The sequence below is a fragment of the Allobosea sp. CRIB-10 genome, from assembly GCF_900112185.1.
GTDB lineage: Bacteria > Pseudomonadota > Alphaproteobacteria > Rhizobiales > Beijerinckiaceae > Allobosea.
Genome location: NZ_FOKP01000028.1, coordinates 1 through 55,014, shown reverse-complemented (window position 1 = coordinate 55,014; position 55,014 = coordinate 1). Strand labels below are relative to the sequence as shown.

54 protein-coding genes and 2 pseudogenes are annotated in these 55,014 nt (G+C 67.7%); 18 read left to right on the top strand and 38 right to left on the bottom strand.

The features are described 5' to 3' along the window. Nucleotides 1-230 precede the first annotated feature (230 nt). The 3 genes and pseudogenes from BMZ69_RS26115 to BMZ69_RS26105 all read right to left on the bottom strand — a co-directional run. Entirely contained in the window at nt 231-719 is a 489-nt protein-coding gene (locus BMZ69_RS26115) for a hypothetical protein (protein WP_139219203.1), read from the bottom strand. Further along, nucleotides 712-1,062: a rod-binding protein gene (locus BMZ69_RS26110; RefSeq protein WP_092162409.1), complete on the bottom strand. Its 351-nt coding sequence runs from the start codon at nt 1,060-1,062 to the stop codon at nt 712-714. Before BMZ69_RS26110 ends, BMZ69_RS26115 begins: the two co-directional genes overlap by 8 nt. Then, nucleotides 1,062-2,099 (bottom strand): annotated as a pseudogene (locus BMZ69_RS26105) (flagellar basal body P-ring protein FlgI); the annotation flags it as partial. The pseudogene BMZ69_RS26105 and the gene BMZ69_RS26110, both read right to left, overlap by 1 nt. Nucleotides 2,100-2,568: 469 nt before the next feature. Between BMZ69_RS26105 and BMZ69_RS26100 the strand changes: the two are divergent. Then, nucleotides 2,569-2,976, top strand: coding sequence for a flagellar assembly protein FliX (locus tag BMZ69_RS26100; protein WP_092162407.1), 408 nt, complete (start codon nt 2,569-2,571; stop codon nt 2,974-2,976). A gap of 155 nt (nt 2,977-3,131) precedes the next feature. On the opposite strand, the gene BMZ69_RS26095 is transcribed toward BMZ69_RS26100, so the two are convergent. Continuing rightward, entirely contained in the window at nt 3,132-3,677 is a 546-nt protein-coding gene (locus tag BMZ69_RS26095) for a 2,4'-dihydroxyacetophenone dioxygenase family protein (protein WP_092162405.1), read from the bottom strand. Between the two features lie 89 nt (nt 3,678-3,766). After that, entirely contained in the window at nt 3,767-4,486 is a 720-nt protein-coding gene (locus BMZ69_RS26090; RefSeq protein ID WP_244543548.1) for an SDR family NAD(P)-dependent oxidoreductase, read from the bottom strand. A gap of 220 nt (nt 4,487-4,706) precedes the next feature. Between BMZ69_RS26090 and BMZ69_RS26085 the strand changes: the two genes are divergently transcribed. Next, the gene (locus BMZ69_RS26085) at nt 4,707-5,921 is read left to right on the top strand and encodes an NADP-dependent isocitrate dehydrogenase (protein ID WP_092162403.1); all 1,215 of its coding nucleotides are present in this window, start codon (nt 4,707-4,709) and stop codon (nt 5,919-5,921) included. A gap of 84 nt (nt 5,922-6,005) precedes the next feature. Here BMZ69_RS26085 and BMZ69_RS26080 read toward each other — a convergent pair whose 3' ends face one another. Then, nucleotides 6,006-7,007 carry a zinc-dependent alcohol dehydrogenase family protein gene (locus BMZ69_RS26080; protein ID WP_092162402.1) on the bottom strand — a complete coding sequence of 334 codons (1,002 nt, stop codon included), beginning with the start codon at nt 7,005-7,007 and terminating at the stop codon, nt 6,006-6,008. Nucleotides 7,008-7,094: 87 nt separating this feature from the next. Between BMZ69_RS26080 and BMZ69_RS26075 the strand changes: the two genes are divergently transcribed. Next, entirely contained in the window at nt 7,095-7,511 is a 417-nt protein-coding gene (locus BMZ69_RS26075) for a winged helix-turn-helix transcriptional regulator (protein WP_092162391.1), read from the top strand. 43 nt (nt 7,512-7,554) lie between these two features. Next, nucleotides 7,555-8,016 carry a GFA family protein gene (locus tag BMZ69_RS26070; protein ID WP_092162389.1) on the top strand — a complete coding sequence of 154 codons (462 nt, stop codon included), beginning with the start codon at nt 7,555-7,557 and terminating at the stop codon, nt 8,014-8,016. Between the two features lie 3 nt (nt 8,017-8,019). Here BMZ69_RS26070 and BMZ69_RS26065 read toward each other — a convergent pair whose 3' ends face one another. From BMZ69_RS26065 to recA, 4 genes are all read right to left on the bottom strand, one after another. Continuing rightward, nucleotides 8,020-8,646 (bottom strand): hypothetical protein, encoded by a 627-nt coding sequence (locus tag BMZ69_RS26065; RefSeq protein ID WP_139219201.1) that lies wholly within the window; start codon nt 8,644-8,646, stop codon nt 8,020-8,022. Next, nucleotides 8,646-9,803: a cyclic nucleotide-gated ion channel gene (locus BMZ69_RS26060; RefSeq protein ID WP_092162485.1), complete on the bottom strand. Its 1,158-nt coding sequence runs from the start codon at nt 9,801-9,803 to the stop codon at nt 8,646-8,648. Before BMZ69_RS26060 ends, BMZ69_RS26065 begins: the two co-directional genes overlap by 1 nt. A 7-nt stretch (nt 9,804-9,810) precedes the next feature. Beyond that, nucleotides 9,811-12,462 carry an alanine--tRNA ligase gene (alaS, locus tag BMZ69_RS26055; RefSeq protein WP_092162385.1) on the bottom strand — a complete coding sequence of 884 codons (2,652 nt, stop codon included), beginning with the start codon at nt 12,460-12,462 and terminating at the stop codon, nt 9,811-9,813. A gap of 184 nt (nt 12,463-12,646) precedes the next feature. Continuing rightward, entirely contained in the window at nt 12,647-13,732 is a 1,086-nt protein-coding gene (gene recA / locus BMZ69_RS26050; RefSeq protein ID WP_092162383.1) for a recombinase RecA, read from the bottom strand. A 170-nt stretch (nt 13,733-13,902) separates the two neighbouring features. Between recA and BMZ69_RS26045 the strand changes: the two genes are divergently transcribed. Continuing rightward, complete coding sequence (locus BMZ69_RS26045; protein WP_092162381.1) at nt 13,903-14,418, top strand: hypothetical protein; 516 nt, start codon at nt 13,903-13,905, stop codon at nt 14,416-14,418. Here BMZ69_RS26045 and BMZ69_RS26040 read toward each other — a convergent pair. Then, nucleotides 14,353-15,015 (bottom strand): hypothetical protein, encoded by a 663-nt coding sequence (locus BMZ69_RS26040; protein WP_092162378.1) that lies wholly within the window; start codon nt 15,013-15,015, stop codon nt 14,353-14,355. The genes BMZ69_RS26045 and BMZ69_RS26040 overlap by 66 nt on opposite strands. Beyond that, the gene (locus BMZ69_RS26035) at nt 14,948-15,535 is read right to left on the bottom strand and encodes a TetR/AcrR family transcriptional regulator (protein WP_092162370.1); all 588 of its coding nucleotides are present in this window, start codon (nt 15,533-15,535) and stop codon (nt 14,948-14,950) included. Before BMZ69_RS26035 ends, BMZ69_RS26040 begins: the two co-directional genes overlap by 68 nt. An 87-nt stretch (nt 15,536-15,622) precedes the next feature. Between BMZ69_RS26035 and BMZ69_RS26030 the strand changes: the two genes are divergently transcribed. Together BMZ69_RS26030 and BMZ69_RS26025 are read left to right on the top strand one after the other, a co-directional pair. Continuing rightward, nucleotides 15,623-16,444, top strand: coding sequence for a crotonase/enoyl-CoA hydratase family protein (locus BMZ69_RS26030; RefSeq protein ID WP_092162369.1), 822 nt, complete (start codon nt 15,623-15,625; stop codon nt 16,442-16,444). Nucleotides 16,445-16,454: 10 nt separating this feature from the next. After that, nucleotides 16,455-16,874 (top strand): DUF1330 domain-containing protein, encoded by a 420-nt coding sequence (locus BMZ69_RS26025; protein WP_092162484.1) that lies wholly within the window; start codon nt 16,455-16,457, stop codon nt 16,872-16,874. A gap of 196 nt (nt 16,875-17,070) precedes the next feature. Here the strand turns inward: BMZ69_RS26025 and BMZ69_RS26020 are convergent, their stop codons facing one another. The 9 genes from BMZ69_RS26020 to flgB all read right to left on the bottom strand — a co-directional run bounded on the left by BMZ69_RS26020 (nt 17,071) and on the right by flgB (nt 27,446). After that, a complete protein-coding gene (locus BMZ69_RS26020; protein WP_092162368.1) occupies nt 17,071-20,193 on the bottom strand; it encodes an efflux RND transporter permease subunit in 3,123 nt (1,040 codons plus the stop codon). A 9-nt stretch (nt 20,194-20,202) separates the two neighbouring features. Beyond that, on the bottom strand, nt 20,203-21,348 hold the full coding sequence (locus BMZ69_RS26015) for an efflux RND transporter periplasmic adaptor subunit (RefSeq protein ID WP_092162367.1): 1,146 nt from the start codon (nt 21,346-21,348) through the stop codon (nt 20,203-20,205). Nucleotides 21,349-21,467: 119 nt separating this feature from the next. Next, nucleotides 21,468-23,972, bottom strand: coding sequence for a cell cycle histidine kinase CckA (locus tag BMZ69_RS26010; RefSeq protein ID WP_092162366.1), 2,505 nt, complete (start codon nt 23,970-23,972; stop codon nt 21,468-21,470). Between the two features lie 83 nt (nt 23,973-24,055). Further along, nucleotides 24,056-25,123, bottom strand: coding sequence for a flagellar biosynthesis protein FlhB (gene flhB / locus BMZ69_RS26005; RefSeq protein WP_092162365.1), 1,068 nt, complete (start codon nt 25,121-25,123; stop codon nt 24,056-24,058). Nucleotides 25,124-25,135: 12 nt separating this feature from the next. After that, nucleotides 25,136-25,894, bottom strand: coding sequence for a flagellar biosynthetic protein FliR (gene fliR / locus BMZ69_RS26000; RefSeq protein WP_092162483.1), 759 nt, complete (start codon nt 25,892-25,894; stop codon nt 25,136-25,138). Nucleotides 25,895-25,971: 77 nt separating this feature from the next. Next, entirely contained in the window at nt 25,972-26,238 is a 267-nt protein-coding gene (fliQ, locus tag BMZ69_RS25995; RefSeq protein WP_092162364.1) for a flagellar biosynthesis protein FliQ, read from the bottom strand. 40 nt (nt 26,239-26,278) lie between these two features. After that, a complete protein-coding gene (locus tag BMZ69_RS25990) occupies nt 26,279-26,611 on the bottom strand; it encodes a flagellar hook-basal body complex protein FliE (RefSeq protein ID WP_092162363.1) in 333 nt (110 codons plus the stop codon). Nucleotides 26,612-26,640: 29 nt separating this feature from the next. Then, nucleotides 26,641-27,051, bottom strand: coding sequence for a flagellar basal body rod protein FlgC (gene flgC / locus BMZ69_RS25985; protein WP_092162362.1), 411 nt, complete (start codon nt 27,049-27,051; stop codon nt 26,641-26,643). 11 nt (nt 27,052-27,062) lie between these two features. Continuing rightward, nucleotides 27,063-27,446 carry a flagellar basal body rod protein FlgB gene (gene flgB / locus BMZ69_RS25980; protein ID WP_092162361.1) on the bottom strand — a complete coding sequence of 128 codons (384 nt, stop codon included), beginning with the start codon at nt 27,444-27,446 and terminating at the stop codon, nt 27,063-27,065. 219 nt (nt 27,447-27,665) lie between these two features. On the opposite strand from flgB, the gene BMZ69_RS25975 reads away from it, so the two are divergent. Beyond that, nucleotides 27,666-29,069, top strand: a complete 1,404-nt coding sequence (locus BMZ69_RS25975) for a flagellar biosynthetic protein FliO (protein ID WP_175506981.1) — start codon at nt 27,666-27,668, stop codon at nt 29,067-29,069. A gap of 119 nt (nt 29,070-29,188) precedes the next feature. Further along, nucleotides 29,189-29,947, top strand: coding sequence for a flagellar type III secretion system pore protein FliP (gene fliP, locus BMZ69_RS25970; RefSeq protein ID WP_092162345.1), 759 nt, complete (start codon nt 29,189-29,191; stop codon nt 29,945-29,947). A gap of 156 nt (nt 29,948-30,103) precedes the next feature. Here fliP and BMZ69_RS25965 read toward each other — a convergent pair whose 3' ends face one another. Together BMZ69_RS25965 and BMZ69_RS25960 are read right to left on the bottom strand one after the other, a co-directional pair. Continuing rightward, the gene (locus BMZ69_RS25965) at nt 30,104-33,505 is read right to left on the bottom strand and encodes a hypothetical protein (RefSeq protein ID WP_092162343.1); all 3,402 of its coding nucleotides are present in this window, start codon (nt 33,503-33,505) and stop codon (nt 30,104-30,106) included. A 108-nt stretch (nt 33,506-33,613) separates the two neighbouring features. Beyond that, nucleotides 33,614-34,522, bottom strand: coding sequence for a LysR family transcriptional regulator (locus BMZ69_RS25960; protein ID WP_092162341.1), 909 nt, complete (start codon nt 34,520-34,522; stop codon nt 33,614-33,616). 141 nt (nt 34,523-34,663) lie between these two features. On the opposite strand from BMZ69_RS25960, the gene BMZ69_RS25955 reads away from it, so the two are divergent. The 3 genes from BMZ69_RS25955 to BMZ69_RS25950 are packed head-to-tail and all read left to right on the top strand — an operon-like array spanning nt 34,664 to nt 36,449. Then, complete coding sequence (locus tag BMZ69_RS25955; RefSeq protein WP_244543547.1) at nt 34,664-35,188, top strand: 2-amino-5-chloromuconate deaminase CnbZ; 525 nt, start codon at nt 34,664-34,666, stop codon at nt 35,186-35,188. Further along, nucleotides 35,164-35,424 (top strand): hypothetical protein, encoded by a 261-nt coding sequence (locus BMZ69_RS32200; protein ID WP_244543546.1) that lies wholly within the window; start codon nt 35,164-35,166, stop codon nt 35,422-35,424. Before BMZ69_RS25955 ends, BMZ69_RS32200 begins: the two co-directional genes overlap by 25 nt. Nucleotides 35,425-35,483: 59 nt before the next feature. Continuing rightward, the gene (locus BMZ69_RS25950; protein ID WP_175506980.1) at nt 35,484-36,449 is read left to right on the top strand and encodes a Bug family tripartite tricarboxylate transporter substrate binding protein; all 966 of its coding nucleotides are present in this window, start codon (nt 35,484-35,486) and stop codon (nt 36,447-36,449) included. Between the two features lie 83 nt (nt 36,450-36,532). On the opposite strand, the gene BMZ69_RS25945 is transcribed toward BMZ69_RS25950, so the two are convergent. From BMZ69_RS25945 to fliL, 4 genes are read right to left on the bottom strand one after another with little or no spacing between them, the layout of a single operon-like run. Then, nucleotides 36,533-37,339, bottom strand: coding sequence for a MotE family protein (locus tag BMZ69_RS25945; RefSeq protein WP_244543545.1), 807 nt, complete (start codon nt 37,337-37,339; stop codon nt 36,533-36,535). Beyond that, entirely contained in the window at nt 37,336-37,782 is a 447-nt protein-coding gene (locus BMZ69_RS25940) for a DUF6468 domain-containing protein (RefSeq protein WP_092162337.1), read from the bottom strand. Before BMZ69_RS25940 ends, BMZ69_RS25945 begins: the two co-directional genes overlap by 4 nt. Before the next feature lie 17 nt (nt 37,783-37,799). Beyond that, the gene (gene fliM, locus BMZ69_RS25935) at nt 37,800-38,924 is read right to left on the bottom strand and encodes a flagellar motor switch protein FliM (RefSeq protein ID WP_092162335.1); all 1,125 of its coding nucleotides are present in this window, start codon (nt 38,922-38,924) and stop codon (nt 37,800-37,802) included. A gap of 30 nt (nt 38,925-38,954) precedes the next feature. Next, entirely contained in the window at nt 38,955-39,467 is a 513-nt protein-coding gene (fliL, locus tag BMZ69_RS25930; RefSeq protein ID WP_092162333.1) for a flagellar basal body-associated protein FliL, read from the bottom strand. Nucleotides 39,468-39,755: 288 nt separating this feature from the next. Here fliL and flgF point away from each other — a divergent pair, with 288 nt between their 5' ends. Genes flgF through flgH form a run of 4 tightly spaced genes read left to right on the top strand, consistent with a single transcriptional unit; the run spans nt 39,756 to nt 43,131 of the window. Beyond that, the gene (gene flgF / locus BMZ69_RS25925; RefSeq protein WP_092162331.1) at nt 39,756-40,499 is read left to right on the top strand and encodes a flagellar basal-body rod protein FlgF; all 744 of its coding nucleotides are present in this window, start codon (nt 39,756-39,758) and stop codon (nt 40,497-40,499) included. A 20-nt stretch (nt 40,500-40,519) separates the two neighbouring features. After that, on the top strand, nt 40,520-41,308 hold the full coding sequence (flgG, locus tag BMZ69_RS25920) for a flagellar basal-body rod protein FlgG (protein WP_092162329.1): 789 nt from the start codon (nt 40,520-40,522) through the stop codon (nt 41,306-41,308). Between the two features lie 15 nt (nt 41,309-41,323). After that, nucleotides 41,324-42,355: a flagellar basal body P-ring formation chaperone FlgA gene (gene flgA / locus BMZ69_RS25915; RefSeq protein ID WP_175506979.1), complete on the top strand. Its 1,032-nt coding sequence runs from the start codon at nt 41,324-41,326 to the stop codon at nt 42,353-42,355. A 35-nt stretch (nt 42,356-42,390) separates the two neighbouring features. Further along, entirely contained in the window at nt 42,391-43,131 is a 741-nt protein-coding gene (gene flgH / locus BMZ69_RS25910) for a flagellar basal body L-ring protein FlgH (RefSeq protein WP_092162481.1), read from the top strand. A gap of 362 nt (nt 43,132-43,493) precedes the next feature. On the opposite strand, the gene dksA is transcribed toward flgH, so the two are convergent. The 11 genes and pseudogenes from dksA to BMZ69_RS25860 form a co-directional block, all read right to left on the bottom strand. Further along, entirely contained in the window at nt 43,494-43,916 is a 423-nt protein-coding gene (gene dksA / locus BMZ69_RS25905) for an RNA polymerase-binding protein DksA (protein ID WP_092162318.1), read from the bottom strand. Nucleotides 43,917-44,059: 143 nt separating this feature from the next. Continuing rightward, a complete protein-coding gene (locus BMZ69_RS25900) occupies nt 44,060-45,064 on the bottom strand; it encodes a hypothetical protein (RefSeq protein WP_244543544.1) in 1,005 nt (334 codons plus the stop codon). Next, nucleotides 45,039-46,412 carry an MBOAT family O-acyltransferase gene (locus tag BMZ69_RS25895; protein WP_092162316.1) on the bottom strand — a complete coding sequence of 458 codons (1,374 nt, stop codon included), beginning with the start codon at nt 46,410-46,412 and terminating at the stop codon, nt 45,039-45,041. The genes BMZ69_RS25900 and BMZ69_RS25895 overlap by 26 nt, the downstream gene beginning before the upstream one ends. Before the next feature lie 158 nt (nt 46,413-46,570). Further along, nucleotides 46,571-46,657 (bottom strand): annotated as a pseudogene (locus tag BMZ69_RS32195) (glucose dehydrogenase); the annotation flags it as partial. 130 nt (nt 46,658-46,787) lie between these two features. Then, nucleotides 46,788-48,095 (bottom strand): TRAP transporter large permease, encoded by a 1,308-nt coding sequence (locus BMZ69_RS25890; RefSeq protein WP_092162314.1) that lies wholly within the window; start codon nt 48,093-48,095, stop codon nt 46,788-46,790. After that, the gene (locus tag BMZ69_RS25885) at nt 48,092-48,637 is read right to left on the bottom strand and encodes a TRAP transporter small permease (RefSeq protein WP_092162312.1); all 546 of its coding nucleotides are present in this window, start codon (nt 48,635-48,637) and stop codon (nt 48,092-48,094) included. The genes BMZ69_RS25890 and BMZ69_RS25885 overlap by 4 nt, the downstream gene beginning before the upstream one ends. Then, nucleotides 48,634-49,674, bottom strand: coding sequence for a TRAP transporter substrate-binding protein (locus tag BMZ69_RS25880; protein WP_175506978.1), 1,041 nt, complete (start codon nt 49,672-49,674; stop codon nt 48,634-48,636). Before BMZ69_RS25880 ends, BMZ69_RS25885 begins: the two co-directional genes overlap by 4 nt. A 43-nt stretch (nt 49,675-49,717) precedes the next feature. Continuing rightward, nucleotides 49,718-51,379 (bottom strand): FAD-dependent monooxygenase, encoded by a 1,662-nt coding sequence (locus BMZ69_RS25875; RefSeq protein ID WP_092162302.1) that lies wholly within the window; start codon nt 51,377-51,379, stop codon nt 49,718-49,720. 23 nt (nt 51,380-51,402) lie between these two features. After that, nucleotides 51,403-52,287, bottom strand: a complete 885-nt coding sequence (locus BMZ69_RS25870; RefSeq protein ID WP_092162301.1) for a fumarylacetoacetate hydrolase family protein — start codon at nt 52,285-52,287, stop codon at nt 51,403-51,405. A gap of 56 nt (nt 52,288-52,343) precedes the next feature. Next, the gene (locus BMZ69_RS25865) at nt 52,344-52,769 is read right to left on the bottom strand and encodes a nuclear transport factor 2 family protein (RefSeq protein ID WP_175506977.1); all 426 of its coding nucleotides are present in this window, start codon (nt 52,767-52,769) and stop codon (nt 52,344-52,346) included. After that, nucleotides 52,766-53,344 (bottom strand): VOC family protein, encoded by a 579-nt coding sequence (locus tag BMZ69_RS25860; protein ID WP_092162299.1) that lies wholly within the window; start codon nt 53,342-53,344, stop codon nt 52,766-52,768. Before BMZ69_RS25860 ends, BMZ69_RS25865 begins: the two co-directional genes overlap by 4 nt. A gap of 157 nt (nt 53,345-53,501) precedes the next feature. Between BMZ69_RS25860 and BMZ69_RS25855 the strand changes: the two genes are divergently transcribed. Beyond that, entirely contained in the window at nt 53,502-54,407 is a 906-nt protein-coding gene (locus BMZ69_RS25855; protein WP_092162298.1) for a LysR family transcriptional regulator, read from the top strand. A 154-nt stretch (nt 54,408-54,561) separates the two neighbouring features. Further along, complete coding sequence (locus BMZ69_RS25850) at nt 54,562-54,807, top strand: hypothetical protein (protein ID WP_092162297.1); 246 nt, start codon at nt 54,562-54,564, stop codon at nt 54,805-54,807. Nucleotides 54,808-55,014 lie beyond the last annotated feature (207 nt).

The window sequence follows — 55,014 nt, the reverse complement described above, 5'->3', positions numbered from 1 at the left end:
CTCGCAAGGGCGGACTTCTTCCAAGAGCGAGAATATGCGGCAGAGAGTTGAATCCGCCGTTATGGAAATTGGTAAATTGCAGCGCATCTCGCGCTTTTTCTGCGTGTAGATAGCGTTAATGTGCGATCGGTCGAGTCATGGCTCAGATTAACCATGGCGGCTCTTGCTTCAGGCTCGCTTTGATCTCGCAATGCCGTAGCTGTCGTGAGATTGTTCTTGCCTATGCGATTTCACAGACTCTTCGAGATCACCAAGGGGCCCGCGTTCGGTCGAGCGAAGACTCCAGCGCCCACCGTCGCAGTCGGCCCGTAGCCGGGCGCCCTGTTCTGCCTGTTGGTGTCGACGGCGAGGTCGCGCATGATCGATTCCGAGATCGCGCGCGCTGTCGCCAGCACCGTCTGGTTGAGATCGATCAGCTCCTGGAAGGCGAGATGGGCGCTCTTCAGGCGCTTGATCTTCTCCGGGGCGAAGCGGGCGAGCGCGACCGCGTTCAGCTTGATCTGCTCGACGCCTTTCATATAGGTGCCGGCGAGTTCGGCCTTGCGCGCCTCGCGCTCCATCGCATCCTTGAGACGCCCGGCCTTGACCAGCCCGGTCTCCTCGCCGACGACATGGGAGAGGGCGCCGAGCGTTTCCATCACGGTCTCGATCAGCTTTTCGGCCTCGACCGAGTTCGAGATGCGCGGGCGCTCGTCGACGACGCGCATCCGGTCAAACATTGCCGGCTCCTGCCGACGCTTTCGCCTGGACCTGGATCAAGTCGCGCAGGATCTGGTCGGAGAGGCCGACGCCGCCGGCCTTTTGGATCTGCTTGGCGTATTCCTGCGTCAGCATGGAGCGCCAGACGTCGCCGCCGACGCCGTTCTCGCCGAGCGGCCCCTCGGTCCCGTTCGAGCTCATCACGCTCTGGGTGAAGTTCTCCAGGAAGACGGCTTCGAAATCATCGGCGGTCTTCTTGGCCTTGTTCTGCGAAGAACTGAGCGCGTCGGCGATGCCGCCGGCCAGATTGACGGCGGCGCCGATGGCGAGCTTGGCGGCGGGGGCGGCGAGGATGGCACTCATTACATCACCTCGATATCGGCTTGCAGCGCGCCGGCTGCCTTGATGGCTTGCAGGATGGTGAGCATGTCGCGTGGGCCGATGCCGAGCGCGTTCAGCCCGTCGACCAGCTCGCGCAGGGTCACGCTCTCCTTGACGAGGGCGAGCTTGTTGGTGCCCTCGGTGTCGACCTTGACGTTGCTGCGCGGCACAACGACGGTCCGGCCGTTGGCGAACTCGTTGGGCTGGCTGACCTGCGGCTCCTCGGAGATGGTCACGGTCAGGTTACCCTGGGCGACCGCGACGGTGGAGACGCGCACGTCCTTGCCCATGACGATGATGCCGGAGCGCTCGTCGATGACGACGCGGGCGCCCTGGTCAGGCTCGACCCGGAGCTGCTCGATATCGGTGAGCAGGCGGATCATGTTGCCCTGGAAGCGCGGCGGAATCTGCAGCACCACCGTCGAGGGGTCGGTCGGTTCGGCCGAGTCGCCGCCGATGAAGTCGTTGATCGCGGCGGCGATGCGGCGGGCGGTGGTGAGGTCGGGGTTGCGCAGCGACAGGCGCAGCGTCTTCAGCTTGTTGAGGGCGAAGTCGATCTCGCGCTCGACCAGGCCGCCATTGGCGATGCGGCCGACGGTCGGGACGCCGCGTGTGATCTTGGCCGCATCCGCCTCGGCCGAGAAGCCGGCGATCGCAACCGGGCCTTGAGAGACCGCATAGACCTCGCCATCGGCGCCGAGCAGTGGCGTGGCGAGCAATGTGCCGCCTTGCAGCGATTTGGCGTCGCCGAGCGCCGAGACGGTGACGTCGAGCCGCGTGCCTTGGACGGCGAAGGGCGGCAGGTTCGCCGTGACCATCACCGCCGCGACGTTGGCGGTCCGCATGCTGGCGCCGCGGGTGTTGACGCCGAGGCGCTCCAGCATCGCCTGCAGGGATTGCTTGGTGAAGGGGGCGTTGTTGAGCGTGTCGCCGGTGCCGTTGAGGCCGACGACGATGCCGTAGCCGAGAATCTGGTTGCTGCGCACGCCCTCGACCGAGGCGAGGTCCTTGATGCGCGACAGCGCGGTGCCCATGCCGCCGCTGCCGGCGAAGGCGGTACGGGAGACGCCGGCCTCGGCGGCGCCGCTGCGCGTCGGCGCATGGCTGCTGACGCCGTTGCCGCCGCGGGCCGGCGGGGCCGCCGGGGCGAGATCGGCCGCCATGGCGGCGCCGGCCAGCAGCAGCGCTGCGAGCGGCGTCAGCAGATGGCGGAGGCGGAAGAGGCGAGGCATGGCACACCGGGTGAATCTGATCTCCCCACCCCGGTGCGAAGAGCGTGCCAGTTTGGGAGAAAGTGAAAACGCTTTTTAATCAGGCTTTTAGAGATCGGTGGCCTGATCGGGCAGGGCGCCGCAGCCGGCGCAAAGCTGCCGCCCCCGGCAAATCCTGCCGGGCGATTTACCGCTCGTTAACCACGTTGCCGGCACAAGGATATGGGTCGGGCAGCGTCCATGCAGCGCCTTTTCAGGCCGACCTTGCGAGAGCGTGATGATCCGCATCGACCAGCGCAGCCCGATCTCATCGACCACGTCGACAAGCCGCAGCGCCTCTACTGGCGGTTCGACCTTCCGCCTGCCGGCGCGCGAGAGCGCGGCGTCGGCGCAGGGCGCGGCCGTCAGCCATGCCGGCTCGCTCGACGGGCTGCTCGCGGTCCAGGCCGAGGAGGACGGGCAGGAGCGCAAGCGCCGCCAGGCGCGCCGCGGCCACGACCTGCTCGACGGGCTCGACCGGCTCAAGGCCGCCCTGCTCGCGGGACGAGTCTCGCCGGCCGAGCTCGAGCGGCTGAAGGCGATGCTGTCGGCCCGGCGCGAGGCGACTGACGATCCGCGCCTCGACGAGGTGCTCGCCCATATCGAACTGCGCGCCGCGGTCGAGCTGGCGAAGCTCGGGCGCTGAAACCCATATCTCGATAGCCCTCATCCTGAGGAGCGGGCGAAGCCCGCGTCTCGAAGGATGCTCCAGTTGTTTCCAGAACCTCCTGGATCATCCTTCGAGACGCGATCCCATGGATCGCTCCTCAGGATGAGGACTGTTGGGTGGGTTGCTCGGCCTCAGCGGATGAACTGGTCGGCGTAGTCAGCCCCGAGCCCGTTCGTCGCATAATGCGCCCGGCATTTGTCGAGCCGGGTGAAGACGTCGTCATAGCCGAGGCATTTGCCGTCCGGGTCGACATAGATCATCGCGCCATTGACCTGGAACATGGTGATCATCTCCTCGACATCGGGATCGACCACCAGCGTATGGGTCTCGCCGGGCGCCTCGTAGACATAGGAACCCTCCGTCGCGACCCAGTCATGTTCGAGATAGCGCCACTTGCCCTTCAGCACATAGCCGTGCACGGGCTGAGGATGGCGATGGCGCGAGAGCACGCCGGCGCGGCGCACGCGCAGCAGGTTCATCCAGTAGCCGCGCGTCACGCAGAGGCATAAGGGGCGGAACCAGACATTGTCGTCGACCGGAACCCAGATGCGCTCGTCGTCGGGGATGACGTTCGGCACGATCAGCTCCGGCGGGGAATCCTTCGGCTGCGGATGCCGATAGGGAGTCCAGCGTTCTTCGGTGCTGACCTGGACCGGGACCGGGCTGACCTTGTTCATCGCGATTTCCTCCGGTTGAGCTTCTGATTCAGCTGGCTGGGCGATCGATTCAGGAAGCGCCGCCAGGTCGTTGACATCTTTAGGGTCTTTCAGACGGCGAGGTAGCCGCCGTCGACCGGCAGGATCGCGCCGGTGATGAAGCGGGCGGCATCGGAGAGCAGGAACAGGACCGCGCCGCCGACATCGCCCGGCTCGCCCCAGCGGTTCATCGGCGTGCGCGACAGGATCGGGGCGGAGCGGGTGGCGTCCTCGACCAGCGGCCTGGTCAGTTCGGTCGCGATCCAGCCGGGCGCGACCGCGTTGACGCGGATGCCGTCCGGCGCCCAGGCGGCGGCGAGCGATTTGGTGAGCTGGCCGACGCCACCCTTCGAGGCGGCATAGCCCGGCGCATAGGCCGAGCCGTGGAAGGTCAGCATCGAGGCGGTGTTGACGATCGCGCCTTTGCTCGCGGCGAGCTTGTCCTTCGCCGCCAGGCACATGCGCATCGTGCCGGTGAGGTTGACCTCGAGCGTGAGCCGGAAGGCCTCGATCTCGAACTCCTTGCCGCCGCGCTGGATCATGCCGGCGCAATTCACCAGCGAGTCGATGCGCTCGCAAGCCGCGACGACGGCGGCGACCTCGGCATCGCTGGTGACATCGAGCCTGGCATGGCGGATCGCGGCATGGGCGGGCGTCGCCGCGACCTCGTCCTGCGTGAGGCCGGTGGCGAGGACCTGGTAGCCGGCTTGGGCGAGCGCCAGCGCCACACCCGCGCCGATGCCGCGGGTGCCGCCGGTGACGAGGGCGAAGGGGGAAGAGGAGGAGGCCATCATCCCTCCAATCTAAATCGGTTCGCAGGCTTGCCAACTGCGTTGGCGGCGGGGCGCCCTGCATCGGCAGAGGTGAGACGGCGGGCCAGGTCCTCGCACGTTGCACGAAAGGCCGGCTTCCCCATGGAAGCGGAACCCGCTAGGAAGCGCGCGGGCGGCTGCGGCGAGGTCGTTGCAGCCCGGAAACGTTCCAGACTGACCAGAGCAGGGGTCGCATCACATGAGCAAGATCAAGGTCGCCAACCCGATCGTCGACATGGACGGCGACGAGATGACCCGCATCATCTGGCAGCACATCAAGGACAAGCTGATCTTCCCCTATCTCGACCTCGAGCTCGATTACTTCGACCTCTCGGTCCAGAACCGCGACGCGACCAACGATCAGGTCACGATAGACGCCGCCCACGCCACCAAGAAGCATGGCGTCGCGGTGAAGTGCGCCACCATCACGCCGGACGAGGCCCGCGTGAAGGAGTTCAGCCTCAAGGAGATGTGGAAGAGCCCGAACGGCACGATCCGCAACATCCTCGGCGGCGTGATCTTCCGCGAGCCGATCATCTGCAAGAACGTGCCGCGCCTCGTCCCCGGCTGGACCCAGCCGATCGTCGTCGGCCGTCACGCCTTCGGCGACCAGTACCGTGCGACCGACTTCAAGTTCCCCGGCAAGGGCACGCTGACGATCAAGTTCGTCGGCGAGGACGGCCAGGTGATCGAGAAGGAAGTGTTCAAGTCGCCGGGCTCGGGCGTCGCCATGGCGATGTACAATCTCGACGAGTCGATCCGCGACTTCGCCCGGGCGTCGCTGAACTACGGCCTGATCCGCAAGTACCCGGTCTATCTCTCGACCAAGAACACCATCCTCAAGGCCTATGACGGCCGCTTCAAGGACATCTTCCAGGAAGTCTACGAGGCCGAGTTCAAGGCGGAGTTCGACAAGCTCGGCATCATCTATGAGCACCGCCTGATCGACGACATGGTCGCTTCGGCGCTGAAGTGGTCGGGCGGCTATGTCTGGGCCTGCAAGAACTACGATGGCGACGTCCAGTCCGACACGGTGGCGCAGGGCTTCGGCTCGCTCGGCCTGATGACCTCGGTGCTGATGACGCCGGACGGCAAGACCGTCGAGGCCGAGGCCGCCCACGGCACGGTGACCCGCCATTATCGCGAGCACCAGAAGGGCAAGGAGACCTCGACAAACTCGATCGCCTCGATCTTCGCCTGGACCCGCGGCCTGTCGCATCGCGCCAAGCTCGACGACAACCAGGCCCTGGCCGATTTCGCCAAGCTGCTGGAGAAGGTCACCGTCGACACGGTCGAGGCGGGCGATATGACCAAGGATCTGGCGCTGCTGGTCGGCCCCGACCAGAAGTTCCTCTCGACCACCGGCTTCCTCGACAAGGTCAGCGACAACCTGCGCAAGGCGATGACCGCGTAAGCACGCCATCGGTTGCCTGAAATGGGAGCCCGGCCTTCTGGCCGGGCTTTTTCGTTGTGCAGTCGCAGGGCACCCGCCCGCAGCTCACGCTGCAATTTTGATCGCAACCTTGCCGCGATGCTGACCACTGCGCAGCCGGTCGTATGCAGCTTGGGCCGCCATGAAGGGGAATGCCTCGTCGATCAGAGGCTTGACGCCCGTGGCAACCGCGGCGCCAAGATCCGCGACGGAGCCGACATAGACTCCTCGAACGTCGATCGCCTTCATCAGGATTGCACCGGTGTCGATTTCACCGGAGAACCCGGTCAGAACGCCGACCAGAGCAACTTCGCCTCCGGGCCGGGCTGCGCGAAGCGCCTGGTTCAACGTCCCCGAGCCGCCGACCTCAACGACGAGATCGACACCCTCGCCGCCGGCCATGTCCGCGGCGACTTCACCCCAATTGGGCGTGGTGCGATAATTGATCGTCGCTTCCGCGCCGAGCCTGCGCGCCCCAGCGAGCTTCTCGTCCGAGCTGGAGGTGACAATCACGCGCGCCCCGGCGGCTCGGGCCATTTGCAATGCGAAGGTTGAGACGCCGCCGGTGCCCTCGACCAGGACGCTGTCGCCGGGACGCAGGCCGCGGCCCCCGAACAGGCAGTTCCAGGCCGTGACTCCGGCGCAGGGATAAGCGGCAGCCTCTTCAAACGTCCAGGTTTCCGGAAAGGTGATGGCAGCGGCAGCTGGAAGGACGATCTGTTCACGGAGCACGCCGTCGACGAAGCCGCCGCCGAGTGCGGTCGCCTGCTTGCGCGCCGAGAACGCCCCGTCCAGCCATCCTGGCATGAAGCCGAGCACGACGCGCTGGCCGAGCCGGTCGCGGGACACGCCGTCTCCAATCGCGGTGATGATGCCCGCGCCGTCGGAAAGCGGGACGAGATCGTGCTTCTGCTCTCCGCCGTAGCGCCCCTCCTGCACGATCAGATCCCGGTAATTGAGGGTGGCTGCCTTGAGATCGACAAGCACTTCCCCCGGGCCCGCCTTGGTGGCCGGTTGGTCGAGCAGCGTCAGCGGGGCATTCGTTCCGTTCAGTCGATAAGCGCGCAATGTCGTCTCCTTGGTCGGGGTTGGCGCGCTAGACCTAGGCAGATAAGGATGTGTTCGTAAGTACGATCAAAAGGAACATGTACTATCATGAATGATAGTGTCAGGCAGGCCCGCCGCAGGGCGACCCGGACAGGGTGTGCGGTTGAAGCGACGCTCAGCGTCCTGGGCGGGATCTGGAAGCCCGTTCTAATGTTTCATCTTCTGGAAGGGCGATTGCGCTTCAATGCGCTGTGCCGTCTGACACCCAACGCAACGCCCCGGATGGTGACGATCCAGCTTCGCGAGCTCGAGGCCGACGGCGTCGTACGCCGGATCGTCTACCCCGAGGTGCCGCCGCGCGTCGAATATGAACTGACCGATTTCGGCCGCACGCTGGAGCCGGTGCTGATCAGCCTGCGTGATTGGGGCGAAGCCTTGCAGGCCAGGGACAATGCCGAAGCAGCACTGCCACTGGCGCCTCCAGGCGGGGCGCATTCGGCGGCGTTGATATCGAGCAACATTTGATCGCTTCATCACCTGGGTGCGCGAACTGGGACGGCAAGCCGACATGACCGGAACAACGCCCTCTCTCACCGGCGGTTGCCAATGCGGCGCGGTGCGCTATCGCCTGCTGAAGCCGCCGCGCAAGGTTTCGGTCTGCTTCTGCCGGATGTGCCAGAAGGCGGTGGGCAATTATTTCGGCGCCTTCGCCTCCTCGCGCATCGCCGACGTCGTCTGGACGCGCGGCAGGCCTTCCGTCTTCTACTCCTCCGAGGTGGCCGAGCGTGGCTTCTGCCGCGATTGCGGCACGCCGCTGAGTTTCAGCTATCCCGGCATGGGCACGCTCTCGCTCGCGGTCGGCAGCCTCGACGATGCGAGCGCCTTTCCGCCTAGCCATGCCTATGGGATCGAGGGCAGGGCGCCCTGGTTCGACGAGTTCTGCCGGCTGGAAGGCACGCGGACCGAGGACGACATCCCGGCGGATGAACTGCCGGCCTATCGCTCGCGCCAGCATCCGGACCACGACTGAGCGCTATTCGACCACGACCTCGCGCCGCGCCAGCACGCGCGGGCCGGTGAGCGGGGCGTCCATCACATAGCGCAATTCGTAGGTGCCGGGCTCGGCCGGGGCCTCCAGCGTGCTCTCGACATTCTCGGCCGGGAAGAAGTTCGGCCCCTGCGCCTCCGGCGGCGCATCCGGCTTCACCAGCACGACGCGGTCGCGATCGCCATTGGGGCCGATGCCGCGCACCGGCAGGGGATTGCCGCGCGCGACGCGGGCGGGGGCGGCGAGCGTCGCAGCTGGAGCCGTCGTCGCCAGGGGCTGGCGCAGCAGAATGACCGGCTTGCCGTCGACCTCGCCGAGCAGACGCCATTCATAGGTGCCGACCTCGCCCGGCGCCGGCAGTGACAGCACCGTCGCCTGGCCGAGCGGCGAGGCGACGATCGCCGCTTCCGGCGGATCGGTCGGCCGGCTGATGGCGAGGCGGGCATTGGCCGGGGCGCGGCTGACGAAGGCGGTCGCCATCGCCCCGGCCATCAACGTCCGCGGTCCGGACAGGCTCGGGCCTTGCGGCGGGCGCTGCGGCCGCGGCTGCTGGGCCAAGACGGGACTGCCTGCGCAGAGGAGCAGGGCAAGGGCGGTGCGGCGGGTCGGCATCATACGGCTGCAAGTCGGTGGAGATGGCCGGCGAGTTCCGGGTGGCGCAGCATGAGCAGGCGAAAATCGGCAGGATCAAGGACGAGCAGCTTGGTCGCGACCGTGGCGCGCGCGGCGATGCCGCTTTGCGCCGGCGCGAGCTCGGTCAGGCGGAGCTCGCCGAAATAGCAGCCTTCGTCGAGCCGCCGACTGCCGTCGGGCTCGACGAGTTCGACCTCGCCGCTGGCGACGAAATAGAGCGACTGGGCCGGCTCGTGCGGATGCAGCACGACGCCGCCGCCGCGCACGGTCTGGGCGCGCAACGCGTTCATGATCTCCGCGATCTCGGCGGCGCTGAGGCCGCTGAACAGCGGCACGCGCGCCAGCATGCTCCAGGTCACCACGAATTCGCGGCGATGGATTTCCTGGGAGAAAGCGGTGGCGATGATGCCGACCGGCAGCGCCAGCATGACGAGACCCATCACCGCGGTCAGCGACGCCACGACCTTGCCGAGCGGGCTGATCGGGAAGGCATCGCCATAGCCGACAGTGGTCAGCGTCACGATCGCCCACCACATCGCGTCGGGGATGGTGCCGAACTTGTCCGGCTGGACATCGTGCTCGACGAAATGCATCGCGGTCGCCGAGAGCAGCATCACGCCGACCAGAATGACGACGCAGGCAGCGAGCGCCTTGCGCTCGGCATGGAGCGCTGCGCCGAGCGAGGCCATGCCGGGCGAATAGCGCCCGAGCTTGAAAAAGCGCACCAGCCGGAACAGCAGCAGGATCTTGAGATCGCCATAGCCGAGCAGCGCCGCATAGAGCGGAAAGGTCGCGAGAAAATCGAGCAGTGCCGGCGGAGACAGCGCATAGGCGCGCCGCGCTGCCCAATCGCTGAGGCCGCGATAGCGCGCATGTTCGGGCGCGGTCCAGAGCCGGACCGCATATTCCAGCGTGAAAAGCACGGTCGAGACGAGCTCGATCCAATGGAACGCTCGACCATGAGCGGCGGCGAGGCTGGGCACCGATTCCAGCACCAGCGCCGCGATATTGATCACGATCAGTGCGACCAGCCCGCCATGGACCAGCTTGGCCGAAAGATCGTCGCCGGCGCCGCGGTCGATGACCAGATGCGCCCGCCGCCGCCAGCTCAAGCCAGGCTGCGGGGCGGCGGACATGGTCGCGTCAGCCCATCGCTTCGGCGACGGCATCCAAGGCCGCCTGCGCCTGGGAGCCATCCGGGCCGCCGGCCTGGGCCATGTCGCGGCGACCGCCGCCACCCTTGCCGCCGAGGCGCTCCGAGGCCGCGCGCACCAAAGCGACCGCATCGAAGCGCTCGGTCAGATCGGGCGTGACGCCGACGACGACGCCGGCCTTGCCGTCCTCGGCGACGCCGACGATCGCGACGACGCCGGAGCCGACACGGGCCTTGGCCTCGTCGGCCAGGCTCTTCAGGTCCTTCATCTCGACGCCGGTGACGGCGCGCGCGAGCAGCTTGGCGCCGGCGACCTCGCGGATCGGATCGCTGGCCTCGCCGCCGCCGCCCATCGCAAGCTTCTTGCGGGCTTCGCTGAGCTCGCGCTCGAGCTTGCGGCGCTCCTCGACCAGCGCGGTGACGCGCGCCGGCAATTCGGCGATCGGCGCCTTCAGAACCCCGGCCATCTCGTCGAGCGCGACGCTTTCCTCACGCAGATGACGGCGGGCCGCCTCGCCGGTGAGCGCTTCGAGCCGGCGCACGCCGGCGGCGACGCCGGCCTCGGACAGGACGGTCACAAGGCCGATGTCGCCGGTGCGGCTGGCATGGGTGCCGCCGCAGAGCTCGACCGAGAAGGCTTTTGGCGTGTCGGAATCACGGTCGGTGCCCATCGACACCACGCGGACCTCGTCGCCATATTTTTCGCCGAACAGGGCGCGCGCGCCGGAGGCGATGGCGTCGTCGACCGACATCAGCTTGGTGGTGATCGGCTCGTTCTGCAGCACGAGCTTGTTCGCCATCTCCTCGACCCTGGCCAGTTCCTCGCGCGAGATCGGCTTGGGGTGGCTGAAATCGAAGCGCAGGCGCTCGGGCGCTACCTGCGATCCCTTCTGCGCGACATGGTCGCCGAGCACGCGGCGCAGCGCCTCGTGCAGCAGGTGGGTGGCCGAGTGGTTGGCGCGGATGGTGCCACGACGGCCATGATCGACCGTCAGCTCGGCCGGCTTGCCGAGCTCGATCGCACCGGAGACGACCTTGACCTGATGAGCGAAGACGTCGCCGAGCTTCTTCTGGACGTCCAGCACCTGCGCCTTGAAGCCGTTGCCGGCGATCGTGCCGGTGTCGCCGACCTGGCCGCCGGATTCGCCGTAGAACGGCGTCTGGTTGAGGATGACGATGCCGCTCTCGCCTTCCTTCAGCGACGCGACCTCGGCATTATCCTTGACCAGCGCGGTGACCACGCCCTCGGCGCTCTCGGTGTCGTAGCCGAGGAACTCGGTCGCGCCGACGCGCTCGCGCAGCGGGAACCAGAGCGTCTCGGTCGCGGCCTCGCCGGTGCCGGCCCAGGCGGCGCGCGCCTTGGCCTTCTGCTGCGCCATCGCCGCATCGAAGCCCTCGATGTCGACGCCGACGCCGCGGGCCCGCAGCGCGTCCTGGGTCAGATCGAGCGGGAAGCCATAGGTGTCGTAGAGAGTGAAGGCGACGTCGCCCTTGAGCTTGTCGCCGGAACCCAGGCTCTGAGCTTCCTGGTCGAGGATCGACAGGCCGCGCGCCAGCGTGGTGCGGAAGCGGGTTTCCTCCAGCTTCAGCGTCTCCGAGATCAGCGCCTGCGCCCGGATCAGCTCGGGATAGGCCTGGCCCATCTCGCGCACCAACGCCGGCACCAGCTTGTGCATCAGCGGGTCCTTGGCGCCGAGCAATTGCGCATGGCGCATGCCGCGGCGCATGATCCGGCGCAGCACATAGCCGCGCCCCTCGTTCGAGGGCAGCACGCCATCGGCGATCAGGAAGGCGGAGCAGCGCAGATGGTCGGCAATGACGCGGTGGCTCGCGCTCATCGGCCCGTCCGAGGGGACGTTGGTCAGATCGGCGATGGTGCGGATCAGCGTCGCGAACAGGTCGATCGAATAGTTGTCATGCGTGCCCTGGAGCACGGCGGCGATGCGCTCGAGGCCCATGCCGGTGTCGATCGAGGGGCGGGGCAGGTTGGTCCTGATGCCCCCCGCGGCCTCCTCGTACTGCATGAACACGAGGTTCCAGATCTCGATGAAGCGGTCGCCATCCTCGTCGGGCGAGCCCGGAGGTCCGCCGGGGATGTGGTCGCCGTGGTCGTAGAAGATCTCGGAGCAGGGGCCGCAGGGACCGGTGTCGCCCATGCGCCAGAAATTGTCCGAGGTCGCGATGCGGATAATCCTCGAGTCGGGCAGACCGGCGATCTTCTTCCAGAGCGCATGCGCGTCGTCGTCCTCGGAGTAGACGGTGACGGTCAGCTTGTCCTTGGGCAGGCCGAATTCGCGGGTGACCAGGGTCCAGGCATGGGTGATCGCCTGCTCCTTGAAATAGTCGCCAAAGGAAAAGTTCCCCAGCATCTCGAAGAAGGTGTGGTGGCGGGCGGTGTAGCCGACATTGTCGAGATCATTATGCTTGCCGCCGGCGCGCACGCATTTCTGCGCCGTTGTGGCACGGGCATAGGGGCGCTTCTCCTGGCCGGTGAAGACGTTCTTGAACTGCACCATGCCGGAATTGGCGAACATCAGGGTCGGGTCGTTGCGCGGCACGAGCGGGCTCGACGCCACCACCTCGTGGCCGTTCGCCTTGAAGTAATCGAGGAAAGTCGACCTGATCTCGTTGACGCCGCTCATCGCAATCTTGGCTCTGTTCTGGTGGGGCCGGCCGGCCCGGCGCAGTGGTTCTAGTCAGCCCATGTGCGCCTGTCCAGAAAGCGCCCGCAAGGACGCCATACCGGCAAGCTTCTGACCACAAACGGAAACGGGCGACCCGAAGGCCGCCCGTCGACTTAATGGCTGAGTGCCCTGGTTTGAAGGCTCAGGCTTCGCCCTCGTCGAGGTCATCGGCGGTCGGGTCGGCGTTCTCCAGGATGCGCTCGGCGACGAGGCCGGAGTTCTGGCGGATCGTCGTCTCGATCTTGGCGGCGACGTCGGGATTGGCCTTGAGGAAGCTCTTGGCGTTCTCGCGGCCCTGGCCGAGGCGCTGGCTGTCGAAGGAGAACCAGGCGCCGGACTTCTCGACGATGCCGGCCTTGACGCCGAGATCGACCAGCTCGCCGGCCTTCGAGATGCCCTCGCCGAACATGATGTCGAACTCGACCTGCTTGAAGGGCGGCGCGACCTTGTTCTTGACCACCTTGACGCGGACCTGGTTGCCGGTCGCCTCGTCGCGCTCCTTCAGCGTCGAGACGCGGCGGATGTCGAGGCGAACCGAGGCGTAGAATTTCAGCGCATTGCCGCCGGTGGTGGTCTCGGGCGAGCCGTACATCACACCGATCTTCATGCGGATCTGGTTGATGAAGATGACCATGCAGTTCGAGCGCGAGATCGAGGCGGTGAGCTTGCGCAGCGCCTGGCTCATCAGGCGGGCCTGCAGGCCGGGCTGGTTGTCGCCCATCTCGCCTTCGATCTCGGCACGCGGCGTCAGCGCCGCGACGGAGTCGACGACGAGCACGTCGATCGCGCCGGAGCGGACCAGCGTGTCGGTGATCTCGAGCGCCTGCTCGCCGGTGTCGGGCTGCGAGATCAGCAGGTCGTCGAGATTGACGCCGAGCTTGCGGGCATAGACCGGGTCGAGCGCGTGCTCGGCGTCGACGAAGGCGCAGACGCCACCCTTCTTCTGGGCTTCGGCGATGGTGTGGAGCGCCAGCGTGGTCTTGCCCGAGGATTCAGGGCCGTAGATCTCGACGACGCGGCCGCGCGGCAGGCCGCCGACGCCGAGCGCGATGTCGAGGCCGAGCGAGCCGGTCGAGACCGTCTCGATCTCGATCGCCTGCTGGTTCTTGCCCAGGCGCATGATCGAGCCCTTGCCGAAAGCCCGTTCGATCTGCGAGAGCGCCGCATCGAGCGCCTTGGCCTTGTCCATCGAAGAGCCTTCCACGAGCCTGAGATTTGCCTGATTCACGACGTGCGCTCCTTATGGCAGGGGCGCGACCACATCTCAATCCGCGCCATGGGAATGATCATGGTCACGGTTTGTTCTCTCGCGCAAGTTCTTTTTTTGTTCTCGCCTCGGCGCGTGCCGGTTGTGCTAGGACAACATGAAAGCAGCCTGATTTCAGAGCTCCGAAGCCGATGCGCAAGACCCTGATCAAGCTCCTTCTGATCCCGCTCGACCTCGTCGTCGGGCTCGTCGTCCTCCTAGACGAGCTGCTGCGGCCGCTCTACCGGCCACTGATCGCCTGGTTCGCCTCGCTCAGGCTGGTGGCGCGCTGCGAGGAGGCGATCGGGCGGTTGCCGCCCTATGGCGCGCTCGTTGCCCTCGCGATCCCCTTCGCCATCGTCGAGCCGCTGAAGCTGCTCGGCCTGCTGTTCCTGGCGCGCGGGGCGTTCACGGCGGGTATCGTCACCACCGCGATCGGCCATCTCGCCGGCTTCCTGCTGGTCGAGCGCGTCTACCATGCCGGACGGGCGCAGCTTCTCACCATCCCCTGGTTCGCGCGGATCATGGGATGGATCGACGCGATCCGGCAGGCGGTGATCGGGCGGATCAAGGCGAGTGCCGCTTGGCAGCGGGCAGTCGCGCTAGTGCGAGCGGCGCGGGAGCGCTTGCGTGGCGTGAAGCTCTGGTTCGCCCGCCGGCGCGCCTGAACTGGTTTGGGTCGTCGGCACAGGCAGATCGACCTCATCCTTCGGCTCGGCCTGCCAAGCCGCGGCTAGCCGTTCCAGCTCCAGCGTATAGCAGTAGATCGCGAAGACGACCGCGAGGAGCAGGCTGGAACGCCATGCGAGGGTGAAGCCGTCAGCGATGCTCGTCATCTCCGGCAGATGACGCAGGAAATAGATCGAGGCCAGCGCGCCGCCGACGATCGCTCCCAGGCGGGCACCGAACGCCAGCAGATGTCCGAGCGGCAGGCTGTGGAAGCCCTGCGGCACGGGCACGCGGTAGAGCCGCGTCCAGTAGCAGATCTGCCCGAGCAGCGCCGCCACGCAGATTTGCGCCAGGATTCCGGTCGGCAGCGTCTGCTGCTCGCCGATATGTGCGACCAGGACGCGGAAGGCGATGTGGATGTGGAACAGGACCAGCAGCGCGCAGATCGTCTGCACGATCAGCAGCAGCGTGTAGACGAGAACCGGCCTTTGCGTCATCGGCGCAGGATAGAAGGCGGCGGTACGCTGATCAAACGTGGGGGCTCGGGCGCGCTCCGGCGGCCAGCGCAGCGGCGGCGCGGCCGGCGGCCTCGACATAGGCGGGGTCGCGATGGACGAGCATGACCGAGAAGGCGCCGTCCATCAGCAGCACGACCTGGCGGGCGAGCTCTTCGGGGGCGATGACGCCATGGCTGGCGCATTCGCCGGCGAGCCAGCGCTCGAAGCCGGCCTTGTGGCGCGCGCCGATTTTGATTGCGGGGTGGCCGGGCAGGTTGGCGAGCTCGGCGGCGGTGCGCAGGAAGCCGCAGCCCTTCCAGCGCGGATGGCGGGCGGAGCGCGCGAGGTTCTGGAAGATCGCCTCGATCTTCTGCGGCAGACCGCCCTCGGCCTTGTCGAACCAGCCGGCCATCAGCTTGAGATTGGGCTGGTCGCGCGCCTCGAGATAGGCGGCGACGAGCTCGTCCTTGCTCTCGAAATGGTAGTAGAGCGTGCGCTTCGTGACGCCGGCCTTCTCGGCGACGGCATCGACGCTGACGGCGCGGATGCCCTCGCCATAGAAGAGCTTGCTGGCAGCCTCGATGATGCGAGTGCGCGTCGGCTTGTCGGGTTCGGCCATGCCTCGATGTATACCGTACAGTGAGTATACATCGTCAAGCCTAAGGCGCAGCCTTCCGCCACCTGAAACCGGAAGAAGGCCAAGGCCATGCCCGACAATGATCCCATCCTGATTCAACAGCGCGAGACGGTCGCGACGCTGACGCTGAACCGGCCCGAGAAGCTGAATGCGCTGAGCTACGGACTGATCGACCGCCTGCTCGAAGTCCTCGACGTGATCGAGGTCGACCCCTCCATCCGCGCGGTGATCCTGACCGGCGCCGGCGAGCGCGCCTTCTCGGCCGGCGGCGACATCCATGAGTTCTCGCAGAGCGTCGCGGCCGGGCCGGAGCAGGCTGTGCGCGATTTCGTCCGCCGCGGCCAGAAGCTGACGGCGCGGCTGGAGGCCTTCGGCAAGCCGGTGATCGCGGCGGTGAACGGGCTCGCCTATGGCGGCGGCTGCGAGGTCACCGAGGCGGTGCCTCTCGCCATCGCCAGCGAGCGGGCGATGTTCGCCAAGCCGGAGATCAATCTCGGCATGCCGCCGACCTTCGGCGGGACGCAGCGCCTGCCGCGCCTCGCCGGCCGCAAGCGCGCCATGGAGCTGCTGCTGACCGGCGATCCGTTCACGCCGCAGCGGGCGCTCGATATGGGGCTGATCAACGCGGTGGTGCCGCATGAGGAGCTGCTGCCGGCGGCGCAGGCGCTGGCGCAGCGTATCCTCAGGCATTCGTCCCTGGCTGCGGCGACCATCCTCACGGCGGTGACGCGCGGCATCAACGCCAGCATCGCCGAAGGGCTGCTGATCGAGAGCGAGCAGTTCGCCCGCATCGTGCCGACGGCCGATCTGCGCGAGGGGCTCGACGCCTGGATGGCGCGGCGCCAGCCGGTCTATTCCGGCGACTGGTCGCAGGTCGCCAGGGCCGGCTGAGGAGGTGATGATGAGCGACCATGCGAGCTTCAGCCGCGAAGCCTTCGCCGCCTTCCGTGCCGACGACCGGCCAGGGCCGGTGCAGATGCTGAACCTGATCCGGCTCAATGGCGAGGCGCAGTATCCGGACGGACCGCATGGCGGCGGCCGCGAGGCATTCGCGGCCTATGGCCGGATCAGCGCGCCGGTGCTGACGCGGCTCGGCGGGCGGATCATCTGGCGCGGCGGCTTCGAGCAGATGCTGATCGGCCCGCGGGGCGAGCGCTGGGACATCTGCTTCATCGCCGAATATCCCAGCGTCGAGGCCTTCGCCGCGATGCTTCGCGATCCGATCTATCGCGAGGCGATGATGCATCGACAGGCGGCGGTGAAGGATTGCCGCCTGATCCGGCTGGCGGCGTGGGAGGCGGGGGTGACCTTCGCCGGATAGGGCAGGGCGGCTCGGGGCGGTCGCTGGGACCGAGCTGGCACGCGCGGGAGCCCTCTCCCGGAACGGGGGAGGGTTTGGAGGGGGCAGCGCCAAACTGGACGACTAAAGCGCCGGCCCCCTCAGCATCTCTCCCCCGTTCCGGGAGAGAGAGAGAGAGAGAGAGAGAGGCGCCAAGGCCGGCAGCGGACAGGATATGTCAGGCCGCCTTGCCCGTATCGGTCTCGACTGGCGTTGAGACCGACCCGGACCCACCGAGTCTCCGCGAAAGCCCTTCCATGAACAGGAAGATCACCGGGGTGATGAACAGCGTCAGCACCTGCGAGACGATCAGCCCGCCGACCACGGCGAGGCCGAGCGGCTGACGCAGCTCCGCGCTCGCGCCGGCGCCGATCGCGATCGGCAGGGCGCCGAGGATCGCCGCCAGCGTCGTCATGATGATCGGCCGGAAGCGGCGCAGGCAGGCTTCGCGGATGGCGGTGTCCGGCGGCTCGCCGGCGCGCTGCAGTTCGAGCGCGACGTCGATCATCATGATCGCGTTCTTCTTGACGATGCCGATCAGCATCAGGAGCCCGATCACGGCGATGACCGAGAGGTCGAGGCCGAAGAGCTTCAGCGTCAGGAGCGCGCCGAGCGCCGCCGCCGGCAGGCCGGTCAGGATCGTCAGCGGGTGGATGAAGCTCTCATAGAGGATGCCGAGGACGATGTAGATCGTCAGCACCGCACCGGCGATCAGCAGGCCCTGATTGCCAAGCGATTGCTCGAAGGTCTTGGCGACGCCGGCGAAGCTGGTGCCGATCTGGGCGGGCAGGCCGAGCTCGGCCTTGATCGCGTCGATGCGCTGCACGGCCTCGCCGAGCGCGCGGCCGGCCGGCAGGTTGAAGGAGAGGGTGACGGCCGGGAGCTGGCCGAGCTGGTTGACCGTGAGCGGGCCGGCCTTGCGCTCGATCCTGGCGAAGGTGCCGAGTGGAACGAGCGCGCCCGAGGAGGAGCGGAAGCGGACCTGGTCGAGCCGGTCGTTCGACCACTGGATGTCGGGATTGAACTCGATGATGACCTGATAGCTGTCGCTGGTGGTGTAGATCGTCGAGATCTGGCGCACGCCGAAGCCGGAATAGAGGCTGGAGCGCAGCACGTCGGCGCTGATCCCCAGCGATTGCGCCTTGGCCCGGTCGACGACGAGGTTGGCGAGCAGGGCCTTGTTCTGCAGGTCGGTGGTGACGTCGACGAAGAGCGGGTCGTGCTGCAGCGCCTCCAGCATCTTTCCCGACCAGTCCGACAAAGCGGCCTGGTCGATCGACTGCATCACGAACTGGTACTGGCTCTTGGAGGAGCGCGCGCCGATGTTGAGGTTCTGCACCGGCGACATGTAGGTCGCTATGCCGGGGATGGCGGAAAGCTCACGGCGCAGGTCGGCGAGCATCTGCTGCAGCGGCGGGCGCTGGTCCTTCGGCTTCAGCTCGACGAAGAGCCGCCCGGCATTGAGGCTGCTCGACTGGCCGCCGGAGCCGATGGTCGAGGCGACATGGGCGACATAGGGCGAGCTTCGGAAGACCTCCTCGACCTTCTGCTGCAGGCCCGACATGGCGTCGAAGGAGATGTCCTGGCGCGCTTCGGTTGCGACCTGGAGCTGGCCGATATCCTCCTGCGGGAAGAAGCCCTTGGGGATGGTCACGACCAGCCAGGCGCTGGCGGCGACGCTGGCGAGGAAGATCATCAGCACGGTGCGGCGGTATGTCAGGCTGAGGTCGAGTCCGGCGCGATAGGCGCCGAGCAGGGCGTCGAAGCCGCGTTCGAGGAAGGCGAGCCGGTCCTTGCCGCCACCGGCGCCATGACCGGCGGCGCTGGCGCCGAGCCGGGCGCACATCATCGGCGTCAGCGTCAGCGAGACGAAGGCCGAGGCGAGGATCGCGACGGTGACGACGACCGCGAACTCGTTGAAGACGCGCCCGATCACGCCGCCCATCAGCAGCACCGGAATGAAGACCGCGACCAACGAGAGCGAGATCGAGATGATGGTGAAGCCGATCTCGCTCGAGCCCTTCAGGGCCGCGTCGAAGGCGGAGAGCCCATCCTCCTCCATGTGGCGGACGATGTTCTCCAGCATCACGATCGCATCATCGACGACGAGGCCGACCGCCAGCGTCAGGCCGAGCAGCGAGATGTTGTCGATCGAGAAATCGAGCAGATACATCGCGCCCAATGTGGCGATCAGCGAGATCGGCACGGCGACCGCCGGGATCAGCGTCGCGGTGAAGCGGCGCAGAAACAGGAAGATCACCGCGACGACCAGCACGATCGTCAATCCGAGGGTGAACTGCACGTCCTCGACCGCCTGGCGGATCGAGGCGGAGCGGTCGTTGAGCAGGCCGAGCGTGGTCGCCGGCGGCAGCAGCGACTGCATCTGGCCGATCGCCGTCTTGACCCGGTCGACGACCTCGACCGTGTTGGCGTCGGGCTGGCGGAAGACCGCGACGACGAGGGCGCGCGAGCCGTCATACCAGCTGGCGAGCTGCAGGTTCTCGACGGAGTCGATCACCTTGGCGACGTCGCCGAGCCGAACCGGGCGGCCGTCGCGGGTGGCGATGATGATATCGGCGAAATGGCGGGCGTCGGCGAGCTGTGTCTGTGCCTCCAGCGTCAATTGCTGCGGGCCTGACTGCATGGTGCCGACGGGGGTGTTGACGTTGGCGGCGGTGATCGCCGCCTGCAGTTCGTTGATGCCGATGCCGCGGGCGGCGAGGGCGGTCGGATCGACCTGGATGCGCACCGCGTATTTCTGGCTACCGAAGATCTGGACCTGCGCCACGCCCTCGACAGTGGAGAGGGTGGGGGAGAGCACCTGCTGGACGAAGGCGTCGATCTTGGAAAGCGGGGTGACGTCGCTCTTTAGCGCCAGCAGCAGGATGGGGGCGTCGGCCGGATTGAACTTGCGGTAGCTCGGCGGCGTCGTCATGTCGACCGGGAGCTGGCGTTGGGTGCGGGCGATCGCCGTCTGGACGTCGGCCGCCGCCGCGTCGATGTCACGGTCGAGCGCGAACTGGATCGCGATCGAGGTCGAGCCCAGCGCGTTGGTGGTCGAAATCGAATCGATGCCGGCGATGGTGGCGAACTGCTTGATCAGTGGCGTCGCCACCGAGGTCGCCATGATCTCGGGCGAGGCGCCCGGCAATTGCGCCGAGACATTGACGACCGGGAACTCGGCCCGCGGCAGCGCCGCGACCGGCAGGGAGCGCCAGGCGAACAGGCCGCCGAGGATCAGCGCGCACGACATCAGGATCGTCGCGACGGGATGGCGGATGCAGAAGGCTGAGACCGACATGGCGCGCCCTCACGGCCTGGCGGTTTGCGGGGCGGCGAGCCTGATCTTCGTCCCGGGCGAAAGCCGCGACTGGCCTTCGGTCACGACCTTCTCGTCCTGCGACAGGCCCGAGGCGAGCGCGGCGATGCCGTTCTCGTTGGAGGCGACCTTGACGCTTCTGGCCTCGACCGTGTCGTCGGGCTTGGCGACGTAGACGAACGGGCCCTTCTGCCCTTCCTGCAGCGCGACCGAGGGCACGGTGACCGAGCCGGGCAGCATGCCGAGCTGGATGACGACGTCGACATATTGCCCCGGCCAGAGCCGGTGCGGCTCGTTGGTGAACAGCGCTTTCACACTGACGGTGCCCGACGGGATGTCGACGGCGGAATCGATGAAGGAGAGATCGCCGGTGGCGAGCTCCTCGCGCGTGCCGGAAGCGTAGGCGGTGACCTTCGCTGGAGTCTGCGCCTTGGCCGCCGCCTGCAGCAGGGTCAGGTCGCGCTCCGGCAGTGTGAAGGTGACGCGGATCGGGGCCAACTGCGTCACCGTCACGAGATTGCTGCTGGCATCGTTGGCGCGCACCGCATTTCCGGGCGTCGCGGCGATGGCGCCGAGCCGGCCGGAGATCGGAGCGGTGATCGTGGTGTAGCCGAGCCGGACGCGATCGAGCGCCAGGGTCGCCTCGTCCGCCTTGACGGCGGCGGTGGCGACGGCCTCGTCGGCGGTCGCCTGGTCGAGCGCCTGCTGGGTGCCGGCGCCCTTGTCGACCAGGCTCTTCTGGCGGGCGAGATCGGCGCGCTTTTGCGCCACCGTCGCCCTGTCGCGCTCGACATTGGCTTCGTCGCGGGCGACTTGCGCCTTGAGCTCGCGATCGTCGAGGGTGAAGAGCAGGTCGCCCTGCCTGACCTCCTGGCCTTCCTTGACGTGCATGTCGGCGATGACGCCGTCGAGGCGGGACTTGACCGCGACGATGGCGACCGGCTCGGCGAAGCCGATCGAGCGGCGCGTCACGGGCACATCGGCGCGGCCCGCGAGCACGGTCGTGACCGGGCTCGCGATCGGACCGGCGCGGCGCTCGGCATGGGCTTGCTCAGGGCCGTCCTGCGGTTTCAGCACGCGATAGATGGCGAAAACGGCGACAGCCGCCAGAAGGGCTATGATCCCGTAACGTTTCATTGGTCACCACGGCGCAGCGCTGTCGACGTGGTGTCACCTTACAACCGGCGTACGCCTGCCGCCTGTCCGCCGCATGAATTCTTGGTAATGCCAGGCGGCCACCGGGGTGTCCGATGCGCTCAGGTCATCGCCGCCTTCACCGTCTCGACGAGCTGCTTCATCGTGAACGGCTTGGGCAGGAAATGGAAATCCTCCCCTTCAGGCAGGTTCTTTCGGAACGCCTCTTCGGCATAGCCGGAAACGAAGACGACCTTGGTGGCGGCGTTGCGCTTGCGCAGCTCGCCGAGCAGGGTCGGCCCGTCCATCTCGGGCATGACAACGTCGGAGATGACGAGGTCGATCTTGCCCTCGTGCTGCTTGAACAGCTCGAGCGCCTCGACGCCGGAGGCGGCCTCGTGGACGGTGTAGCCGCGCGAGACCAGCATGCGGGCGTTGAGGGCGCGAACCGCGTCCTCGTCCTCGACCAGGAGGATGACGCCGGCGCCAGTATGGTCGGCGGCCGTCTTCTTCGGTGCCTCCTTCGCGGCGGCTTCGGCGGCGATGTCCTCCTGCGTCGGGATGTAGCGCGGCAGGAAGATGCGGAAATTGGTGCCACGCCCGACGACCGAGTCGCAGAAGACGAAGCCACCGGTCTGCTTGACGATGCCGTAGACCATGGACAGGCCGAGGCCCGTGCCCTTGCCAACCTCCTTGGTGGTGAAGAAGGGCTCGAAGATTTTCTCCAGATGCTCCTGCGGGATGCCAGTGCCGCTGTCCTCGACCTCAAGCAGGACATAGTCGGCAGCGGGCAGACCGTCATGGCCGAGCTCGCCGACCTCGGCCGCGGCCACGTTGCGGGTGCGGACCTGCAGCTTGCCGCCGCTCTGCATGGCGTCGCGGGCATTGACGGCGAGGTTGACCACGACCTGCTCGAGCTGGCCGAGGTCGGCCTTGACCGGCCAGAGGTCGCGGCCCTGGCGGACGTCGAGCGCGATCTTGTCGGCGACGACGCGCTTCAGCATCAGCGACAGGTCGGAGAGCACGTCGCCGAGCGCCAGCACTTGCGGGCGCAAGGTCTGCCGGCGCGAGAAGGCGAGCAATTGCCGGACCAGCGAGGCCGCCCGATAGGCGTTCTGCTTGATCTGCATGATGTCCGGGAAGGACGGGTCGGTCGGCTTGTGGCTGGCGAGCAGGAATTCCGAGGCGTTGATGATGACCTGCAGCACGTTGTTGAAGTCGTGCGCGATGCCGCCGGCGAGCTGGCCGACCGCCTGCATCTTGCCGGCCTGGTCCATATTGTCCTTGAGCTTGCGCTCGGCCGTGGTCTCCAGCGCATAGACGATGGCGCGCTCGCCATCGCCATCCTCGCTGGCCGGGACCGGCGAGAGATAAAGCCTCGCCGAGCGGCCGTCCTCGCCAGCGAGCGCGACATCGAGCGGCGCGATCTCGCCCTTGCCGGCAAGGGCCGCGTCGAAGGCCTGGGCGAGGGCGCCGTTGCCGTTGACGAGTTGGTGAATGGTTGCCGGCTGAGCGCCGCCTTGTGTCAGCCGGGTGAAGGCGGCGTTCGAGCGCAGGATCGTGCCGTTGCGGTCGATGGTGGCGATCGCCATCGGCGTGGCGTGGAAGAAGCGGGCGAAACGCGCCTCGGCGTCGGTGTGGCGGTCAGCGCCCGCCTCGCCGGCGGCCCGGTTGAGCACGAGGGTGCGCGAGGCGCCGGCGCGCCCGTCCTGGCCGAAGGCGACCTGGTGATGCAGCCGCACGGGCAGCGACTGGCCGTTGCGGCGGCGCAGGTCGACGTCGAGCACCTCGATGCGGACATCGCCGGGCTGGCCGCGAATGGCCTGGATCAGCGCGGCGGCATTCGGCGAGGCGATGTCCTCGAGCTGCAGGCCACCGGAGCCGAAGCGGGCGAGGTCGTAGTCGAGCCAGCCGGCCAGCGTGGCGTTGAGATAGGGCACCTCGCTGTCGGCATCGATCGAGAGGAAGCCGGCCGGCGCATGGTCGAGATAGTCGATCGCGTGCTGCAGTTCCTGGAAGGCGTTCTCCTGGCGCTCACGCTCCGGGGTGACGTCGGTGACGCTCCACAGGCAAGCCGGGCGGCCGGCGCGGGTGATCGGCGAGACGCGGACCCGGTACCAGCCGACGGCGCCGCGCTCGTTCAGCGCGGGCTCCAGCCTGATCTCCTCGGAGAGGCGGCGGCCGGCGCGGGCGGCGGTGGCGAGGCGGTAGATCGCTTCGGAGACCTCGGCGCGGCCCTTGAACAGGCGCTCGACGGGGGCGATCTCGCTGGCGTTGCGGGCGCCGGCGAAGGCGAGATAGGCCTCGTTGGCGTAGACGATGCGGTTCTCGCCCTCGGTGACGACGACGCCGTCCTCGGCGCTGTCGACGATCGCCTTGGTCAGGTCGTTGCGGGCGGAGCGCCCGGCGAACTGGATCAGCCCGATCGCGAAGGCGAACAGGCAGAAGACGCCGACGACCGAGAGCAGCGCGAGCAGGCCAAGGATCAGCGGCTGCGCCCATTCATTGGCGATGAAGCCGAGCGCGATGGCGGCGCCGACCAGGAGGCCGGCGACCAAAAGGATGATGCCGACATGGCCGGGCCGGTCGGAACGGTCGATCGCGCTCGGTGCCGTGCTTGCGCTCATTGCAGCGGGTCCGTTTCCTTCAGTCGCCCGTCAGCGGTGGGCCCGGGCCGGCATATAGCAGAGAGGCCTGCCCAGCCAGCGAGTTAGGCGCGCCGGCGCTTCAGGCGCAAGACGTATCCGATGACTTCCGCCACCGCCTGATAGTGTTCGACAGGAATTTCATCGTCGACGTCGACGGTGGCGTAGAGCGCGCGCGCCAGAGGCGGGTTCTCGACGATCGGAATGCTGTGCTCGCCGGCGACCTCGCGGATCTTCAGCGCGATCGCGTCGACGCCCTTGGCGAGGCAGAGCGGCGCGCCCTGACCCGACTCATATTGCAGGGCGACGGCGTAGTGGGTCGGATTGGTGATGATCACCGTCGCCTTGGGCACCTGCGCCATCATGCGCGAGCGGGCGCGCTGAGCGCGCAGTTGCCTGAGCTTGGCTTTCACCTCGGGATTGCCCTCGGTGTTCTTGTACTCGTCCTTGAGCTCCTGCTTGGTCATGCGCTGGCGCTGATACCAAGTGAAGCGCTGGTAGCCGAAGTCGCCGATGGCGATGATGGCGAAAATGGCGAGCACGCTGGCCATCAGCTTGATCGTCAGCACCAGCACGGCCGGCAGCAGAGCGTGCACGTCCATCTGGGCGAAGCCCTGCAGGCGGTCGCGCTCGCCCCAGAGCACGATCCAGACGCCGACGCCGACCAGGGCGATCTTGGCGAGGCCCTTGGCGAAGTTGACCCAGGCCTCCTTGCCGAAGATGCGCTTGGCGCCGGCCATCGGCGAGATCCGGTCGAATTTCGGCATCAGCGGCTCGGTCGTCCAGAGCGGCTTGTGCTGGATCAGCGCGCCGGCGAACGCGGCGACAAGGATGAAGCCGAGCGGCAGGGCCATGATGGCGAAGCCCGTCATCACGCCCTTGCTGGTGACGTGGAAGAGGGCGCTGGCATCGTCCGAGACCTGATGGGCGTTCATCAGGAAGGCGCGCAGCGAGAGCGCGGCGTCGCGGGCCGAGCTGCCGGCGGCGACCAGCAACGCGAGCGTGAAGCCGCAGAGCACGAAGAAGGTGCCGATCTCCTGTGACCGCGCGACGTCGCCCTTTTCGATCGCCTCATCGAGCTTTCGCTGGGTCGGTTCTTCTGTGCGATCTTCGTTTTCGACGTCTCCCGCCATCGCCCTGTCTCCTTACAGGCCGATGAACTGGCGCAGGAAGGCGCCGAGATCGTCGAGGAAGACGCCCATCATCACGCCGACGGCGGCGAGGAGCACCAGCATGCCGCCGAGGATCGAGGCGGGGATCGCCAGGAAGAAGACCTGGAGCTGCGGCATCAATCGCGCCAGCACGCCGAGGCCGAGATTGAACAGCAGGCCGAAGACGATGAACGGCGCCGAGATCTGGACCGCCAGCGAGAAGCCCTGGGTCATTGCCTTGACGGCGAGGGTCATCACGTCGCCGATCTCGGGGAAGCCGCCCGGGGGCAGCAGCCGGTAGCTCTCATGGATGGCGGCGAGGGCGAGATGATGCAGGTCGGCCGCCAGGATCAGGGTGATGCCGAGCATCGAGAGGAAGTTGGCGATCGACGGGTTCTGCAGGCCGCCGGTCGGATCGACCGTGACCGCGAAGCCCAATCCCATGGTCTGGGCGACGATGAAGCCGGCGGTCTGCAGCGCCCCCATCAGCAGGCGCACGCTGGCGCCGATGACGAGCCCGACCAGGATCTCGCTGATCAAGAGCCCGCCCAGCGCCGCCGGGGTCTGCGGGATCGTGATCGCGCCGCGCGCCATCGGCAGGATCACGAGCGCGAGGAAAAAGGCGAGGGAGAGCCGGCCGCGTGCTAGGATGAGACGCTCGCCGATGCCAGGCATCAGCATCACCAGCGTGCCGACGCGCGCGAAGACCAGCACGAACAGCGCGCTGATCTCGGGCAGGACGGCGATCTGCATCGGGTGGACCCGGCTCCCGCGCCAGAAAGGCGCGCCGGCCGGACTCCGCAGCAAGGAGGCGCTGGCTGGCGCGAAGCTCATTCGCCCGTGGCGATTCGGACGGCGACCCTGCCCATATAACCCGCCAGGGCATCGCCCATGAACGGCAAAAACAGCAGCATGGCGGCGAAGACCGCGATGATCTTCGGGACGTAGACCAGGGTCTGCTCCTGGATCTGCGTCAGCGCCTGGATCAGCGAGACGACGAGGCCGACGACGAGCGCGATCAGCATCAGCGGCGCGCCGGCCTTGAGGAAGACGACGATGCCGTCGCGGGCGACGTCGAGGATGGCTGCGGAGGTCATCGGGTTCTGATCCAGCAGGAGGTCGGTGGGATGGCGGCCGTCATACCGGCATCCGCATGATTTCCTCATAGGCGGCGATGACCCGGTCGCGAACCGCGACCAGCGTCTCGATCGCCGCTTCGCTCTCGGCGACGGCAGTGACCACGTCGACGACGTCGGAGCGGCCGGCGGCGACCTTGCCGACCTGAGTATCGGCCTGACGGGCGCTCTGCGCGGTCGATTCCAGCGCCTTGCTGACGAGCGAGGAGAAATCGGGCAGGCCGGCGCCGGCGCCGTCGAGGCCGCCGACCGAGGCCGGCTTCTTCAGCAGGGCGCTCGTGCCCATCCCCTGCATCGAGGCATAGGCGCCGGCGGCGAAACTCGAGGTTGTCATGGGTCTGGCTCCGCTTCAGCCGTGAGAGGTCAGGCGCGCAGAATGTCGATGGTGCGCTGGATCATCCGGCGCGTGGACGAGATGACGTTGAGGTTGGCCTCGTAGCTGCGCTGGGCCTCGCGCATATCCATCGTCTCGATCAGCGAATTGACGTTGGGCATCTTGACCTGGCCGCTGGCGTCGGCAGCCGGGTGGCCCGGATCGTATTTCGTCTTGAAGTCGCTCCGGTCGCGGCTGACGCGGCCGAGCTCGACGACTTTCGCGTCGAGCTCGCGGTCGAGCTTGCCCTGGAAGGTCACGATCTTGCGCCGATAGGGATCGACGCCGGCGCGTTCCGGCGAGGAATCGGCGTTGGCGAGGTTCTCGGCGATGACGCGCATGCGCCCGGCCTGGCCCTTCAGGCCGGAGGCGGCGACGGCGAGGCTCTTGAGCAGATCCATGATGCGGCTCCTTACCGGCCTTTGCCGATCGCGATCTTCATCAGCCCGAGGCTCTTGCTGTAGAGCGAGGCGGCGAGCTGGTAGTCCGACTGGTTCTGCGCGACCTTCATCATCTCGTCCTCGAGATTGACGCTGTTGCTGCTCGGCGTCGTTTCGAAGCGCTTGGGATCGCGCGAATCGAAGCCGCCTTGCTGGCCGGAAAGGCCGAGATGCATCGGCGAGGTCTGTGCCAGCGTCATGCCGCCACCGGCCGGTGAGGGGGCACGCAGATCGTGCGGCTTGAAGCGCGGCGTATCGGCATTGGAGACGTTCTCGGCGAGCAGCTTCTGGCGCGCCTGATGCCAGTGCATCCGCGTCTTCAGCGCTCCCATAAGGCCAAGGCCGTTGTTCGCCATGCCGCAATCTCCCGTCGGCTCCTGCCGAAGTGGGAAATTATTGCCGGGTGCATGGTTAATATCGGGTTAATTCACAGGGATCTGCAGGATGGTGTTAACCATCCGCTAACCATGTTTCTCGAACTGGCGGGGCTTATGGTATAGCCAACTCCGTCTATCCGCCTGATCGCCCTTACAAAGAGCGGTCGGCGGCTGTCGCGTCGCTTCATGAGGCAGACCTTGCAGACTCTGTTTGGCTTCGAACTTTCCTCCGGCCTGCGTTGGATCATCGCCTTCGCAGTGGTGCTGCTCCTGGTCGCGCTGCTCGGCTTCTTCCTGCGGCGGATGAGCGGCGGCCGGCTGAAGTTCAAAGGGCAGGGCGGAGGACGCACCCGCCAGCCGCGCCTCGGCGTGGTCGACGTCTACGACCTCGACCGGCAGCGCCAGCTGATCCTGGTGCGGCGCGACAATGTCGAGCATCTCGTCATGATCGGCGGCGCCTCTGACGTCGTGGTCGAGACAAACATCGTGCGCAGCGGCGGGCGCGTCGCTGCGCCCCTGCCGAGCGAGGCCCTGGGGGAACGTCCGCTGGCGCTCGAGCCGGAGCCGCGCCCACAGACTTTCGAGGAGCCGCGCCCGCTGCCGCCCTCGCCGGTGCCGGCCCCGGCCGTGCCGGTCGAGCCCGTGCCGCCGCCGCGGCCGCTCACGCCGCCGGCCCCGCCGCCGCGCGCGGCCGTCCAGCCCCCGATCCCGCCCCAGCCGCCGCGCCCGGCTCCAGCTCCGCAGGCCCCGATCCCGCCGGCCGTCGCCGCGAGCACTGTCGGCATCGGCGCGACCCTGGCGCGCGATCCGGCTCCGGCGGCCAGCGCCAGCGAGCTCGGCGACATGGCCCGCCAGCTCGAGGAGGCGCTGAAGCGGCCGTTCTCGGCCGTGCGGCCCGGCTCGGCCGGCTCGCGCACCGAGCCGGACGTGCCTCGGGCTCCGCAGCCCGTCACGCCGCCGCCGGCTCCAGCCGTGCCGCCTGCTCCGCCTGCCGCCGCCAAGCCGCCGGCTCCGACACCGACGCCAGCGCGTCCCGCTCTCGACATGGAGGCCGAGCTCGAAATGGCGCTGGGCCTGAAGCCGGCGCCGGCTCGGCCAGCCGCTTCCGAGGCGCCTCTGGTCGCGCCGCCGGTCTTCGCCCCGCCGAAGCCGCCCGTATCCGCACCGGCGAAGGCCGAGGAGAAGAAGCCCGAGCCGGCGAAGGAGCAGGCCCCGCCAGCTCCGGAACCGAGCAAGTCCGCCAAGTTCGCGCCGGTCTTCGACGACGTGCTCGACGAGGTCGAGACGGCCGCCAAGGCCGAAGCGCTGGCCAAGAACGAGCCTAGGCCGGGCGAGCCCAAGCCGAGCGAGCAAAAGCCGAGCGAGCCAAAGCCTGCCGAGGCAAAGCCCCAGGACGCCAAGCCGGCTGACGTCAAGCCCGCCGAGTCGAAGCCTGCGGACACCAAGCCTGCCGAGGCCAAGACTGCCGACGCAAAGCCGGCCGAAATCAAGCCGGACGAGCCGAAGCCGGCTCCCAAGCCGCCGGAGGACGACCCGTTCTCGGTCGATGCGATCGAGGCCGAATTCGCCCGCCTGCTCGGGCGCGATCCCAAGAAGGGCTGAACTTCGCTCTCCCGGCGTGAAGGCGCCGGGGGATAGCCGCCGAAAGCCTCTTCGCCCGCCCCCGAGCCTTGCTCTAGCGTTCCCGCGAGCCCGCGCCTTGATTCGGGCGGGGACGAGCGATGGGTAGGCTGAGACCGACCGGACGGAGATTGCGCGGGCTGGCGGGATTCGCCGCCGGGCTCGGCGTGGTCGGGATCGCCGCCGTCGCACAGGCGCAGACGCTCTCGCTCGATCTCGGCCAGGGCGGCGTCACCGAACGGGCGCTGCAGCTCATCGCGGCGATCACCGTGCTGTCGCTGGCGCCGTCGATCCTGATCATGGTGACCTCGTTCACCCGCATCGCGGTGGTGCTGTCGCTGCTGCGCTCGGCGATCGGCACCCAGACGGCGCCGCCCAATGCGGTCATCATCGGGCTTTCGCTGTTTCTGACCGGCTTCGTGATGGCGCCGACCCTGAAGGAGGCCTATCGCGTCGCCGGAGCGCCGTTGATCGCCGGGCAGATGCAGCCGCAGGAGGCGTTCGAGCGCGGCATCGTGCCGTTCCGCGAATTCATGCTGAAGCATGTGCGCGAGAAGGATCTGGCGCTGTTCATGGAGATGTCGCGCGAGCCGAGGCCGGAGCGGCCGGAGGACATCCAGATCCAGGTGCTGGTGCCGGCCTTCATGATCTCGGAGCTCCGGCGCGCCTTCGAGATCGGCTTCCTGCTGTTCGTGCCGTTCCTGATCATCGACCTGGTGGTCGCCTCGATCCTGATGTCGGTCGGCATGATGATGCTGCCGCCGGTGACGGTGGCGCTGCCGTTCAAGCTGATCTTCTTCGTGCTGGTCGACGGCTGGGGGCTGGTCGCCGGCTCGCTGGTGAAGAGCTACGGAAGTTGATGGACCAAGACTGATTCCAACCGCCAGCCCTTATCCTGAGGAGCGATCGATAGGATCGCGTCTCGAAGGATGCTCCAGCTGGCTCCGGAGCCTCCTGAAGCATCCTTCGAGACGCCGCCAACGCGGCTCCTCGGGATGAGGGCTGTGGGGGCCGGCTCAGCCCTGGCCCGGCTTTGCCCCGGCATTGGCGGCGTCGGTCTCGGCCGGCTTGCGCCGCTCACGCACGGCGCTGGAATAGGCTGGGTAGCGCTTGCGGTATTCCTTGAGGAAATCGGTCATCGTGTCTGAGCCGGCGGCAGCGCGGGCGGCCTCGCGAATGTCGGCGGCGCTGGCGCGGCTCGCGCCGGTGACGAAGCCGAACAGCCGGGCATCGGCGCCCTGCGCCATCTTGGCGGCGAACTTGGTTCGCAGCCGGTCGAGCGAGAGCGCCTCGTCCGACATGACATAACCGATCGCGGCGCGCATCACATCGGCGCGCTCGCCGTCGCTGAGCGGCGCCTGGCCGCGCCAGCTCTCGCCGAGGATGCGTTCCAGCGCCTCGCCGGCCTCGCGCCAGCGCCGGCCGCTCCAGAGGATGTCGGCGTTGAGACGGTCGACCTCCGGGCCGCTCTCGCCCTCCAGCAGGTCGAGCCCCTGATCGGTGCGCGACAGGTCGGACAGCGCCTTGGCCTCCAAGAGCAGGCGGGCGCGCTTGACGTCGGCCGGCAGCTCGGCGAGCCGGGTCGAGACGAGCGCCTGCAGCGCCTCCGCCGGCTTGCCGTTCATCAGCCGGATCATGGCGAGCCGCGTCGCGACGGTGGAGCGCGCAGCGCCGGTCAGACGCCGGTCCATCTGGTATTGCAGAATCTCGCTGGCCTGATCGAGCAGGTCGAGCTCGACCAGCCGGTCGGCAAGCAGGCGGGTGATCTCGTCGCCACGCCGGCCGATCGGCAGGAATTCCTTGAAATCGTAGAACAGCGCCAAGGCGTCGAGCCGCGGCAGCTTGTCGAGGTCCGGATCGCTGAACAGCGCCTCGAAGCGTTGGGCGGTCTCGTCGTGCAGCAGGCGTGTCGCCGGGTTCTCCGGGAAGACCTCATTGGCCCGCCGCGCCGTCTGGAAGGCATCGCGCCAGCGCTGCTGCTCGACATAAAGTCGGCCGAGCTCGGCCAGGGCCTCGATCTCGATCTCGCCGCCCCGCCAGATCGCCGAGACGGTCTCGAGCCGGGCGATGGCCTCGTCGGCCGAGAAGTCCGCGCGCTTCTCGGCGCGTGCGAGCTTGACCGCGCGCAATTGCGCCTCGGCAGCCACCGGCCGGGTCTTCGCCTCGAACAAGGGCTTGTAGCCGTTGATCGCTGCTTCCGGCCGGCCGCCGACATCGTCGAGCCGGGCGCGCAGCAGCGCCAGTTCCTCGGGATTGACCAGCTCTTCAGGCATCTCGGCGAGCCGCGCGATCTGCTTTTCCGCCACGCTCGTCTCGCCGGTGGCGAGCGCCGCGCGCACCATCGCCGGGCGGAACTCGGCCTGGAGATCCGCGGGATAGCGATCGAGGATGCTCTCGGCCCGGCGGAAGCCGGCGAGGGCCTGGGCGTTCCGGCCGAGCCGCTGCTCGGAGAGAGCGCGCCAGAGGCCGGTCTCGGCCTCGTCGCGGATCGGGGCGGCGTCGAAGGCCTTCAGCGCCTCGGCACTGTGCTGCATGCGGGTGGCGATCAGGCCGCGCAGGAAGAGCGCGTCGCGGTTGCCGCGCATCGCGGGGTCGTCGGCGAGCAGCGCGTTCAGCGGCCCGGCCGCTTCCGGCATCATGCCGTTGGCGGCGAGGAAGCGGGCCAGCGCCAGCCGGGCTTCGGATTTGCGGCCACGCGAGGCGCCGGTGACCTCGCGCAGCAGGGCCGCGGCGCGGTCGCGGATCTCGTTGGTATGCAAAGCGGACCAGGTTTCGCTGTCGAGCAGCGGACGGGCGGCCGCGACTGTGTCCTTCTTCTCGGTGTCGTCCGACTTCTCGGCGTCGAGGCTGACGATCAGGCCGTTCTGGCGGCCGATCCGGACCGCATCGGCGTCGGCGCGCACGGCCAGATCATCCGCCACGGCGCTGACGACGACACCATGGGCGCTCTGCGGCAGGCCGAACTCGACGAAGCGATAGGGCTTGGAGACGGCGCGCGTCGGCCCCAGCGCGGTCGCGACGGCAAGGTTCCGGCCGCCTTCGGCGTTATCGAGCCAATGCACGCCGGTCAGGCCCGACACCGGAACGGTGACGATGGTCTGGCCGCGCTCGTCGGCCTCGCGGCGGGGCGTGAGCGCGCCGGCCGGCTTGCCAGCCTTGTCGCCGAAACTCAGCGACCATTTCGGGCCGTCATCGGAGAGCCGCACGATCTGCTGGCGGCGGGTATTCAGCCTGACGAGCGTGACCTTGGCCTCGCGGGTGACGGTGGCGCCCTCGACCAGCGCCGGCAGCACGCCTTTGAGCTTGTCCGGGTCGAGCGTGTCGCGCGTGTCGAAGACGAGTGTGACCCGGCCCGGTTCGGTGAAGGCGGCGGCGCCGGTCGGGCGCGAGAAGCGGAAATCGATGCGCCCGCCATCGCCGTCGGCGGCGGAGGCGATCTCGACATCCCGGGGCGGCGCGTCGGCGGCGACCGTGGCAACCGGCCTGGGCAGCGTCTGCGGTGCCTCGGCTTTCGGGGCAGGGGACGGGGATGCGGCGACGGGCTTCTGCTCGGGCGCCTTGGCCTCCGCCGGCTTCGGCTCGGCGGGCGCGGCCGCCTGCAGATCGGCGAGCGAGAGCGGGGCGGCGGCACCGGAATGCGCGAGGTCGACGGTCCATCCACCCTCGTCACGGAAGCTGCGGAGCTGGCGCTCCTTCGGCACGGTGAATACGAGCTGGGTCGCATCGCTCCGGATCGTCGCCTGCTCCAGCGTGAAATCGGCCGGCAGCAGGCTGCGGATCTGCGACGGCGTCACTGCCAGCGCCTGGTCGAAGCTCAACGTCAGCTTGCCGTCGTCCAGGCTGGGGGTGAGCAGGGCCTCGGGCGGCGTCGAGAACATCAGCCGGTCGAGCGTTGGCAGGCGGGCCGCACGGAAGCCGAGCGGCTTGGGGGCTGGCGCCGGCACCCGGGCGATCTCGCGGGCGCGCGCTTCGGCGAGGCGCAGGCGCTGGGTCAGCTCGGCAAGGACTTCGGGCGGCAGGCCGGGCAATTGGCCGGTCCAGTTCTCCGGCAGAAGGTCGACGAAAGCCTTGTCGCCCGCTTCGAGCAGATTGGCGCGATAGGGCCGGGCGAGCGCGAGGCGCAGGCCGCGACCATCGGGATCGATCCTGATCACCGAGACATAGTTCGGCAATTCGGCCACGAGGCGGCTCGGATCGAGCTGCACCGGCTGGCTGAAGCCGATCACGACGACGCCGTTGGCAACCCGCACCCTTGTCGTCACCGGCTCGTCGAAGGTAAAGGCGAGGCGGCCGAAGCCGGCGCGCATGGCCTCGCCGCGCAAGGTCGCGGTGGCGGCCGTTGCCGGCGCAGCAAACCCGGCAGCAAGGCTAAGCGCCGCCAGGCCGATGCCGAAGCTCAGAGACCGCAGGATACGCACGACCGCTACTCAACTCGACGCGTTTGGCCAGAGCGGCGACAGGCTGCTCCAACCCGTGTGGACGCTAGCCCGTCAAGGATAACGGCGGGTTAAGAAGAGCTCTCTGCGCTACGCGTGGCCGGTGGCGTATTTCCTGGCGCTGCGGGCGAGGTGGCGCGACAGCGCCCGCGCCGCCGGGGATAGGCTTCGCCCCTTGCGGACGCAGATCTTGAGACAGGCCTTGCGCAGGTTGCGGCCCTGGAGCGGAACGGCGACCAGGCGCCCTTCGGTGACGTCTCGCCGCGTGGCGCAGCGGGTCAGGACGCTGACGCCGAGCCCGGCCCGCGCGAAGGAGCGCAGCGTCTCGATCGAGTTCGCGACCAGAGCCGGCTTGAGCTCGATGCCGGTGGTCGCGACCATGTCGTCGACGAGCCGGCGCAGGCCGAAGGTGCGATCGGGCAGGGCAAGGCGCATTTCGCCGATCTCCGTGATCCGGACCGACTGCCGCACAGCGACGGCATCGCCCGGATGCGCGGCGACGACCAGCGCGTCGGCGATCTCGGCGAGCGAGAGCACGCTGCGGTGCAGGATCGGGTTGAAGGCCACGATCACATCGGCCTCGTCGTCGAGCAGGCGCTGCACGAGCTGGTCGGAGCTCGCCACCATGATGTCGAAGCTCACCGAAGGGTGGGCGGCGGAGAATTCTGCGAGCGCGGGATAGACGAAATCGTCCATCGCGCCCTCGACCGTCCAGGCGCGGACATGCCCGCGCTTCATGCCCTGGAGCTCGTCGATGGCGGAGCGCGCGCTCTGGACGCTGTCGAGGATGGTGCGCGCCGTCTCCAGCACGGCCGCTCCCGCCGTGGTCAACCGCATGCCGCGTGCCCGGCGCTCGAACAGGGCAGTGCCGTACTCCTCCTCGAGGCCGGCGATCTGGCGGCTGATGGCGGACGGCGCGACGCGCAGCGCATCGGCCGCCTCGCGGACCGAGCCGTGATCGGCGACGAGGGCGAAATAACGGTAGCGGGTCAGCGACATGGCAGGGGATCGCGGCCGGGGCGAGGGTTTCGAAGAGTAGGTGAGTGTTGCCGGATCGGCAACGAACTCTCCGCGAATCCGTGCTGGCTGAGCGCCCGGCCCGCCCTCTACGACTAGGAAAACCAGCGAGAAAGCGATCCGATGTACTCCACCCGAACCAGTCAGGACGGCAGCTACAGGTTCATTCCGGCCGTCTACCAGTACTCCGGCGGGGTCGCGGCCGAGCCGGGCTTCCGGATCGAGCGCGCGCAATTGGCGGTTGCGGTCGCGCTGGATCGCGGCCTTCAACTGATCGAAGCGCATCTGAAGCAAGCGGGCAGGCCGTTGACTGCGCTCTGCGCCTGCGAGCTACGCTCGCCCGAGCCCTTCTCGGAAGGCGGGTTCGATGCCTTCAACCGGCTCTATGCCTCCCGGCTCGACCAATGGGGCGTGTTGCAGGGAGAGGTGAACCCGGTCGCCCGCACCAATATCTGCCCTGAGATCGGCAAGCCGGACGCCGTGTCGCTGCATGCCTTCAGCTATACCGTTCCCGATAACGGCGCCCGGGCGAGCTTCGTGGTGGCGGGCAGCGGCGAGGCGCCCGAAGGCGGGCGAGCTATGCGCAGGGTACGATTCGGCCTGGCGATGCCAGCGCCCAGGGCGTGCGTGCCAAGGCGCAATGGGTGATGGGCGAGATGGAGCGTCGGCTCTCCGGGCTCGGCTATGGCTGGCGGGATGCCACGGTCGCGAACGTCTACACGGTGCGCGACATCCACCCGCTCCTGGCGGATGTTCTCCTGCCGATCACCAGCCTCGGCCGCGCCGTGACCTGGCACTTCTCCCGGCCGCCGGTGGCGGTGCTCGACTACGAGATGGATGTGCGCGGCCTGCCGCGGGAGATCGTGATCGAGGCGTCCGCCTGAGCGCGACCAGCGATGTGATGCGTTGCCGGAAATCGAACGGTCAAGTGGAGTTGGTCCCGATGTTGCTCGATCGACGTGCGCTTCTCCTGGCAGGATTGATTCTGCCGACGCTGGCCAAAGCGCAATCCAGCTGGAAGCCGGAGCGGCCGGTGCGGCTGATCCTGCCGTTCACGCCAGGCACTTCGATGGATCCGGTGGCGCGGCTGGCGCAGGAGAGCCTCAAGGAGACGCTTGGCCAGAGCGTCGTGGTCGAGAACATCGCCGGCGCCGCCACGGTCATCGCCGGGGCCGAGACGCTGAAGGCGCCGCCTGACGGGCACACCATGCTGATGATCGCCAACAGCTTCGCGGCGAACATCACCCTGCGGACGCGGACCGCAGACTGGCAGCGCGCCTTCGTACCGGTGGTGCAGGCGACGGTGGTGCCGCATGTCCTCGTGGCTGCGCCGGCGCTGAAGGCTGACTGGACCGGGCTCGCCAAGCGCCTGCGCGAGAACAATGGCGCGTTGACCTACGGATCGCCGGGCATCGGAACCTCGCCGCATCTCGGCGCCGAGCATTTCCTGCGGCTCGTCGGCGGCAAGGCCGTGCATGCGCCCTATAACGGGACGTCGCAGCTCTTCGTCGACCTCTATGCCGGCCGGATCGATTTCGCCCTCAGCAACCTGCCTGATGTCGTCCAGTCGATCGAGGAGGGTAAGCTCACCGCACTCGCAGTGACAGCCGAGCAGCGGGTGAAGGAGTTGCCCACCATCCCGACCTTCGCGGAACTCGGCTTGCCCGACCTTCTCTCCGACAGCTGGTTCGGCATCATGGTGCGGCGCGACACACCCGCGGCTGCCCGGGATGCGCTGGAGCGGGCCTGGCTCACCGCCCTGGCACGGCAGGATGTGCGCGAGCGCCTGCAAGCCTTGAGCTTCACGGTGCTGGCGCGGCCGGGCGCCGAGTTCGAGAAGGTGATCGACCGCTATGTCGCGACCTATGCGACGATCATCAAGGAGAACGGCATCGCCGTTCAGCAATAGGGCAGCCGCGGATTTCTCTAGCCCTCATCCTGGGGAGCGCTCCTCAGGATGAGGGCTTGCAGGGCATAGGCGATTGTCTGGGATCAGCGCTTCGGTGTGGGCTCGATCGCCGGCAGTTCGGTCCCGGCGGGCGTCGGCGCCGGGGCGCGCTCGGCGGCGACGGCAGGGCGGCCGCGCAGCGAGAGCGCGACGGTGAGACGCTCGGCCGCCTCGGGCGACATGGCGGCGAGCACGTCCGACATCTTGCGCGGGCTCATCTGCTGGACGACGGGAACCAGGATGTCGAGCGCCAGCCGGTCGAAGACGCGGGCGGCGTCCTTCGGCTTCATCGTCTCGTACATGATCACCAGGTTCTTGACCGCCTGATTGGCGTCCGCCTCCTGCTTGCGCGGGGCATCGACCTTCTCTTCGAGCGCCTTCAGGTCGTCGACCCGGCCGCCGAGCTTTTTCTCAGCCGAATCGAGCAGCTTCTCGCGCATGTCGAGCTCGCGCATGCGCGCCTCGATCTCCTCGCGGCGCTGCCCGAGACGCTCCAGCAGGGCTTTCTCAGCCGGCGAGACGGGCTGGGCGGTACCGTTCATCAAGCCGGCCTTGTTGTTGGGGGCGGCGTCGCGCTTGGCCTGCTCTTCGGGCGGTAGCTTCGGCTTCGGCGGATCGATTGTCCCGGTGGTCTCCGGGTCCCAGAAGGCGTCGGGCTGATGAGCCTTGGCGATGATCTTGGCGAGGCCCCAGGCCTCTTTCTGCTCCGCTGCTGGTTTCGCCGCGAAGACCGGCGCATAGGCGGGCACCTTGCCCGGAGTAGGCTCCGCCGACCAGGAGAGCAGCTTCAGCGCCAGGAGACCCATGGCGCCGAGGATGACTGCCGGAATGAGGCGGGGCGTCTGGATCACGCAGCCTGGCCTTCGAGCCTGCGGGCGGCGCGGGCGCGGATCGCGGCGGCGGCATCGGCGGCGCTCGCCATGCGCGAGAGCGCGGGCTTCTCCGGCGCGGGCTCGGCCTTGGGCGCGACCATGCTGGCGGCGCTGACGATCTGGCCAATGCGCTCCATCACGACCTGGCCGGCCTCGATCTGCTGGGCGAGATCGGCGGCATAGCGCTCGGCGGTCTGGAGGCGTTCGGCGAGGGTGCGGTCGCAATCGCCGAGCGTCAGCTTGAGGCCGGCGATGGCGCGCTCGGCCGTATCGGTCGCGGAGATCAGGGCGCCGATGGTCTGGCGCATCGCGCTCTCGTCGGCCTTCAGCCGCTCGATGCGCTTGGACAGCACGAAGCAAGTGATGATGGTGGCGACCAGCAGGCAGGCGACCAGCGCGTCGGCGATCAGGGTGATGGTCATGGGGCAGGTCTCCCTGGTCAGGACGCCGGGTTGAGATGACTGGTGTCGAAGGCGGCCATGGTCGTCTTCGAGCGCCGCAGCGGGCTGACGACCTGGACGGCGATCTTGTCGTCGACGCGGCCGATCCGGCCCTCGCTGACGATGAACTCGCCGCAGCGCAGCGAGGCGACCGAGTCCGGGCGGGCGTCGAACATCAGCGTGTCGCCGATCTCGAGCTTCATCACCCGCTTCAGCGGCATGGTGCATTCGTGCAGCACGCATTTCACGGCGACGTCCGCCTGCCAGACTTCGGTGGCGAGGTGGTTCTCCCAGATCGGATCGCGCCCGAGCTTCTCACCCATGAAGCTTTCGAGGAGCAGTTCACGGATCGGCTCGATGGTGGCGTAGGGCAGGAGCAGATGGAGCGAGCCGCCGCGGCCTTCCATGTCGAAGCGCAGTTCGACGCGGATCGCGGCATTGGCCGGTCGCGAGATCGAGACGAAGCGCGGATTGGACTCGATCCGGTCGATCCTGAAATTGACCGGCGAGAGCGGCCGGAACGCCGCTTCGGCATCGCCCAGGACGACGCCGATCACGCGGCGCAGCAGGCTCATCTCGATCGAGGTGAAGGGCCGACCGTCGACGCGCGCCGCCGCCTGGCCGCGCTTGCCGCCGAGCATGGTGTCGAGCACCGAATAGGTGAGGGCGGACTCGATGGTGACGAGCCCGAAATTGTCCCATTCCTCGGCCTTGAACACCGCCAGCATCGCCGGCAGCGAGATCGAGTTGATGTAGTCGCCGAAGCGCACCGAGCGGATGCCTTCCAGCGTGACCTCGACATTGTCGCTGAACAGGTTGCGCAGGCTGGTGGAGAGCAGGCGGACCAGGCGCTCGAAGATGATTTCGAGCATCGGCAGGCGTTCATAGGTGACCGAGCCGGAATCGACGATCGCCTGGATGCCGTTGCGGCCGCCCTTGCCGTCATCTCCGATGGAGAAGCCGAGCATGGTATCGATCTCTTCCTGATTCATCAGGCGATCGATATTGGCTTCGGTCTCGCCGCTCTCGTCCGAGACGACGTCGGACATGGTGGCCCATTCCGCTGCCATGCCCTCCGGCGTCAGCGGGGTCTTGTCCTTGTCTTCGAGATCGTCGTTGGCCATGGCGGTCTGCTTTGCGCGATCGGGCTGCCGCTATTGCAGCAGCAATTCCTTGAAGAGGACGGCGTCGACCTTGGCCGGGTAGACGGTGACGTTGACCCGGCGCAGCAGCTCTTCCTTCAGCCGGTACATGCCGGCCGAGCCATCGAGGTCGGAAGGACGCAGTTCGCGCATGAAGACCTGGAAGGCGTCCTCGACGCGGGGCAGCAGCGGCTTGACCTGGTCGGCGGTCTTGGGGTCGGCGATCTCGAGCGCGACCTTGATCTTGAGAAGCGGCTGGCGGTCCTGCTGCGGGCCGGCGGTGATGCCGATCATCATGTCCTTCATCTCGACGAAGGTGATCAGCTTCTTGGCGGCTGCGGCGGCCTGCTCGGCGCTCACCGCATCGGCCGGCTTCGTCTTCATGAAGAAGAACCAGCCTCCGCCGCCGAGCACGGCGACGAGCCCGAGGGCGGCGCCGATGATGACGAGCTTCTTCTTGCCGGGCTTCGGCGCCGCTTCGGCGCCCTCGGCGGCTTCCTCGTCCTTGTTCGCCTTCTTCGCCATCTGGCCAACCTGCCTAGAACGGGCGCCGCCCCGGCCCGTCTCTCTGTCGTTAACCCTTGCCCAATTACGGTTAACGGCTCGTTAAGGAGGGCAATTTTTGCCGGGTCGTTTCTGCCGCGCAGGCGGGTTCGATCCAGCGATGGTGAAGGCGGTCTTCCGATCTATATTCAATGATATCAATAATTTGTCTGGATTAACCATGTTGGCATGTCGCTTGCCACCTGTTTGCCGTGGCCACCGCGCTGGGGAGCGTCGGGGCGGCCACGGGACAGATCGGGAGCAGGAGCCGTGGAAAACGCGCTTCTCGTCAGCCTGTCGCGCCAGATGGCTCTGGCGCGCGAGCTCGACGTCATCGCCAACAACGTCGCCAATGTCGGCACGAACGGCTTCAAGGCCCGTTCGGCCCGCTTTGCCGAATACGTCTCGCCGACTGCGCGGGCCGACACGTTCCAGACACAGGATCGCCGGCTCTCCTATGTCATCGACAAGGGCACGCCGATCGACCTGTCGCTCGGCATGATCGAGCGCACCGGCAACCCGCTCGACGTCGCGGTGCAGGGCGACAACTACCTCGTCGTCCAGACCGCACAGGGCGAGCGCTACACCCGCGCCGGCTCGCTCGAGATCAACGGGCAGGGCCAGCTCGTCACCCAGGCCGGCCAGCCGGTGATGGGCGATGGCGGCCCCATCGTGTTCGGCTCGACCGAGAGCAACCCCCGCATCGCCACCGACGGCACCGTCACCTCCGACCAGGGCCAGCGCGGCAAGCTCCGGATCGTGCGCTTCGACAATCCCCGGGCGCTGGCCAGCGACGGCACCAACCTGTTCTCCTCGACCGCCGCCGCCCAGCCGGCGGGACCGCTGGCGCGGCTGGAAACCGGGGCGATCGAGCGCTCCAACGTCAAGGCCGTGGTCGAGATGACCCGCCTCGTCGAGGTCCAGCGCGCCTACCAGACCCTGTCGGCGATGATGGGCAAGACCGACGAATTGCGCGCCAAGGCGATCACCCGCCTAGCCGACCAGCAAGCCTGAACCGGAAAGGAGCCAGATCCATGCGCGCGCTCTACACCGCCGCCACCGGCATGATGGCCCAGGAACTCAACGTCCAGGTCATCTCGAACAACATCGCGAACGTCCGCACCACCGGCTACAAGCGCCAGCGCGTGCATTTCCAAGACCTGCTCTACGAGCATTTCCGCCGCGCCGGCACGCAGACCTCGGACCAGAACACGCAGGTTCCGGCCGGCACCTTCGTCGGCTCGGGCGTCAAGACCTCCTCGACCGGCCGGGTGATGAGCCAAGGTAACCTGACGCCGACCGAGAAGCAGTACGATGTCGCGATCCGCGGCGAGGGCTTCTTCCGCATCCAGATGCCGGACGGGCGCACCGCCTATTCGCGCGACGGCTCCTTCGACCTCGACAGCCAGGGCCGGCTGGTGACCCGCGACGGCTATGTCGTCCAGCCCGGCATCACCGTCCCGAACAATGCGACGGGCGTCTCGATCAACGCGCAGGGCACGGTCGAGGTGACGCTGCCCGGCCAGACCGCGCCGCAGCAGCTCGGCCAGATCCAGCTCTCGCGCTTCATCAACAAGGTCGGCCTCGAATCGATCGGCGACAACCTGTTCGTCGAGACGGCCGGCTCCGGCCCGGCGATCGACGGGCTGGGCGGCGAGGAAGGCTTCGGCACGATGCAGCAGAACTATCTGGAAGAAGGCAACGTCCAGGCCGTCACCGAATTGTCCTCGCTGATCGCGGCGCAGCGCGCCTACGAGATGAACTCGAAGGTGATCTCGGCTGCCGACCAGATGATGCAGTCCACCTCGCAGATCATGCGCTGAGGAAGGATGAGCCAGATGATCCGCTCCGTTTTTCTCATCGCCGCCCTGACCGCGATCCCGGCCATGGCCCCGGCACAGACAGCCGCCCCGGCCGGCGAACGCGCTCCGGCCGCGACGCCGGCGACCGCAACCAAGCTCAAGCTCAAGACCGATCTGACGCTGTCACGCGACATCGTCGGCTTCGGCGACCTGATCGCCGGCCTGTCGCCGCAGGATGGGGCGCTGCCCGCCTTCCGCGCTCCGGCGCTCGGCGAGACCGGCACCATCCAAGTCAGCCGCATCGTCGAGGCTGCGATGAAGCAGGGCCTTCTGCGCGACGCCCTCGATCTCGACAGCCAGGGCGTCGCCCAGGTGGTGGTGACGCGGGCGGCGCGCCGGATCACCGGGCTCGATGTCGAGGCTGCGGTGAAATCGGCGCTGCTCGAGCGTTTCGGCTTCGACGGGCGCGCCTTCTCGCTGCTGCTCGACGGCGGCGCACCGTCGGTGGTGGTCGAACCGGAACTGACCGGCGACCTCACCGCGCTCGACCTGAACTACGATGCGCGCTCGCGTCGCGTCACCGGCCGGCTGAGCATGCCGGGCAGCGCCGCGACGCGGCTGAAGCCGGTGCGTGTCTCGGGCCAGCTGGTCGAGACCGCCGAAGTCGTGGTGCCGCTACGCACGATCGCCCGCGGCGAGACCCTGACCGCCGCCGACGTCACGCTCGAGCGCCGGCCGCGCGATGCGCAGTTCAACGACGTGCTCGGCGAGATGAAGGCGGCGGTCGGCAAGGTCGCCAAGCGGATGCTGGTGGCCGGATCGGTGCTGCGCAACAGCGATGTCCAGCGCGAGGAGGTCGTCGGCCGCGGCGAGATCGTCACCATCGTCTACGAATCGCGTGGCGTCGCCATCAGCCTGCGCGGCCGGGCTAACGAGGCCGGCGCGGTGGGCGACGTCATCTCGATCACCAATCCCCAGTCGAAGCGCGTGCTGCAGGGAACCGTCACCGGTCCCGGACGCGTCAATGTCAGCCCGCAGGGCGGCGGCCAGATCGCGGCTGCGCGCTGATGGCGATCCTTTTGCTCCAGTTGCGGACCGTTCCCATGACCCGGACCAACCCTTTCGCCATCCCCGCCGCGCTTAGCCTCAGCCTGCTGCTCGGCGCCTGCGGCGCCGCCGACCGGCTCGCCAATGTCGGCCAGGCGCCGGCGCTGTCGCCGATCGAGGATCCCACCGCGACCAAGGGCTACAAGCCCGTCCAGATGCCGATGCCGGCCGTGGAGCACGCTTCCTACGCGCCGAACTCGCTCTGGCGCACCGGCTCGCGTGCCTTCTTCAAGGACCAGCGCGCCCGCCTCGTCGGCGACCTCGTCACCGTCAAGGTCAAGGTCACAGACCGGGCGCAGCTCGACAACACCACCAAGCGCAGCCGCAAGAACGGCGAGGAGTTCGGCGCCGAGAATGTCTTCGGCCTCGAGACCAAGTGGAAGCCGAAGGCCGATCCGAGCTCGCTGCTGAAGCTGGACTCCGACGCGTCCAGCGAAGGTTCCGGCTCGGTGCGCCGGGCCGAGCAGCTCGCCACCAACGTCGCGGCCGTCGTCACCCAGACCCTGCCGAACGGCAACCTGGTGATCGAGGGCAAGCAGGAGATCAGGGTCAATTTCGAGGTGCGCGAGCTGATCGTCGCCGGCGTGATCCGGCCGGAGGACATCGAGTCCGACAACACCATCGAATCGACCAAGATCGCCCAGGCCCGCATCGCCTATGGCGGCCGCGGCCAGATCACCGATGTGCAGCAGCCGCGCTACGGCCAGCAGGTGATGGACATCCTGCTGCCCTTCTGAGGCATGTCCCGGACAAGTGGAAACCGGTTTTCCGAGACAGGACATGCCTGAACGATAGCTCCCACCCGAGTTTCCGGCGCGACGGCAACGCTCCCCACGTTCCAAGCTTTCGCGCCGGACCGGCGGTCTCTCCCGAGCCGCCATTCCTCCCGGCCGCCCGCCACGCTCCCCAGCCATCCAAGGCTGGCGGCCAGAAGCCCCGCGCCTCCCGCGCGGGGCTTTGCCATGCGAGGCGGACGTCGCTGGTTTGAGTGCCGGAGATGCGTCAAAAGTCGACGGGATCGGGAAGCCTCTCTCAACGAAAAAAAGGCCCCGCAGTTGCCTGCGGGGCCTTCGACGAGAGGCGATATCCTGGCCGCGTCTCAATCGTCGCGGAAGACCCGCTCATTGCGTTCGTGGCGCTCCTGCGCCTCCAGCGAGAGCGTCGCGATCGGGCGGGCTTCCAGGCGCTTGAGCGAGATCGGCTCGCCGGTCTCCTCGCAATAGCCGTAGGAGCCGTCCTCGATGCGGGAGAGGGCGGCGTCGATCTTGGAGATCAGCTTGCGCTGGCGGTCTCGGGCGCGCAGCTCGATGGCGCGATCGGTTTCCGAGGAGGCGCGATCGGCGATGTCCGGGTGGTTCTCGCTCTCGCTCTGCAAGGTGACCAGGGTCTCCTTGGCCTCCTTGAGGATCTCCTCCTTCCAGGCGAGCAGCTTGCCGCGGAAATATTCCCGCTGCCGCTCGTTCATGAACGGCTCGCTGTCGGTGGGCTTGTAGTCAGGGGCAAGACTGATCTGCTTCGACATGGCAGGCCTTCTGCATGAGCGTCCGAAGGCCTCGCCGGCTTTGCCGTGTCGAGGCCGCCGATTTGGCGCCCTTATAGCGACTGGTCACATCCGGAACAATCGCTTTCGCGCAGCCGTGAACAAGCTGGCAAAGCGCTGGAAAATCAGCGCAATCGGCTGATCGCCGCGGCAATGTCGGCCGCGAGCGGCACGGCGATCGTCCGGCGATAGTGGGTATGGTCGAAATAGTTGTCCGGCTCGCGATTCTCCGGACGGTCGACGCGCCAGTCGACGAGGGCGGTGCGCGGGCGCTCCGCGGCGAGCCTGGCATAGGCGCCTCGGCAAGCGGCGTCGGCCTCTGCCTCGGGCGTGCCGGGCACGGGCAGGGCGGTGACGAGGTTCGGCGGCCGCACGAGCACGACCGGCACGCCGGGAGCGGCGCGCTCGAGCAGTTGGCGCAACGCAACGGCCGCGGGGAACTGCCCAGTCAGGTTACCGCCGCTGATATCGAGATGCTTACGCAGTTCGTCGCGATGCTTTTGCACGGCGACATAGCCGTGGGCCTCGTAGCCGGACTCGTAATCCCAATAGCCGTCCGGGCGTGCGCGTTCCGGCGAGCGTGTCGTGAGATAGCCCAGGCGGCGCAGACTTTCCTCGACCGCATCGAAGCGTAGCAGCCCGCGCAGATAGGCGAGGTGCGAGCGCTCGTACAGCCAGAACGGGAACGGATGGTCGACCGGTCGGTTTGGGTCCGCAAAGCACCATTGCCGGTCGATGCCGATCACCAGCGCCTTCGCCGGTTCCTTGCGATTGCGCAGGAACCAGTCGAGCAGGACGAGCGTCTCGCGCGCGCCGGTGGCGGGAGCGATCAGCGAGACGAAGGGGATGCCGGTCTGCTGCGTCAACTGCTCCGGCTGAACCAGCTGGATATGCGAGTTGCCGAAGACTGCGCCGGCGAAGGCGGGATCGCGGCCGCGGCTCGCGGCGGCGGTGCGCGGGCCCTGCGGCCTGACGCCGGTCTTGAGCGCGAAAGGCGAGCGCCCGCTGTCATAAGGGTCGATCAGCAGGGAGAGCGCCAGCAAGGCCCCCGCGATCGCCGCGCCGGCGATCAGGAAGGTCCGGACGAAGCCGCGCCAGCGCGCTTCAGAACTGGAAGTAGATGAATTCATAATTGGCGTCGTCGCCGATCTTGAACAGGATCAGTACGAAGAGAATGGCGGTGAGGACGGCGAGCCAGCGTGCCGGCGTCGCCTTGTGCACCGCCGCCCAGGCGGTCGGGCCGATCACGGCGACGGCGATCGCGGGCAGGAAGGCGCGCCATTTGAAGCCGGTGCCGATGGGGCCGAAGCCGAGCATGCCCTTGTAGACGGCGAGCGCGGCGTCGAAGGAGGTGGCGCGGAACAGCACCCAGCAGAAGGCGACGAAAAGGAAGGTCAGGGCCCAGCCTAGCAGCTTCGGCATCGGCAGTCCGGCGCGGCGCCAGAGCACGCCGATGGCGAGCACGACGCCATGCGCCGCGCCCCAGGCGACGAAGTTGAGGCCGGCGCCGTGCCAGAGGCCGCCGAGCGCCATGGTGGCGAACAGCGCCCAGAGCTGCAGCGGCAAGCCGTGCCGCGAGCCGCCGAGCGGGATGTAGAGATAATCGCGCAGGAAGCGCGACAAGGTCATGTGCCAGCGCCGCCAGAAATCCTGCAGGCTGGTGGCGCGATAGGGCACGTCGAAATTCTGCGGCAGCACGATGCCGAAGAGCAGGGCCAGGCCGAGCGCCATGTCGGTGTAGCCGGAGAAGTCGAAATAGATCTGGAAGGTGAAGGCCAGCGTGCCCTGCCAGGCCTGCGCCATGCTCACCACCTCGCCGGCGGCGGCCGCGGCGAAGACCGGATTGGCATATTCGGAGAGCGGGTCGCCGATCAGCACCTTCTTCGCCAGGCCGATCGTCAGGAGCATGATGCCGCGGGCGACGCGCTCGGCGGCATCGGGGCGCAGATAGGGCCGCTCCTCGAACTGGTGCATGATCTCGCGCCAGCGCACCAGCGGCCCGGCCAGCACCTGCGGGAAGAAGGCGATGTAGAGCGCATAGCGGACGAGATCGTAGCGCGGCGCTTCGCCCCGGCGCAGATCGGTCAGGTACATCACATGGTGGAAAGTGAAGAAGGAGATGCCGAGCGGCAGCGCGAGATCGAGCTTCGTCGTCGGCAATCCCGGAATCATCGCAGCGAGACCGGCGAAGAAGTTGAAGTATTTGAACAGCGCCAGAATGGCGAGGTTGATCGCGATGGCGAGCGTGATCAACATCCTGCGCTTGGTCTTCAGGAAGGCTTCGGCGATCAGCCAGTTGAGCAGGATCGAGAAGGCGAGCAGCGGCACGAAGCGCCAGTCCCACCAGCCATAGAAGGCGAAAGAGAGCGCTGCCAGCAACGGCAGCCGCCAGGCCGGCGCAAAGCGCTCGACCAGCCAGTGCAGGGCGAGCGCGAGGGGCAGGAAGCCGAGCAGGAAGACGAAGGAGTTGAACAGCATCAGGCGGGCGAGGGCGGCGATAGAGCGCCGCCTTAGACGATTATCGCCGCCCTGTCATGGCCGAGAGGGTCGCGTTCGCTGCGGTCGCTTGCCCCATGGAGCAGTGCGCTCCACGCAGGGATCAGCCGCCGGTTCTGTTCCGGCGATACGATGACGGTCTAAATGTCCGTCCTCCGAGGCAGGATCACCAGGTCGCGGATCGTGACATTGCGCGGGCGGGTCAGCATGACGTGTACGGCTTCGGCCCGCCACGACGATGATGTCGCCTGCAAGGCGAGCGGCCTGCGACGGCTCCTCCACCCGCCGAGCCGCCTGCGCCGCAAGCCAATCGGGCAAGGAAAGGCCCTCGGCTTCAGCGAGGCGCCGGCGCGATCCCTAATTGAGCGACATCGACCGGGGCAGCCAGAGCGCCAGATCGGGCCAGGCCAGCAGCATGGCGATCAGTGCGAAGGGGGCGACCAGGAAGGGCAGCACGCCGCGATACATCGCGCCCAGGCTGATCTCCGGCGCCTGTGTCCGGATCATGAAGAGGTTCATCCCGACGGGCGGGTGGATCAGTCCGATCTCGACGACGATGACGAGCAACACGCCGAACCAGATCGGATCGTAGCCGCTCGAGAGCACCAGCGGCAGCAGCACCGGCACCGTCACCAGCACCATGCCGATGCCTTCGAGGAAGCAGCCGAGGAAGATGTAGAAGGCGATCAGCAGCAGCATCACCGCGAGCGGCGACAGGCCGAGCGCGGCGATCCCCTTGACCACGGATTGCGCCATGCCGGTCTGCACGACGAAATAGGAGAAGATCGTCGAGCCCAGCACGATCAGAACGAGATTGGCGGTGATCCGCGTCGTCTCGGTGAAGGCGGTGGTGATGTCGCCGCGAGTAAAGCCTTTGCGCAGCAGGCCGAGCAGCAGCGCGCCGAAGGCGCCGACGGCGGCGGCCTCCGTTGGGCTGAACCAGCCGAGATAGATGCCGCCGAAGGTGACGAGGAAGAGCGCCGCCACGTCCCAGATGGTGAGGATGAGCCGGAAGGCCTGCGCCTTGCCTTCGCTCGGCAGTTTAGGCGCCGCCTCGGGGCGAATGCGTACCCAAATCCAGACGGTCAGCAGATAGAGCGCAGTCAATACGAGGCCGGGGATCAGCACGGCGGCGAAGAGCTTGATGATCGAGAGCTGTGCGATGATGCCGTAGATCATCAGGATCAGCGAGGGCGGGATCAGGATGCCGAGCGTACCGCCGGCCGCGACCACACCGGCGGCGAGCGCCGGCGAGTAGCCGGCCTTCAGCATCTGCGGGATCGAGATCCGGCTCATCGTCGCGGCCGTCGCCAGCGAGGAGCCGCAGACCGCGCCGAAGGCGGCGGAAGCGCCGACCGCGGCCATGGCGAGCGAGCCGCGCATCCCGGCGAAGATCGCATTGCTCGCGCGGAACAGGTCGCCCGAGAGGCCGGCCATCGTCGCCAGCGCGCCCATCAGCGTGAACAGTGGCAGAACGGAGAGCGTATAGGCCGAGGAGAGCTCGAGCGGCACCGCTCCGAAGACGAGGCGGGCCTTGGCGAAGCCGTCGATCGCGGCATAGCCGACGAAACCGACGAGGCCGAGCGCGACGCCGACCGGAATCCGCGCCAGGATCATGCCAACCAGTGTCGCCATGCCGATCAGGCCGATGGAGGTCGCGCTCATGAGGCGGCTCCGTTGTTGCCGTGCAGGGCCGGAGGAGGAGAGACAGCTGCGTCGGCGGCGCGTGGTAAGGCACGGACTTGCCCGATCGCGCGGCCGAGCACGACGAAGACCGAGACGACCAGCGCCAGCTCGATCGCCAGCAGCAGCAGGAAGATCGGCACCGGCAGATCGGGCTTCTGGTCGCCGAAGCGATAGGCGTCGGTGAGCGGCTGGAGCAGGGTCACGGCCAGCAAGGCCAGGAAGCCGAGCGTGGCCACCTCGCCGGCGAGCCGCATCGCCGCCAGGGTCCGGGGACGAACCATCGTATCGAACAGATCGACCTTGATCTGCTCGTCGCGGCGGAAGCATTCCGGCAAGGCGAGGAAGGCGACGAGCACCAGCGTGACCTCGACCAGGTCGAGCGTGCCGTGCAGCGGCTTGTTGAAGGCAAGCCGTGCACCGATATCGACCATCGTCCAGAGCACCATCACCGCGAGCGCCAGCGCTCCGGCGATGGTCAGGAGACGCACCGGGTCGAGGCGGCGGAGCTTGCCGGGGCTCATTTGGCGGCACCGACGGCGGCGCGCAGCTCGTCATAGAACTGCCTGGCCTTGAGGCCTTTGGCCTCGACCCTGGCGATGAAGTTCGCGGTGATCGGCTTGGCGAGCTGCTCGAAGGCTGCGCGTTCGGCGCCGGAGAGCTCAGGGATCTCGGCATTGGCGGCGCGCAGATAGGCGCGGCCTTCCGCCTCGGCCTGGTCGTAGATCGCGCCGACCTTGCGGGCGGCGGCCGGACCTGTGGTGTCGTCGATCAGCTTGCGCAGGTCCTCGGGCAGCGATTTGTACCTCTCGGCGTTCATCACCAGCGCGAAGGTGCCGGCGGCGGCGTCGAGCTGCGTCACCGATTTGACGCTCTCGGCCATCTGGAAGGACTTCGCCGCCTCGTAATTGAAGAACATGCCGGCGATCGTGCCCTTGGAGAGCGAGTCCGACAGCTCGGCCGGAGGGACGGCGGCGGGTGTCGCGCCCCAGGCTTCCAGCATCGCCGAGGCGATCGGGCCGTTATGGCGCATGCGCAGGCCGCGCATCCCGGCCGGGCTCTTCACCGCCGGCCGGTTGAAGAACAGGCTCAAGGTCGGCGTCGCGATGAAATAGAGCGGCCTGGTGCCCTCGTGCTCGGCCGCGAGCTTGCCGGAGAGCTCGGTCAGGATGCCGGAAGCCTCGGCCGTGCTCAGCGCCTTGGCGCTCGCCCCTTCGCCGCGATTGAAGGCGTAGGGCAGATGCGAGATCTCGGTCAGCGGGAAGCGGCCGGGCAGGGCGCCATGCAGGAAGAAGGCGATGTCGGCGACGCCGGTGCGGGCGAGATCGTATTGCCGCGGCATCGGCCCCATCTGCGCGGCCGGGAAAATGGCGAGCTTGAGCCGGCCATTGGAGCGCTGCGCCAGCTCGGCGCTCCAGGCTTCCAGCTGCTTGTGCATCTGGTGGTTCGGCGGCAGGTAATGCGAGACCTTCAGCTCGATGGTCTGCGCGAGGGCTCCAGCGCTCGCCAGCGAAACCGTCAACGCCGCGCCGAGCAAGGCACCGATCACTCCCTGTTTCATCGTATCCTCCCCGTTCTGTGGTCTTGTTTCTTGTGCTTTGGTCCTAGGCGGCCGTGGCCGGTATCCCGATCGCGGCCTCCAGCTTCCTGCCGCCGGTGACGATGGCGAGCAGCGCCTCGCAATCGGCCGGGAGCGCATCGCCGCGCCAGGCGACATGCTGGTCCGGCCGGATCAGCGCGAAGCGCGCGCCATAGCGAGCCGGCAGGCGCTTATCGCCCGGCAGCAGCAGCTTCACCGGCACGCCGAGACGGGTCGCGGCAGCGAGCAGCGGCGCTGCGTCCGTCCCGTCGCCGGCGGTGGCGAGCAGGGTGAAACCCTGGCCGAAATGGTCGTAGAGCGAGGAGCCGTCGGCGAGCCAGAGATGCGGCGCGAGGCAACCCGGATGGGCCGAGGGCACATAGAGCATGAAATGCTCGACCGGCGGGGCGCTGCCATCGGGCACGATGATCGGGGAATCCTCGTAGCGGGTGCCGAGCACGATCCCGAGCGTGCGGAATTCGCGCAGCTTGGTCGCCTCGATGATCTCGCCGACCTCGCGCCGCGTGGCGTCGCCGAGCGGACCGGGCTCTTCCAGCCCCGGCCGGACCAGCTGGTTGCCGACGGCGCCGTAATTGATCACGGCTTCGGCGATGGTGCGCTCATGCACCTTGCGGCGCTCGGCCGCATAGCTCGCGAGCAGCTTCGGCCCACCCCAGCCCTGCAGCACCGCTGCCAGCTTCCAGCCGAGATCGACGGCGTCGCCGATGCCCATGTTCATGCCGAAGCCGCCGAAGGGCGGATGCAGATGGCAGGCGTCGCCGGCGAGGAAGACCCGGCCCTTCTCGTAGCGGTCGGCGACCAGGCGATGCGCGACCCAAGGATCGCGGCCGACGATCTCGATGGCGAGGTCGGCGAGACCGGTGCCGCGGCGGATCAGCTCGACGGGATCGACGCTGGCCGGGTCGACATCATTGGCGAGCTTGGTCGCCATGAAGAACCAGAGGCCCTCGCTATCCATCGGCCCGAGCAGCGAGGGCACCTCCTCGTTGACCATCCAGTACATGATCGCCGGCCCATGGGCGTGGCGCGAGGCCAGCGCGGGCGCGCGGAAGATGATGTTGTAATTCCTGGAGAAGGCGCCTTCGCCCTCCATCCGGGCGCCGATCGCCTCGCGCACCGAGCTGCGCGCGCCGTCGGCGCCGATCAGATAGGCGCTGGATACCTCACGTTCCGCGCCGCTGGTCACGTCCCTCAGGCGCGAAACCACGCCGCTTCCGTCATCGATGAAGGAGGCGAGCTCGGTGTTGAAGCTTATCTCGACGCCGGGCAGCGAGGCCGCATGCTGGCGCAAGACTTCCTCGAGCACATATTGCGGCACCCATTGAGCCTCCTCTGAATAGAGGTCGTTGCGGGCGCGGCTGCCGTTCAGCGCATTGCCGAAGCGGGCGAGCTCGGGCCCGTTCATCCGCGTCGCGAACACGACGTTTGAAGGATAGTCGGGCGGGATCGGCGAGGCCGCGCGCAAGGCATCGGCGATGCCCCAGCGGCGCAAATGCTCGCGGCTGCGGACATTGGTGGTCTTGGCGCGCGGCGAATAGCCGACGCGGTCGTTGCGCTCGACGACGAGGCAGCGGATGCCGCGCTGGCCGAGCTCGATCGCGGCCGCGAGGCCGACCGGCCCGGCGCCGGCGATCAATACGTCGATGTCCTTGCCGGTCCTGGTCATGGTTGCCGCTCCGCCAAATGCCGTCAGGCCGCGGCCCGTTCGGCCGCTTCCTGCGCGATCGGGTTGACCAGCAGGCCGATGCCCTCGACCTCGACCTCGCAGAGATCGCCGGGCTTCATGAAGAGCTGGGGCTTGCGCGCGACGCCGACGCCGGCCGGCGTGCCGGTGACGATAACGTCGCCGGGCTCCAGCGTGATCGCTTCGCTGATGATCGCGATCAGGCTCGCGACATCGAAGACCATGTCGTCGGTGCTCGCGCTCTGCACGGTCTCACCGTTCAGCCTTGTCGCGATCTTGAGGCCACGCGCGCCGGGCGGCAGTTCGTCCGCGGTGACTAGGGCTGGGCCGAAGGCGCCGGTGCCGTCGAAATTCTTGCCGACGGTCCATTGCGGCGCCTTGAACTGGTAGTCGCGCACCGAGCCTTCGTTGAAGACGGCATAGCCGGCGACATGGTCGAGCGCGTTCGCCTTGGGGACATGCTTGCCGCGCCGGCCGATCACCGCCGCGATCTCGCCCTCATAGTCGAGCTGATCCGAGAGATTGGGCCGGATCAGCGGCGCCTTGTGGCCGATCAGGCTGGTCGAGAAGCGGCCGAACAATGTCGGATAGTCCGGCTGCTTGAAGCCACTCTCGGCCGAGTGATCGGCATAGTTCAGACCGACGCAGATGATCTTGCCGGGGCGCGGCACCACCGGCAGGAAAATCGTGCGCTCGGGGTCGAGAACGGCCGCGGCCGGCGCGCTGTCGAGCGCCTTGGCAATGGCTGCGCGGGCGGCCTCTCCGCCGGCGAGGAAGGCGAGCATATCGCCCGGCAGGCCCGGGTCGGCCTTGGCGAGATCGATCAGCTCCTGGCCGCGATAGGCAGCGAGAACAGGCTTGCCGTCGCTCTGGATGGTGGCGAGACGCATGGGTTTTCTCCTTGGCGCCTCCAGCCGGCATGGCGAGGCGGTGAACGTCGGGATCGTCAAGCGGCGCCGAACAGGACGGCGAGCCGCCGCTCGGCGAAGAGCCAGGTGCCGTCCGGCTCCATGGCGTAGCGATCGGCGTATTCGGCGATGAGCAGCGGCGCGGCCGAGCCTTCACTCGGCCCGTCATGGCGGTAGAGCGTCAGCACGACCCAGCCGCGCGCCGCATCCGGAGCGACGGGCTCGATCAGGATGTTGCTCTGGACATGGCGCGAGCGGCGCTCGCTCATCGCAGCGCGCTGGCGGCCCCATTCGGCGATGGCCGCGCGGCCGATCTTGTCGGGACCGACCCCGTAGAGCGCTGCATCCTGCGCGAAGAGTTCGCCGACCTTGTCCGCCTCGCCATGGTCGATCAGCCAGGCATGGCGCTGGATCAGCTGCTCGATCGCGAGCCTGTCCTGCGGGGCGAGCACGGCGCTGCTCACGCCGGCAGTCCGAGATCGGGCGTAGTCGCCGGCTGATAGTCGCCGCGCCGCATCGCGACATGCAGCTCGTCGAATCCCTGGCCGCCCTTGTGGGCCTGATAGACCCGCTCCGGATCGAAGAAGGTGCCGATCGGATTGCTGGCGAAGTCCGGCGAGGAGCGCATCCATTCGCTCGACTGGCGCCAGTCGCCATAGCTGTCGCATTGCAGCTCGACGAAATTGCCCTCGGGGTCCTTGTAGTAGATCGAGATCGTCATGCCGTGGTCGAGGCTGAAGGCAGGCGCGATGCCCTCGTCGCGCAGACGGGCATAGGACGACATCAGGTCAGCGAAGCTCTCGTATTCGAAAGCGCTGTGGTGGATGCCGTTATGGCTGCGCTTGTCGGGATCGTCGCCGAGGCCAGGCGCCGACAGGAAGGCGACGCGGTGATTGGCTTCGTCATTGGTCGTCCAGGCATTGTTGGCGTCCTGGAAGGTCGGCCGGGCCCCGACGACCGTGCCGTACCACGCCACCATCTCGGCGAGCCGGCTCGTCTTGAAGGTGACGTGATGGAATGCGGGCTTGATGATCTCCATGGCGTCCTCCCGAAAGGGCCGTCTCCCGGTTCTCCGAGGCGGCCGCTGCTTGTTCGTGAGGAATGGCTATCGCTGCCAGAGATACCCGAATAGATGGAAAAATTGCAGGAGCGATAGCAAATCGGTATCGTTCGAGCGATACGCAGGGGGCGGGTCGATGAAGCTCGATCACTTCGAGGAGGTGGTGGCGATCGCCGAGCGCGGCAGCATGCGGGCTGCGGCCCGGCATCTGCAGATCGCCCAGCCGGCGCTGACCCGCAGCCTCGCCTTGCTGGAACGCGAGCTCGGCGCCCCGCTGTTCGAACGCCGCGCCCGCGGCGTGGTCGCGACGCCTTTGGGTGAGGCCTTCATTGCCCGCGCCCGGTCGATCCTGACCGAGATCAGGCGCACGCGCGAGGAGGTCGAGCAGCTGAGAGGCGCCGGCACCGGGACGGTCACGGTCGGGCTGTCGATCGCGGCGCACCTTGCTTTGCTGCCGCCGAGCCTGCGCCCGTTTCGCACGCGCTATCCCGACATCAGGCTGCACATCATCGAGGGCTTTTACCCCACCCTCGAAGAACGCCTGCGCGACGGCACCGTCGATTTCTACATCGGTCCCGATGGCGGCGCGCAGCCGGTCCCGCAATTGAGCCGGGAGGTGCTGTTCCACAATCGCCGCATCGTCCTGTGCCGGGCCGGCCATCCATTGGCCGCGGCGACCTCTTTGCGCGAGCTCGTCGGCCAGGACTGGGTCACGACCTCGATCACCGCCGATGCCAGCGACGAGATCAACGACTTCTTCGCCCGCCACCATCTGCCGCCGCCGCGCCTGGCGGTCCGCAGCCAGTCGGCCCTGACCTTGCTGACCTGTCTCGCCAACAGCGACCTGCTGGCGATGGTCCCGGCGCAGTGGGAGCGTTTCGAGATGACTGGCAAGGCCCTGAACACGATCAGGGTCGAGGAAGAGCTGACGGCACCGCCGCTGGTTCTCGTCAGGCGTTCCGACCTGCCCCTAACCCCCGCCGCGCTGCACCTGCTCGACCTGATGCGCCGGGCGACATCTCGCCTGGCCGCGGAGAGCTAGCTGTTGCAGCAGCGGCGCACGACCATGAACGCCGGCCATCGGCCATCAAGGTGTCCGAGCCCCGATAGCGGACCATCTTGCATAAGCGACTCGTATTTCGCCGGCTGGGTCGCTAGCGTAATCGATGTGTGTTGCGTAGCGATGAGGTGGTGCCATGCCGAACGCCGACGCCGTGACGATCTCGTCTTATGAAGAGCGGAAGGCTGCGGTGCTGCGAGCCGCGCAGCTGATCTCATCCGCGCGGGGCTCCGAGGGGGAGCGGGAATTCGAGATGCTGACCGAGGCTATCGCAGAGTTCGACATCTGTCAGGACGCTCTCGACTTCATCGAGATTCCACCGGCTTTCATGCAGTTCCTATCCAGCGGGCATCGAGGCCAGGTTTCAAGCAGTCGTCGCTGAAAAGGGCTGGCCGGTCGGCAACGCGGTCGAAAGCGGTTTTGCGTGCATCACCGAGGGCGCGCGGTGGTCTGGCATCAGGCCGATATTTGGTACCCGTCATAGACGATCTTGTCAGAGTGGACTGCCCCCGGTCCGTTAGACATCGCCGACCTATCCTTTGAGCATAGGAGGTTGGTCATGAGTTCGCAGAGATTTGCACCGGAATTC

Bases quoted from the DNA above. Each gene is read 5' to 3' on its own strand.
- BMZ69_RS25895 (WP_092162316.1), bottom strand. From the start codon at position 46,412: ATGCTGTTCAACTCCTTCGTCTTCCTGCTCGGCTTCCTGCCCCTCGCG.
- BMZ69_RS26060 (WP_092162485.1), bottom strand. From the start codon at position 9,803: ATGTCCGCCGCCCCGCAGCCTGGCTTGAGCTGGCGGCGGCGGGCGCAT.
- BMZ69_RS26115 (WP_139219203.1), bottom strand. From the start codon at position 719: ATGTTTGACCGGATGCGCGTCGTCGACGAGCGCCCGCGCATCTCGAAC.
- BMZ69_RS26030 (WP_092162369.1), top strand. From the start codon at position 15,623: ATGCCCGACAATGATCCCATCCTGATTCAACAGCGCGAGACGGTCGCG.
- BMZ69_RS25900 (WP_244543544.1), bottom strand. From the start codon at position 45,064: ATGAATTCATCTACTTCCAGTTCTGAAGCGCGCTGGCGCGGCTTCGTC.
- alaS (WP_092162385.1), bottom strand. From the start codon at position 12,462: ATGAGCGGCGTCAACGAGATCAGGTCGACTTTCCTCGATTACTTCAAG.
- BMZ69_RS26010 (WP_092162366.1), bottom strand. From the start codon at position 23,972: ATGAGCGCAAGCACGGCACCGAGCGCGATCGACCGTTCCGACCGGCCC.
- BMZ69_RS26110 (WP_092162409.1), bottom strand. From the start codon at position 1,062: ATGAGTGCCATCCTCGCCGCCCCCGCCGCCAAGCTCGCCATCGGCGCC.
- flhB (WP_092162365.1), bottom strand. From the start codon at position 25,123: ATGGCGGGAGACGTCGAAAACGAAGATCGCACAGAAGAACCGACCCAG.
- BMZ69_RS25955 (WP_244543547.1), top strand. From the start codon at position 34,664: ATGTACTCCACCCGAACCAGTCAGGACGGCAGCTACAGGTTCATTCCG.
- BMZ69_RS26040 (WP_092162378.1), bottom strand. From the start codon at position 15,015: ATGTCGAGGCCGCCGGCCGCGCCGCCGCTGCGCTGGCCGCCGGAGCGC.
- BMZ69_RS25950 (WP_175506980.1), top strand. From the start codon at position 35,484: ATGTTGCTCGATCGACGTGCGCTTCTCCTGGCAGGATTGATTCTGCCG.
- BMZ69_RS25960 (WP_092162341.1), bottom strand. From the start codon at position 34,522: ATGTCGCTGACCCGCTACCGTTATTTCGCCCTCGTCGCCGATCACGGC.
- BMZ69_RS26045 (WP_092162381.1), top strand. From the start codon at position 13,903: ATGCGCAAGACCCTGATCAAGCTCCTTCTGATCCCGCTCGACCTCGTC.
- BMZ69_RS25940 (WP_092162337.1), bottom strand. From the start codon at position 37,782: ATGACCATCACCCTGATCGCCGACGCGCTGGTCGCCTGCCTGCTGGTC.
- flgG (WP_092162329.1), top strand. From the start codon at position 40,520: ATGCGCGCGCTCTACACCGCCGCCACCGGCATGATGGCCCAGGAACTC.
- BMZ69_RS26025 (WP_092162484.1), top strand. From the start codon at position 16,455: ATGAGCGACCATGCGAGCTTCAGCCGCGAAGCCTTCGCCGCCTTCCGT.
- fliM (WP_092162335.1), bottom strand. From the start codon at position 38,924: ATGGCCAACGACGATCTCGAAGACAAGGACAAGACCCCGCTGACGCCG.
- BMZ69_RS25855 (WP_092162298.1), top strand. From the start codon at position 53,502: ATGAAGCTCGATCACTTCGAGGAGGTGGTGGCGATCGCCGAGCGCGGC.
- BMZ69_RS26100 (WP_092162407.1), top strand. From the start codon at position 2,569: ATGATCCGCATCGACCAGCGCAGCCCGATCTCATCGACCACGTCGACA.
- BMZ69_RS26020 (WP_092162368.1), bottom strand. From the start codon at position 20,193: ATGTCGGTCTCAGCCTTCTGCATCCGCCATCCCGTCGCGACGATCCTG.
- fliL (WP_092162333.1), bottom strand. From the start codon at position 39,467: ATGGCGAAGAAGGCGAACAAGGACGAGGAAGCCGCCGAGGGCGCCGAA.
- BMZ69_RS26075 (WP_092162391.1), top strand. From the start codon at position 7,095: ATGAATGATAGTGTCAGGCAGGCCCGCCGCAGGGCGACCCGGACAGGG.
- BMZ69_RS26070 (WP_092162389.1), top strand. From the start codon at position 7,555: ATGACCGGAACAACGCCCTCTCTCACCGGCGGTTGCCAATGCGGCGCG.
- fliQ (WP_092162364.1), bottom strand. From the start codon at position 26,238: ATGACCTCCGCAGCCATCCTCGACGTCGCCCGCGACGGCATCGTCGTC.
- BMZ69_RS25870 (WP_092162301.1), bottom strand. From the start codon at position 52,287: ATGCGTCTCGCCACCATCCAGAGCGACGGCAAGCCTGTTCTCGCTGCC.
- BMZ69_RS25860 (WP_092162299.1), bottom strand. From the start codon at position 53,344: ATGGAGATCATCAAGCCCGCATTCCATCACGTCACCTTCAAGACGAGC.
- flgA (WP_175506979.1), top strand. From the start codon at position 41,324: ATGATCCGCTCCGTTTTTCTCATCGCCGCCCTGACCGCGATCCCGGCC.
- BMZ69_RS25850 (WP_092162297.1), top strand. From the start codon at position 54,562: ATGCCGAACGCCGACGCCGTGACGATCTCGTCTTATGAAGAGCGGAAG.
- BMZ69_RS26065 (WP_139219201.1), bottom strand. From the start codon at position 8,646: ATGCCGACCCGCCGCACCGCCCTTGCCCTGCTCCTCTGCGCAGGCAGT.
- dksA (WP_092162318.1), bottom strand. From the start codon at position 43,916: ATGTCGAAGCAGATCAGTCTTGCCCCTGACTACAAGCCCACCGACAGC.
- BMZ69_RS26095 (WP_092162405.1), bottom strand. From the start codon at position 3,677: ATGAACAAGGTCAGCCCGGTCCCGGTCCAGGTCAGCACCGAAGAACGC.
- fliR (WP_092162483.1), bottom strand. From the start codon at position 25,894: ATGCAGATCGCCGTCCTGCCCGAGATCAGCGCGCTGTTCGTGCTGGTC.
- BMZ69_RS26090 (WP_244543548.1), bottom strand. From the start codon at position 4,486: ATGGCCTCCTCCTCTTCCCCCTTCGCCCTCGTCACCGGCGGCACCCGC.
- flgH (WP_092162481.1), top strand. From the start codon at position 42,391: ATGACCCGGACCAACCCTTTCGCCATCCCCGCCGCGCTTAGCCTCAGC.
- BMZ69_RS26035 (WP_092162370.1), bottom strand. From the start codon at position 15,535: ATGGCCGAACCCGACAAGCCGACGCGCACTCGCATCATCGAGGCTGCC.
- fliP (WP_092162345.1), top strand. From the start codon at position 29,189: ATGGGTAGGCTGAGACCGACCGGACGGAGATTGCGCGGGCTGGCGGGA.
- BMZ69_RS26085 (WP_092162403.1), top strand. From the start codon at position 4,707: ATGAGCAAGATCAAGGTCGCCAACCCGATCGTCGACATGGACGGCGAC.
- BMZ69_RS25990 (WP_092162363.1), bottom strand. From the start codon at position 26,611: ATGACAACCTCGAGTTTCGCCGCCGGCGCCTATGCCTCGATGCAGGGG.
- BMZ69_RS25875 (WP_092162302.1), bottom strand. From the start codon at position 51,379: ATGACCAGGACCGGCAAGGACATCGACGTATTGATCGCCGGCGCCGGG.
- BMZ69_RS25880 (WP_175506978.1), bottom strand. From the start codon at position 49,674: ATGAAACAGGGAGTGATCGGTGCCTTGCTCGGCGCGGCGTTGACGGTT.
- flgB (WP_092162361.1), bottom strand. From the start codon at position 27,446: ATGGCGAACAACGGCCTTGGCCTTATGGGAGCGCTGAAGACGCGGATG.
- BMZ69_RS26015 (WP_092162367.1), bottom strand. From the start codon at position 21,348: ATGAAACGTTACGGGATCATAGCCCTTCTGGCGGCTGTCGCCGTTTTC.
- BMZ69_RS25885 (WP_092162312.1), bottom strand. From the start codon at position 48,637: ATGAGCCCCGGCAAGCTCCGCCGCCTCGACCCGGTGCGTCTCCTGACC.
- flgC (WP_092162362.1), bottom strand. From the start codon at position 27,051: ATGGATCTGCTCAAGAGCCTCGCCGTCGCCGCCTCCGGCCTGAAGGGC.
- BMZ69_RS25890 (WP_092162314.1), bottom strand. From the start codon at position 48,095: ATGAGCGCGACCTCCATCGGCCTGATCGGCATGGCGACACTGGTTGGC.